The following is a 57,671-nucleotide window of genomic DNA, read 5'->3' as shown; positions in this document are numbered from 1 at the left end:
GCCAAATGGTGAGGCTGAGCCACGACAAGAACCAAGACCTGAAAGGTTCACCTGATGGCCGACGCGCTCAACGGCCTAAAGCAGGGACTGACACATTACGGTGATGCCGGCTTCTCGCTGTTCCTGCGAAAAGCTTTCATCAAGGCGATGGGCTATTCGGATAAAGCGCTTGAGCGGCCCGTCATTGGCATCACCGACACGTTTTCCGGTTATAACGCGTGCAACCGATCTGTGCCCGACATTATAGAGGCGGTCAAACGTGGCGTGATGCTGGCGGGCGGATTGCCGATCGAATTTCCCGTTGTTTCGGTGCATGAGGCCTTCTCGCATCCCACCAGTATGTATCTCCGCAACCTCATGGCGATGGATGTTGAAGAATTGGTGCGCGCTCAACCGATGGACGCAGTCGTTCTGATCGGCGGGTGCGACAAGACAGTTCCCGCCTTGCTCATGGGGGCAGCCAGCGTGGACCTGCCCGCGATCCTTACCGTGGCGGGGCCAATGATCACGGGAAGCCATAAGGGCGAGCGCCTCGGCGCCTGCACGGATTGTCGGCGCTTCTGGGGCCAACATCGTGCCGGTCTTTTCGACGAGCTGGAAATAGAGGAGATCGGAAACAAACTTGCTGCTGGGCCTGGCACGTGCATGGTTATGGGGACCGCAAGCACGATGGCCCTTGTCAGCGAGGCCATGGGCATGATGCTGCCCGGTGGTGCGGCCATTCCCGCTGTCCAAGCCGATCGTCTTCGCCATGCCGAGGCAACGGGAGAACGTGCCGTCATGCTGGCATCGGAGAAACTGCGGCCGTCTCAGATCATGACGAAAAACTCCCTTGCGAACGCTCTACGGGTTTTGCAGGCGGTGGGCGGATCGACGAATGCCGTCGTCCATCTCGCGGCTATTGCGGGGCGTCTTGGTTTCGATCTCGATCTCGAAGAACTCGATCAAATCGGAGCAGAAACGCCGGTATTGGTCGACCTGAAACCCTCAGGTCGGTACTACATGGAGGATCTGTTCAAGGCGGGCGGCCTGACCGCCGTACTGCGCGAAATCAACCACCTCATCGATAAAGAATGCATAACCGTTACCGGGAAAACACTCGGAGAAAACATGGCAATGCAGCCTGCCTCGTGGCCGAACGATGTTGTGCGCCCGATTGAAGATCCGGTTCACCGCGGAGGCGGAATCCGTGTTCTGCGCGGTAACCTCGCCCCCAAGGGAGCGATCATCAAGCAGGCAGCAGCCACTCCAGGCTTGTTGAAGCACACCGGCCGCGCGGTTGTTTTCACGTCCCTTGAAGACATGGCGGACCGCATTGATGCACCCGACCTCGATGTGAACGCTGACGATATTCTCGTTTTGCAAAATGCAGGTCCAAAGGGCGGGCCTGGCATGCCTGAGGCCGGCTGTATGCCGATTCCTCGAAAACTTGCCGTCGCCGGCGTCAAGGACATGGTGCGAATTTCGGACGGTCGCATGAGCGGTACAGCGTTTGGAACAGTTGTTCTTCACGTGTCTCCGGAAGCTGCCGTGGGTGGACCCTTATCGCTTGTTCGCAATGGTGACCTGATCCGTCTTGATGTAGAGGAGGGGCTGCTGGAACTGTTGATCGATGAAAGCGAACTCGTGCGACGCCGCTCCGAATGGACGCCTCCTTCGCACACCCATGTCGAGCGCGGATACGCCAAGCTGTATTTCGATGAAGTGCTTCAAGCTGAAGACGGCTGCGATTTCAATTTTCTGCGTGCAAAGCCAAGGGAAGTCCTGTCAGCGACCAGCGGCAGAAACTGCCGCGACCAGCGGCGCCCTACGAACATGGATTCGTCAGCGGCCGGCGGCCGCTCGCTGAGTGGCTGACGGCATAGCTAGCAGAGCTAAACTCGCGCTGGCCCGACAATCTGTCTGGTCGTGCAAACTCAAATACCGATCGGACCACCACATAGGAGCTGATCATGACAATTGCGACGCTGCCCTCAATCAGCGAGGCGGATGCACAAATAGAGCGCCGAGTTTGCGAACTCGCAACTTCGGATCCAGGCTCGATCTGGTGGGGTCAGGACGAATTTTCCGACGCTATTGCAGAGGCGGGCATCCACCTTGAGGGCCGAGCGTATCCCGTATGTCTCCGGCCGCTTGCGATACCCTCCGGTCTGGCAAAACACCTCGGCGCCACCGCTGAAGCCTTGGTCAAGCTTCTCGACGTCGCCGCTGAGCTCTATTGCTGTGATGAAGACATTCAAGATCTATTCCCGGCCTACAGACATTTGCGGCAATGGATCACTCGTCTCCCGGAATATCGGCCCATCGTAAGAATATGCCGACTTGATGGCCTGTTCGGCAGCGACGGCTACTATAAAATACTTGAAACGAATGCCACGACGCCTGGCGGCGTTATTCAGAACGGCCTGGCCGCAAAAATCTGGAGCCGTATACCCAATCCATTGACACGTGGTCTGTCGCTGGACGTGAGCAAGCAGCCCTTCGCGAAGGATCCGAACTGCTTTGTCCAGGAGTTGGTGTCTGCCTATCGAGCCGTGACCGGCACCGAACTCAGAACTGCCGCCGTAGTCAACTATCGCGGGCGATATGCAAATGAAGTGGATTGGATTGTGAGAGGTCTAAGACACGCGGGCGCCAGAGCAGCGTTGGTGGATGTTAGGTCGATCAAGCGAACACCTCGTGGGCTTGTCGGGCCGGACGGCGAAGTGCTTGAGCTTATATACAGTAAACTCGATGCCAGGGACTTCATTGAAGCCAGGGAACATGACGATTACCTAGACGCCTGCGCGGCTCAAGATGTGGTTTCGATAAACCCGTGGATCTCCCAGTGGGTGTTAGCCGACAAGGCGATCCTCGCTGTACTTAGCGACGATCGTTACAGCTCGAACTTTACCGCCGAGCAGATCGAACTGATTGCACGACACGTTCCATGGACTCGTGTTGTTAGACCGGGAGCAACAACTGACCCAGAACGGCATAGGATCGAGCTCATCGGCTACATCCGGCAGAACAAGGCTAATCTTGTTCTTAAGCCCTCTAACGCGAGCCGTGACGAGCATGTGTTGGTTGGCCGTTTCACATCATCCGACGTATGGGAGGAACACATTGACCGGGCCGCCCGCAACCCGTACGTTGTTCAAGAGTACATCAGACCGGGGGAGGTTACGGCTTTGCACGCGCCAAGCCGGTCGATCGAGAAAATGGCGTATGGCATTGACTGCTATGTATTCGGTGGCCGCCTAGCCGGTTTTCAGTCGCGCGCAAGCTTCGATCCCGTGATGAACGTTGGGAGAAGCGGGGTTCTGCTACCGGTCGCTATCGACTAAATTGTCCCACCTCAATACGCCCCGAGACAATCCCCTGCGTAAAGCTATTCCGTCCAGTGATAAAACCGACAGTATACGAGTGATCGCGAAAATTCGGAGGGCCGACAATTGAGGACGGTGTGGTCGCCACGCGCCGAATTCGGAATTTAGGCGGCCAGTATCGTCCTGGACCTGATGGCCGAACTTGGGTGCCTGATCGCCGCCCCATCAGGACATGGATCTGGGGCTTCACAATACTGATCCAAGAGCCTCCTTCACTGTGTGGTCGACCTGTGATTCGACAGAGTAGGGGAAGTACTGAGGGTGATGCCGACGGGATGGAACCGCAGGTTGAGAATGCATTTGTGCGCGGGCTCTTCCACAACCGCGTTCTCAGCATTGGCCCTACCTTTCGGATCATTGCCTGATCGTCGGTTGTCGGGCTCAAAAAGGCCTTCGACATACGACGACGACACTGATTTTAGGCATTGCACCAAGACCGATGATGCGATCCAACGGCTCGGGATATTCACTGGTCCGGCCGACGTCGTGATCATTGTTGCGAGACGTCGGTCCGCGCAGTTGCCCGCCGGCATGATCCGTCCACCAGGCGAGTCATTGCGGTTCATCGAGCACAGGATTGCAGATGTTTGCGCTTGATACCAAATGGTCGATCGCTTGCGGCACCGGAGATCATGGGCATGGCGGCGTTTCATCAGGCGGTGACGTATTGCCCTCAGTGTCGCCGGCATATGGAAGGCGATTATCACGTGCCGGATTGTGAGGCGCGGATTTGTACGGGTCACCGCGCAGATGTGTGTGAACCGGGGAAGCCGCACTTTTGCGGGCGGAGTTGCGACCAACGCGCGCGGATGGTGCCGCTGGCGTGGCGTACGAGACGTTCGCGCTGTCCAGCGGCACCCTCTAAGGCGCTTCATGGCGATTTTGCCTCAGCGTGAGTAGAAGCCCCATGCTCTGCCGATCAATTCCGCTCAGAAGCTGTCGCTGTTAGCGTCGCCACGATTGGTTCTTCGGCAGTTCGAGCGGTATAGCGTTCCAGTTGGGTGGGTTCTGCCCGAGAATGTTGCGAACAAAGAAGTCCAGGAGTTTTCGCTTGCTGTAGGCGCCAGGAGCGTCGTGGTCGGCACCTGGTACATAGACCATTTCGAAATCCTTCCCCGCTTTGATGAGTCGATCGGCAAGCTGAAAGGTGGAGGACGGATCGACATTTTGGTCCATTTCGCCGACAACCAGCATCAGCTTGCCTTGAAGTCTGTAGGCGTTGTCGACGTCGGAGGATTGCTGATATTCAATCCCGACTGGCCAGCCCATCCACAGTTCGTTCCACCACATTTGATTCATCCGGTTGTCGTAGCAACCGCTGTTGGCGACCGCGACCTTATAGAACTCGGGGTGGAAGAGCAGCGCGCTCACTGCATTTTGCCCCCCGGCGGACGCTCCGAAAATTCCAACATTGGAGATGTCGTACCACGAAAACTTCGCGGCCGCCGCCTTGTGCCAAAGGATGCGATCGGGAAAGCCCGCATCCTTCAGATTTTTCCAGATGACGTCGTGGAAGGCGCGCGAGCGGTTGTTGGTGCCCATGCCATCGATCTCAACGACTATGAAGCCTAATTGCGTGAGTGGCTCCACCGACGTGGAGAAGGATTTGGGGACGGAGGAGCCGGTAGGCCCCGCATAGATGTGCTCCACCACCGGGTACTTCTTCTTCGGATCAAAGTTGGCCGGCAGGTGAATGACGCCCCAGATGTCGGTCTTGCCGTCCCGGCCCTTGGAATGGAAACTGACCGGTGGATGCCAGCCAGCGGCGACGAGCTCGGAAATATCGGCGGTCTCGACCTGCATCAGTTTGGCATTGTCGCTGGCGCGGTACAGCACCATGTGCGGAGGCACATCGGTGCGTGACCAGAGATCGACATAATAGCGGCCGTCGGGAGACATCTCGATGTTGTGGTTGCCGCGCTCAGGTGTCACCTCGGTCAACCCCTTGCCGTCGAAGCCAATGCGGTAGGCGTGGACGAAATAGGGGTCCTCCCCCGGGTTCATCCCGCTCGCCTCGAACCAGATCTCACGCTTGACCGGATCGACATAGTCGACTGTGCGGACCACCCAATCACCGCGGGTGATCTGATTCTCGAGCGCCCCCGTCCGGCCGTTGAACAGGTATAGATGTTCGTGACCGTCGCGCTCGGACGCCCAGATGATCTCCTTCCCGTCACCGATATCATAACGGAAGGTCTTTCCGGTATCCTGCTCGTTCCTCACCAGCGGCCGATAGTCGACGAAGGTCTTGCTGGGCTCATCAATCAAGGAGCGCGCGCGGCCATTGGCGCCGTCGACCTCGACCAGACGATAGAGCTGATGGCCGCGCTGGTTATATTCGAAGGTGAAGCCGCGGCTGTCCTCCCACCACCGGAGAGGGGAAAGTTGGAAGGGGTTCGGAAATAACGCATTGTCGATCGTGATCTGACGTCGGCTGGCAATGTCGAACAGTACCGGCTGCGGAAGCGGCAGGACATCACCCGCCTTGGGATAGACTGTTGACGAATACTCGGGTTGGAGTTGGTTCGTCGCAGACGAATTGACATAGCTGACCTCCCGCTTGTAGCCCGGGCGAATGCGGTAAGCCGCGATGTGGCGAGAGTCCGGAGACCAGCTCAGCGTCGAAAAGACGTAGTAATCGCCCTCCGACCCGTCCCAGCTAAGCGGGACATCCTGCGTTCCATCCTTGCTGCGCAGGAAGACATTGTAGTTCTTGATATAGGCGATCCATTTGCCGTCGGGCGACGGGCTCCTCTCCTCGGGATTATTCTGTGCCGGTGGCGTGTAGTTGTACCTGAGCTGCCGAAAGTGCGAAGCGGCTGGGTCCAAGCTGGTGTACGTGCAGGCATAGCTCGCAAGGCTGCAGCCCCAACGGCCCTGTTTAATCAGGAAGTCGAGCCTGCGACCATCGTCCGTCAGGGCGAAACGGGTGAACGGGAGATCGCCGGCCTCATAGCTCTCGCCGCTCGCCTTGTTCAGCGCCGCCGCGAGGCGGACCTGATCGAAGGCCGGCCGCTTCTCTCCCGTGGCGGCATTGACCAGTATGAACTCGTGCCGGCCGTGGGTGGTTCGGCGATAGACGAACTCTTCGCCCTCGTTTGTCCAGAAAAGCTCATCGGGAACATTGACAGCGAGCCGGCCGTAGCGATCGCCGATCGTGAGCGCCCGCTCGAAATCGGCCGGCTCTAGCGGAGAATTCACCGCGCCAGATCCGCTCACCGGCGCCTGGGCGAGTGCCGCTCCCCCTTGAATGCATAGCGCAAGCGTTAAAGCGGCGATCTTGTACATGGTTGTTGATCTCTTCCTTTGTTTATCGACTACCGCAGTCTCGGTATCTCTTAAATTGACGGCGAACGGGAGCGTTGAGCGTCTCCCGCCCCCGCGAGGCAGGGCAGCCGCACATGATGACGGCGTGCCGTTGCAGATATCCAGGAGCGGCGAACCGGGAGGGTTGCAGAGGCCCTAGAACTCCGATTCCCGAGACGCGGGGATCGGTGAGAGTGCGATGGACGAGGGCCGTTTAGTGGCGACCCGACAGCTGCGGGGCTCAAACTCAGCGCCCGGGCTGCAGAACGTTGGGCTGTTCACACCGAAGTATCAAAATCCTGTCGAGGACCGCTTGAGGCGGATGCGGTATTGCGTGTCCTCAGAGTTTCAAGAATGTTCTGCGGAGAAGAGACTGCATAGGGATCAGACTCGCAGTTGTCCGAGAAGCCGTCCTCCTCGAACCATTGCTCCACCACGCCATCATTGACCACGGCAGCGTAGCGCCAAGAGCGCATCCCGAAGCCAAGATTGTCCTTTGCGACCAGCATGCCCATCTTGCGAGTGAATTCGCCGGAACCATCTGGAATAAGCTTGACCTTCTCTACGCCCAACGCCTTGCCCCACGCATTCATCGCGAAGGCATCATTGACTGACAGGCAGTAGACCGACTCGATCCCGGCCTTCCGGAATTCGTCATAAAGCTTCTCAAAATCAGGCAATTGCTGAGTTGAGCAGGTCGGGGTGAACGCACCTGGAAGCGAAAACAGAACGACGCGCTTGCCACTGAAGTAATCGTCGGTTGTTTTGACTTCCCACCGGTATGGATTTGGCCCCTCCACAGTCTCGTCGCGAACGCGCGTGCGAAAGGCAACGAAGGGAATTCTTTTTTTCACGTGCATCAGCATTGCTCCTTCTTCCGTGGGCATCAGCATTGCTCCTCACACAAGAATGGTGCATTCGCCGGCTCAGGATCCTCTTGCGAAACACCGTTACTTGATTGGCAGCTTGTCGGCTACCAACGAGCGGACAGCAAGCGCCGTGCCATTTGACATCCAAGCTGCCACAGGACTGCTTTGTCGCGCGCCATGTTGGTGTGCGCTTATCGGCCATTGGCATTAGCTCCCGGCATACGCACCTTCTAGGGCGTCAAGCCGCCGCGCCATCGCCTCGCGGCCGTTCGCACCTACCAACGCTACCGCCTGCAAAGCCGAAATTTCCGGAGTCTGCCGATCGGCGGTTCAGGATGTCCGGTTAATGAATCCGGCCGCTGCTTTTGGCAGAGAACCGACACCTCATATCGTCCTTGTCGTCTTTCCGACACGGCCGCATTCAACTGCGCCTCCTAGCAGACCTTCATTTAGTCGTTGAATGGCAACCACAAAGTTACTCTTCGGCTCAACAGATTCGATTGGCACGAGTTTTGAAACTTCCCCGGCACGAGGCGGCCAGAATTGCGTGCGGTGAACACCTCGCGGGCGCTCCGGTGTGTGGAACGAAAAGGGAAGGAACGGAATATGTCGAATCTAGCTGAAGTCCGCACTTTGCCGAAAGGCAGAGCAACACTCGGAGTCAGAATGTCCGACCGGCCCGGTTGGCGACAATTGTCTGAACTGCTTGGCCTCGGGCCTTGGCCGCCTGTAGACCTCGAAATGGATTTCGATCAGTACGTGCTTGCGTGTGTCCTCTCGCGTGCACTCGAGGAAATCGATGCCGGCGAGGCAACTGCCACAGAGGCAACAGGCCTCACGCAAGCCGAGCTGCGGGACATTCTGAACGACAGTTTCCCCGCCCCAACTAGTCACGCTTTTCGCTTGGAAGAGGTATGCGATGTGGAGCCCGGCCTGGAGGAGGAACTACTGCGGGATCTGCTGCTTGCACATGCTCGAGCGGGCGATTCGGCAAGCGTACGTTTCGCCAAGATCATAGCCCGCCGTGCCCTGCGGCACGACCATCTCTGGAGGGAGCTTGGTCTTTTCGATCGGGTCGAACTTACCCGACTGCTCGCCACTCATTTCCCAACGCTTGCAGCCGGCAATACCAACAACATGCGATGGAAGCGATACCTTTACCGCAAGCTCTGTGAGGCTGAGGGCTTTTCGCTGTGCACGGCGCCCACTTGCCGGGAATGCAAGGACTTGGAGAGCTGCTTTTGCCCCGAGGAAGGCGAAAATGTTCGCGTGGAGGCCAAGTAGGAGCCGACCTAGAGTTAGGCGCCGCCTACGCCGGCTGTAACCGCTGCGAGGCCTTTTCGCCAATTCATCATGCTCGGTTGACGACACACGCATTCACCATGTGGAGGATATCATGTTGATCGCAGAACATTCCGCGGAGGTCAGCGTCAAGACACCCTTTTATCGCCATCTCTATGTCCAGGTCCTGGCGGCGATCGCCGCAGGCATTCTGCTGGGCCATTTCTATCCCGAGCTCGGCACCCAATTGAAGCCGCTCGGCGACGCTTTCATCAAGCTCGTCAAGATGATCATCGCGCCGGTTATCTTCCTGACGGTCGCGACCGGCATTGCCGGCATGACTGACCTCGCCAAGGTCGGCCGCGTCGCCGGCAAGGCGATGATCTACTTTCTGACCTTCTCGACGCTGGCGCTCGTGGTCGGCCTGATGATCGCGAATGTGGTGCAGCCAGGCGCCGGCATGCATATCGACCCGGCTTCGCTCGATGCGAAGGCGGTCACGAGCTATGCCGAGAAGGCCCATGAGCAGTCGGTTACGGGCTTCTTGATAAACGTCATCCCGACGACGCTGGCCGGTGCTTTCGCCGAAGGCGACATCCTGCAGGTGCTGTTCATCTCAGTGCTCTTCGGCATTTCGCTCGCTACGGCCGGCAAGAAGGCCGAGCCCGTCGTTGACTTCCTGCAGGCGCTGACGCTGCCGATCTTCCGGCTTGTCGCGATCCTCATGAAGGCCGCTCCGATCGGCGCCTTCGGCGCCATGGCTTTCACCATCGGCAAGTACGGCATCGCCTCGATCGCCAACCTCGCCATGCTGATCGGCACCTTCTACCTGACCTCGTTCCTGTTCGTGTTCGTCGTGCTCGGCGCGGTGGCGCGCTACAACGGCTTCTCGATCATCTCGCTCATCCGCTACATCAAGGAGGAGTTGCTGCTCGTGCTCGGCACCTCGTCCTCGGAAGCCGCGCTGCCGGGTCTCATGAACAAGATGGAGAAGGCGGGTTGCAAGCGTTCGGTGGTCGGCCTCGTCATCCCGACCGGCTATTCCTTCAACCTCGACGGCACCAACATCTACATGACGCTTGCCGCGCTCTTCATCGCTCAGGCAACCGACACGCCGCTCTCCTACGGCGACCAGATCCTTCTCCTGCTCGTCGCCATGCTGAGCTCCAAGGGTGCGGCCGGCATCACCGGCGCCGGCTTCATCACGCTCGCTGCCACTCTCTCGGTCGTTCCATCCGTCCCGGTCGCCGGGATGGCGCTGATCCTCGGCATCGACCGCTTCATGTCGGAATGCCGGGCGCTCACCAACTTGATCGGCAATGCGGTTGCAACGGTTGTGGTGGCCAAATGGGAAGGCGAGCTGGATCAGGCGCAGCTTGCAACCGCCCTTGCAGGCAAGGCGACGATCCAGACCGTGCCGGCGTCCGGGCGCAGTTGATGAGTGTTTGACAGAAGGAGACAGCGAGTGAAGACCAACCCCATTCCAGATCATGTTCCGCCCGGACTGGTGCGCGACTTTAGTCTTTTCACCTCGCCTGGCATGGCGCCGACGCCTAACGGGGATCCGCATGCTGCCGTGGCTTGCGCTCATGACGGCCCACCTATCTTTTACTCTCCTGACAACACGCGCGACGGACGAGGCACCTGGGTCATCACACGCGCGAGAGACCAGCGCCGGGTGCTGCGGGATACAGAGACCTTTTCCAGCCATCGCAGCATCTTCGCCTCCGCACTGGGCGAACACTGGCCGGTCATCCCGCTCGAACTGGATCCACCGGCCCATAGCGTGTTTCGTGCACTGCTAGAACCTCTGTTCTCGTCCAAGCGGGTGATGGCGCTGGAGCCGACTATCCGCGACGGAGCAGGCGCGCTGATCGACGGCATAGCGAGAGAGAAAACCAGCTGTGACGTCATGAAGGATTTTGCCGTGCCCTTCACGGTCAGCGTCTTCCTTAGCTTTCTGGGGCTTTCGCAGAGGCGCTCCGAAGTCTTTGTCGGCTGGGTAAGCGATTTGCTCCACGGCAACGCGGACACGCGAACGGCAGCAGCCCGATCGATCGTGGCCTTCATTGACGAAGTTGCAGCCAGGCGCCGCAAGACACCAGCTGTCGATTTCATGACCTTCGTCGTGCAGGCGGAAATTGAGGGCCGCTCCTTAACAGAAGAGGAAGTCCGTGGCATCGGTGTGCTTTTCTTGGTCGCGGGACTCGACACGGTCGCAGCCGCCATAGCCTTTGACTTGGCCTATCTTGCACGCAATCCAAAGGACCAGGAGTTGTTGCGGAATGAACCGGATCGGGTCGCGCTCGCCGCTGAAGAGTTGCTGCGCGCCTATTCAACCGTTCAGATGATCCGCGTGGCCACGAAGGACATCGAGTTCGAAGGCGTGCCGATCCGCAAGGGTGATTATGTTTCTTGCGCCACGATGATTGCTAATCGCGATCCCGATGAATTCGAGTGCCCCAACACTATCGATCTGGCCCGACACGATAACCACCACACCGCCTTTGGCTATGGTCCGCACCTTTGCCTCGGAGCGCACCTTGCACGGCGAGAAATTGTCATCGGCCTACGTGAATGGTTGGCGCGCATCCCAGCTTTCCGCATCAAGGAAGGCACGGCGCCGATTACCAATGGCGGTCACGTATTCGGGATTAAAGATCTCGTTCTGACTTGGGACTGATCGGGGCCTGGCCAGTACGCAGAAGTGCATGGCTCAAAACGCCACATCGTCTCGGTGACTTCCTCAACAATCAGCGGGCTTGAAGGGCCTTAGGACTGTCGCCTTTGTCGGTCTTACGACACAGGCTTGTTTTGACCCTTGAGCTAAGTAGCTGAACAGGAACTGTAAAATTCAGTTTTGGCCTATCGGCCAAATTGGCATGAACTTTGAACCAGCCCCATTGGGCGGCGGCGGCAGGCTGCCAGGTGAGCACACGCCTGCAGCCTCGAAATGTTCGAGTGCCACTTCAAAGTGGACCGTCGTAAACGAAAGGAAAAACAAGATGACAAAGACCGTAGAAGAGCCCTTTTGGGGAAATCTCGAAAACTCCGTTTTCCGATCCTGGCGGCCCGAGGGCGAGCATGGCGCGACGGATGCGCGAATCCTTGCCGATAAAGCGTGCTCCCTGGACGCGCTTCATAGATGTTCAGAACCTCTATAGAGCCAATGAATCAAACAAGCATAACTCAACTCTTCGACCGAGAAGCAATCCGCGACTGTCTCTATCGCTACTGTCGAGGAATCGACCGGGCAGATGAGGCTGCTTTGCGCAGCTGCTATTGGCCGGATGCCCGTGACAATCACGGGAGTTACTCCGGCTCTGCCGGTGGGTTCATTCAGTTTGCGCTTAGCCACTTCAAGACCCAGCCGCGCAACATCCACCAGCTTGCAAACATAATGATCGAGTTCCTGGGCCCGGCAGAGGCCGTCGTCGAGAGCTACTTCACCGCGCTGCAGCGCGGTCCCCACGAGTCAGGCGAGATGAAGCAGGTGCTCCTGTGCGGACGCTACTGTGATCTGTTTCAGAAACGGGAAGGGGAGTGGCGCATCGCCGAACGCACTGTGGTCTATGATTGGATCGAAGAACAGAGGCCTCCGACATCCTCGGAAACAGAGCGGTTCGGTCTTCGCCAGCCGATTGGGGCACCGTATCCGAATGATCCCGTCTACGAACTTTCGAAGCGCACTCCTCGGAAAAATCATTCAAAGAACCCGATTGCCAGTGGAGAAGAAGAACTATGATACGACGCTACGCTCCGTTTCCTACCGCCAGCGCCTGTGCGGTGAGGACGCGCCTTGACGATTGCTCGGTTCAGTCGGGACGGGTCATCATCGTCACAGGTGCCGCAGGGGGTATCGGCCGTGCACTGGTCGATACTTTCGCTACGAATGGAGACACTGTCGTCGCGGTGGACCTCCCGGGCAGCGGCATTATTGAACTGGGCCGTGATCTCGGCCAGCCCCACCTCGGCCTTGAGCTGGACGTGTCGCGAGAGGACGATGTCGTCGCATTCCATACCCTTCTCGCGGAACGCTTCTCGCACATTGGAGTGCTTGTCAATAATGCAGGGATAGGGCCTACCATGGCTGCGACCGCCGATACTCCTGTCGAAGATTTTCAACGCGCTCTAGCAGTAAACCTCATTGGGCCGTATTCGGTGGCGTGCGAAGCCGCGAAGCTGATGAAACCTGGCGCCGCCATCGTCAATGTCGCTTCGATGGCCGGCCTCCTTGGCAACCCGAAGCGCAATGGCTACGCCGCTTCGAAAGCTGCTCTGATCTCAATCACGAAATCGCTGGCGTGCGCATGGGCTTCGCGAGGCATCCGCGTGACAGCGGTAGCGCCAGGTTACGTTCGCACGCCGATGGTCGCGGAACTAGAGCGAGCTGGCAAGGTCGACGTCGGCGCAATAAGGCGCCGCGTACCAATCGGCCGTCTGGCTCGTCCCGACGAGATCGCGCGGGCTGTGCGTTTTCTGGCCAGCGAACAGGCAGGTTACATCACCGGATCGACGCTTGTGGTCGATGGTGGCTGGATGTCATTCAACCAGCCGGGTGGTGCGTACCCGGCGCGGCGTGGGGCGCCCGGAGCAGAGCTATCACGCCCGATCGAAGGCACCGATGCGCGAACGGTAGTCGTCATGGGCGGCGCTAAAGGCATAGGCGCGGCCATCGCTCGCCGCTTTGCCGCGAACGGCGACACGGTCGTGATCGCTGATGGAGACGGTGGTGCAGCGGCAAAGCTCGCTGACTTGCTCGGTGACAAGCACCTGTCAAAATGCGTGGACAGGACGGTCGAGAGCGAGGTCGTGGCGCTCTTCCAAGAATTGCGGGAGCGCTTCGGCCACATCGACGTCTTCGTCAACGGTGCTGGCATGAATGACACACTCGTCTCCGATATTGATGAGGTGCCTGCAGACCTCAAAGACATTCTCGATGTCAATCTTACTGGTGCCTTCACCTGCGTGCGCGAGGCCGCAGTGTCGATGCGACCTGGCAGCGTAATCCTGAATCTCGGGTCAAGTTGCAGCCCCTTACCTCTCGCGACGAGTCATGCCCGCGGCGCATACAATGCTGGCATAGACATGCTTACCCGGTGCATGGCGGCCGAATTCGGGCCTCTTGGGATCCGGACAGCCACGGTCGCTCCAGGTCACATCCGCGCGTCTGACGGCATCCAGTCGGAAACGACAACCGGTATGGACCAGACATGGCTCGGTGAGGGGATCCCTTTGGGCAGGGTTGGGGACCCGGCAGAAGTCGCCGAAGCTGCCTACTTTCTGGCCTCGTCTGATGCCTCCTACATCAGCGGCTCGATCCTGCACGTGGACGGAGGCTGGACCGCGTCCAGAGACGCGGGATGCCCCAGCGAACTCGATGGGACGATTTCCGCGGAGAATAAGTGGCGTCGGCGAGCGGCGAGGCGACTGGGTTTGGCGACTCGAAGCTGAGAATTTCCACGTTTCAGCTGTGGCGCTCTGGCGCAATCAGGCCCAGCTACCAGTCGTTTCGTCGATGATGGGAGCATGCTCGTGAATCGAGGCCGTTCCAAGCACTAGATGCGCGGACTGACCGCCCGGCCAATCACGAGCTGCACGTCCCTATCCGCAAACAAGGAGACACCATGGAGTTCGCAACCTTTATTCTGGCCGCCCAGCGCGGCTATCACCAATCTCCCGATAGCGTCATCCGCAACTCAATAGAGCAGACCACTCTTTCGGAGCAGGCTGGTTTCAGCACAGCTTGGTTCGCCGAGCACCACTTCAACAACTACAGCCTCGTCCCGTCGCCCTTGCTGATGGTAGCCCACTGTGCCGGATTGACGAGTTCCATTCGCCTCGGCACCGCAGTCTGCGTGCTGCCGCTCTATCAACCGCAGCGCCTGCTAGCAGAAATCGGCTTTGCAGACATCGTTGCCAACGGGCGACTCGAACTCGGCGTTGGTTCCGGATATCAGCAGTTCGAATTCGACCGCTTCGGCGTCGATATAGATGAGGCGCCGGCCGTCTTTTCAGAATACCTCGACATCTTGCTCAAGGGTCTAAAGCAAAAGATATTCTCCCACAGCGGTCACTACATGCAGATACCCCCAACGGCGATTTCGGTGCGCACCCTGCAAAAGCCGACGCCGCCCATCTGGATTGCTACCGCGTCCCCTAAAACTGCCGCCCGAGCCTATCGTGAGGGACACAACCTTTTCGTCACAGCCTTCCATGACGGCTTGGAAACTCTGGGCGTGCTGCGCGGCATCATTGAGACCGCTGCCGCATCCGAGGGCAAGAAGGTCCGCGACGCCAAGATATCGCTGCTGCGCTGCTGCTATGCCAGCGATGATAGCGCGGAAATCAACAGCTACCTCGATAACGCCCGCTTCCAGCGCCGGCTGTCCGAGGCACTGCATCAGCGTCGGCAACAGAGTCAGGACGGCTACCTGTTGGAGGAGACGCCGACGCATCAGGATCTGTCGTTCGATACCATGCGCAAGAACCTGCCGATCGGCAGCATCAATCGCGTGATTGATCGCCTTCTGGAGGAGATCGAAGTCTTGAAGCCGGATCAGATTGCAATTCAGACCCAGTTGGGGGATTTGAACCAAAAGACGATGCTGCGCCAGATAGAGCTCTGGGGAGACAGGATCATCCCAGCAGTACAGAAGTCTCTTGGGCAGGCGGAGGCTTGAAGTTGTACGCTTCCTGACCTCAGGTCAGCTCACTTCCCTCGAGGTCATCGGAGTGCCGGCAAGCACAAGCGGTCGGCACAGATGTCGGCACACATTACAGCGAACTCTTCGTGAAGCGCTGGCTCGTCGATCATCACAGTTCGCATAAACATTCACACGACGGACAAGCAGGGTTCAGGCCGCAGTACTCATGTGAGCTCCGATGCCGCCCAAATGAGTCGCGATATTGATTTGGTGCGGGGGGAAAAAGCCGTCTGAACCAAACTTGTCGGATGGCTGGCACTTCGAGCTGACAATGCCTCCGAGAAGAGCCTTCGGCAGGATCATCTTGTCGGATTCGCAACGTGTGAGAGGCAACGCTTGTACGACAATTTGTGGCTACAATTGTCGGTTCCGAGACAAGACCTGCTTTGTGATGAGGGTGATCTCGTTTCGATCTAAGCAGCTGAGAAATAAGGAAAATCAGCCTCTGGTCTGTCCACTGCGCCGAGTTGGCATGGGTTTTGTAACCATTCTGCCGCAGGCGGCGGAAGCTGCCGGCGGCATCACGTTGCGGGCAACCGCGATGGTTCGAACCAGCGAAGGAAAGCAACATGGCAGGTCTGCGTCAAATCGCATTTTACGGGAAGGGTGGTATCGGTAAGTCCACCACCTCACAAAATACGCTCGCCGCTCTTGTCGACCTCGGGCAGAAGATCCTCATCGTGGGCTGCGACCCCAAGGCCGACTCCACCCGCCTCATCCTGAACTCGAAGGCGCAGGACACGGTACTGCATCTCGCGGCAAAGGAGGGTTCGGTGGAAGACCTCGAGGTCGAGGATGTGCTGAAGGTCGGTTACAAAGGCATCAAATGCGTGGAGTCCGGTGGCCCCGAGCCGGGCGTCGGTTGCGCCGGACGCGGTGTGATCACGTCGATCAACTTCCTGGAAGAAAACGGCGCCTACGACGATGTCGACTACGTCTCCTATGACGTGCTCGGCGACGTGGTGTGCGGCGGCTTCGCAATGCCGATCCGCGAGAATAAGGCCCAGGAAATCTACATCGTAATGTCCGGTGAGATGATGGCGCTGTATGCCGCCAACAACATCGCCAAGGGGATCCTGAAATATGCCCACTCGGGCGGCGTGCGGCTCGGCGGTCTGATTTGCAATGAGCGCCAGACGGACCGCGAACTCGATCTCGCCGAGGCACTGGCGGCCAAGCTCAATTCCAAGCTCATCCACTTCGTGCCACGAGACAACATCGTCCAGCATGCCGAGCTCAGGAAGATGACGGTTATCCAGTATGCGCCGGAGTCCAAACAGGCGGCGGAGTATCGCGCGCTAGCTGAGAAGATCCATGCCAATTCGGGTCAAGGCACCATCCCGACCCCGATCACCATGGAGGAATTGGAAGACATGCTGCTCGACTTCGGCATCATGAAGACCGACGAGCAGATGCTTGCAGAACTCCAGGCCAAGGAAGCGGCGGTAGCAGCTGCCCAGTGACTGCAGCCGCAGAAGTGTCCGGAACTGAACCGGCGCAACATCCCACCAACGGTGCCTCTTCCTGGAGGCATCACCCAAATCTCGACAAGGGGGCAGGCCAATGAGCCTCGATTACGAGAATGACAGTGCTTTCCATGAGGAGCTTATCACGCAAGTGCTGTCGCAGTACCCAAACAAAGCGGCGAAGCGTCGCCAGAAGCACCTCAGTGTCGCAACGGGCGGCGAGGAGGTCGGCGAGGAAGGCCAGATCTCCGAATGCGACGTAAAGTCGAACATCAAGTCCATTCCGGGCGTGATGACAATCCGCGGCTGCGCCTACGCTGGCTCGAAAGGCGTGGTCTGGGGCCCGGTCAAGGACATGGTCCATGTCTCGCACGGACCGGTCGGTTGCGGTCAATATTCCTGGTCGCAGCGGCGCAACTACTATGTCGGCACGACAGGCATCGATACATTCGTGACGATGCAGTTCACCTCCGACTTTCAGGAGAAGGACATCGTCTTCGGTGGCGACGGTAAGCTGGAAAAGATTATCGACGAGATCGAGGAGCTGTTTCCCCTGAGCAAGGGCATCACCGTCCAGTCTGAATGTCCGATCGGCCTCATTGGTGACGACATCGAGGCGGTGTCTCGCAAGAAGGCCAAGGAGCTCGAAAAAACAATCGTGCCGGTGCGCTGCGAAGGCTTCCGCGGCGTCTCGCAGTCGCTCGGCCACCACATCGCCAATGATGCCATACGTGACTGGGTCTTCGGCAAGGACGAGGTCGAGTTCGAAACTGGCGCTTACGACGTTAACGTCGTCGGGGACTATAACATCGGCGGCGACGCCTGGGCCTCGCGCATCCTGCTCGAGGAGATTGGGCTGCGCGTAGTCGGCAACTGGTCGGGAGATGCCACGCTTGCGGAAATGGAACGTGCCCCGAAAGCCAAGCTCAACCTCATCCACTGCTACCGATCGATGAACTACATCTGCCGGCACATGGAGGAAAAATACGGCATCCCCTGGATGGAATATAATTTCTTCGGCCCATCCCAGATCGAAGCTTCCCTGCGCAACATAGCCAAGCATTTCGGCCCAACAATTGAAGAAAGGGCCGAGAGGGTCATCGCCAAGTACCAGCCATTGGTCGATGCTGTGGTTGATAAGTATTGGCCGCGCCTCCAGGGCAAGAGAGTGATGCTTTATGTGGGTGGTTTGCGCCCCCGTCACGTCATCACCGCCTATGAAGACCTCGGCATGCAGATCGTGGGCACCGGCTACGAATTCGGCCACAACGACGACTATCAGCGCACCGGCCACTACGCAAAGAAAGGCACCCTGATCTATGACGACGCAACCAGTTACGAACTGGATAAATTCATCGAGAGGATTCGTCCCGATCTTGTCGGCTCCGGCATCAAGGAGAAGTACCCAGTGCAGAAGATGGGCATACCATTCCGCCAGATGCACTCATGGGATTATTCCGGCCCATACCACGGCTATGACGGCTTCGCCATCTTCGCCCGCGACATGGATCTGGCCATCAACAACCCGGTCTGGGACCTCTACGACGCGCCCTGGAAGAAAACGACAGTGCCTGCGGAACGGCTAGCAGCCGAATAACAGCCTGGTCTTCCGCGGACAGGAACCCGCGGGAGACCCGACGTCTCGAACGTGTTCTGTGCCGCCGTTCGACGAGGCCAGATGAAAAAGGGTGACCAATATGCCGCAATCGGCCGAAAAAATTCTTGACCATGCTCCCCTGTTCCGCGAGCCGGAATACAGGCAGATGCTCGCAGAGAAGAAGCTTAATTTCGAATGCCCCCACGCCGAACAGATCGTCACTGAGCAAGGTGAACACACCAAAACCTGGGAATATCGCGAAAAAAATCTGGCCCGCGAAGCGCTCGTGGTGAACCCCGCCAAAGCCTGCCAACCGCTCGGCGCCGTGTTCGCGGCTGCGGGATTCGAGCGGACCATGTCCTTCGTCCATGGCAGCCAGGGCTGCGTTGCGTATTACCGTTCACACCTATCGCGGCATTTCAAAGAGCCGTCATCGGCCGTTTCGTCTTCAATGACGGAGGATGCGGCAGTGTTCGGCGGTCTGAAGAACATGGTCGACGGGCTCGCCAACACTTACGCGCTCTACGATCCGAAGATGATTGCCGTCTCTACCACCTGCATGGCGGAGGTCATCGGTGACGATCTGCATGGTTTCATCGAGAACGCCAGGACCGAAGGCTCAGTCCCTCCCGAATTTGACGTGCCATTTGCTCACACGCCCGCCTTCGTCGGCAGCCACGTCGACGGCTATGACTCCATGGTCAAAGGCATCCTTGAGCATTTCTGGAAAGGCAAGGAGCGTACGAAAGCGGCTGGCACGATTAACATCATCCCGGGCTTCGATGGCTTCTGCGTCGGGAACAATCGCGAGCTCAAGCGCCTGCTCAACCTTATGGGCGTGTCCTACACCTTCATCCAGGATGCCTCCGACCAGTTCGATACGCCGTCCGACGGCGAATTCCGCATGTACGACGGAGGCACGAAGATCAAAGACGTTAGAGCGGCACTCAATGCGGAGGCGACGCTGTCGCTGCAGCACTACAATACCCGCAAGACGCTCGAATATTGCCGGGAGTTCGAACAGGCTACCGCCTCTTTCCATTACCCGCTTGGGGTCAAGGCAACCGACGAGTTCCTGATGAAGGTGTCGGAGGTATCCGGCAAAGAAATCCCCGAGACAATCCGCCTGGAACGCGGCCGACTGATTGACGCCATGGCCGACAGCCAATCCTGGCTGCACGGCAAGAAATACGCGATTTACGGAGATCCTGACTTCGTCTACGCCGTAGCCCGCTTCGTCATGGAAACCGGCGGCGAGCCGATCCACTGCCTCGCCACCAACGGCACGCCGGCCTGGGAAGCGGAGATGAAGGAACTGCTTGCAGCTTCTCCCTTCGGCAAGGATGCCCAAGTCTGGGCTGGAAAGGATCTGTGGGCGATGCGCTCGCTGCTCTTCACCGAGCCAGTGGACCTGCTGATCGGCAATTCCTATGGCAAGTATCTCGAGCGCGACACCGGCACGCCACTCGTCCGGCTGATGTTTCCGATCTTCGACAGACACCATCACCATCGTTTTCCGCTCATGGGCTACCAAGGCGGACTGCGTGTCCTGACAACGATCCTCGACAAGATCTTCGACAAACTCGATCGCGAGTCGATGCAGCTTGGTGTGACGGATTATTCATATGACCTCACGCGTTAAACGCCACTGCCGGCAAAGACCGGCCTGCCGATAGAAGTTGGAGGTCAAGGAAGTGTACTCGCTCGCTGCCAAAATCCAGGATGCCTTTGACGAACCCGCCTGCGAGATAAATCGCAGGAAGGACGCCAGCACCCGCAAAAAGGGCTGTTCGAAACCTCCGACCCCGGGTGCGGCAGCCGGCGGCTGCGCTTTCGATGGTGCCAAGGTCGTGCTGCAGCCGATCACCGACGTCGCACATCTGGTTCACGCACCACTCGCCTGCGAAGGCAATTCCTGGGACAACCGAGGTACGGCGTCGTCCGGTCCCATGCTGTGGCGCACCAGCTTCACCACAGATCTCACCGAGCTCGACATCATGATGGGGCAGAGTGAGCGGAGGCTCTTCCACGCAATCCGCCAGATCAAGGAAGCGTACGCGCCGCCCGCGATCTTTGTCTATGCGACGTGCGTGACGGCGCTCATCGGCGATGACATCCTGGCCGTCTGCAAGCGCGCGGCGGAAAAATTTGGCTTACCGGTGGTGCCGATCAATGCGCCGGGCTTCGTCGGTTCAAAGAACCTCGGCAACAAGCTCGCCGGCGAGGCTTTGCTGGATCATGTCATCGGCACGGTGGAGCCTGATGACGCCGGCCCTTACGACATCAATATCCTTGGAGAGTTCAACCTGTCTGGCGAGTTCTGGTTGGTAAAGCCACTCTTGGACAGGCTTGGCATCCGTGTTCGCGCCTGCATTCCGGGCGACGCCCGCTACCGGGATGTTGCCTCCTCACACCGCGCACGGGCAGCCATGTTGGTGTGCTCGACGGCACTCATCAATCTTGCCCGCAAAATGGAGGAGCGCTGGCAAATCCCCTTTTTCGAGGGGTCTTTCTACGGCATCACCGCCACCTCGGAAGCACTCCGGCGGATTGCTGAGCTGCTCGTAAAGAAAGGTGCCGACACAGAGATCCTCGACCGCACCGATAAACTCATCGCAGAGGAGGAGGCGATTGCGTGGAAAAGGCTTGAATCATACCGCCCGCGGCTCAAAGGCAAGCGGGTGCTCATCAACAGCGGCGGCGTGAAGTCCTGGTCGCTCGTTCATGCGCTGATGGAGATCGGCATGGAGGTCGTTGGCACCTCAGTCAAGAAATCGACAGTCGAAGACAAGGAGCGCATCAAGCAGGTGCTGAAGGAAGAGCACCATATGTTCGAGTCGATAGCGCCTCGAGAGCTGTACGCCATGCTCTCAGAACAAAAGGCCGACATCATGCTGTCGGGCGGGCGCACCCAGTTCATCGCGTTGAAGGCCAAGACACCTTGGCTTGATATCAACCAGGAGCGCCACCATCCCTATGCCGGCTATGATGGCATGGTGGAACTCGTGCGCCAGATCGATCTCGCCATTCACAACCCTGTCTGGTCTGACGTGCGAGAGCCGGCACCATGGGAAGACGATCCTGCTGTGGCGGAACAACTGTCCAGCCCGCACACGCACAGCGCGACTGCGAGTGTCGCGCCCTTAAAAACTAGCCGGCTCGACGCCGGCGACTTCGCCGAATGTTGAGGAAAGCCAATGGTGCACATCCATCCCCAAACGAAATCAGCGGCGGTCAATCCGCTCAAGTCATCCCAGCCGCTGGGTGCCGCGTTAGCCTTTCTTGGGGTGGATGGTGCGATACCGCTATTCCACGGCAGCCAAGGCTGCACCAGCTTCGCGCTAGTGCTGTGCGTACGCCACTTCAAGGAAACGGTCCCTCTGCAGACTACGGCGATGGACGAATTGGCAACAGTCATGGGGGGGGAAGGCCACCTGGAAGAGGCGATCCTCAACTTGAAGAAACGCGCGAACCCGAAGCTGATCGGCATCTGCACGACAGCACTGGCGGAAACCCGTTCTGAAGACTTCGAAAGGCAAATCGCCAACATCAAAATGATGCGCGCGGAGGAACTTGCAGGCACGGAGATCGTACTGGCAAACACGCCGGATTTCGATGGCGCCCTCGAGGAGGGCTGGGCCAAGGCTGTCACCGCGATGATCCAACAGATTACACGGCGGGGCCAGCAGGCGCGTCATTCGAGAAAGGCAACAATCATCGAGAGGATTACAAAGCCTGGCGAGCACCCGGACAAGCGGAAGAAAGTCGCGATTCTCCCCGGCTGGCATCTCACGGTCGCTGATATCGAGCACTTGCGCGAGATGGTGGAAAGTTTCGGGCTCAAGCCGGTGATCCTTCCAGACGTTTCCGGCTCGCTTGACGGTACAGTGCCCGATCGCTGGATGCCTACCACCTATGGCGGCACCAGTGTTGAGGACATCCATGAGTTGGGAACGGCGGTGCAGTGCATCGGCGTCGGCGAGCATATGCGGCGCCCTGCGGAACTGCTGCAGAAGTTAACGGGTGTGCCATACGCCGTATTCCAGTCGCTAACCGGATTGAAGAACGTCGACCGGTTCGTCTCGTTTCTTTCCGAGATCTCCGGCGTGGTGGCACCGCCGAAAATCCACCGTTGCCGCGCACAGCTGCAGGACGCACTGCTCGACGGACATTTCCATTTCGCCGGCAAGAAGATCGCGATCGCCGCCGAGCCGGATCAGTTGTACCAGCTCGCCACCTTCTTCATCGGGCTTGGCGCCGAGATCATCTCGGCCGTCACCACTACCGGTGCGTCAAAAATTCTCGAGAAAGTGCCGGCCGAATCGATCCAGATCGGCGATCTTGGCGATTTCGAAGATCTAGCCAGTGACGCTGATCTTGTCGTTACCCATTCGCACGGGCGCCAGGTGGCGGAGCGCCTCGGCATTCCTCTCCTGCGCGTCGGCTTCCCGGTATTTGACCGTCTCGGCAGTCAGCACAAGCTCACAGTTCTCTATCAGGGAACGCGCGACCTGATCTTCGAGGCGGCAAATGTCTTCCAGGCGCACCAGCGCATGCCGTCGCCTGAAATACTTGACGGATTGCGGAAGCGGAGAAATGCCGGATGACTTCCCTTCGTCGCCTCTCACTCGTCACTGACGAGATTCACCCCCGGCGTCCCGGCGCATTGCGCATAGCTATCGCGACGCAGGACATGAAAGCGCTTAACGCCCATTTCGGATCGGCCAAGCACTTTGCAGTCTACGACGTGACTCCCGACGGCTGGGATTTCGTGGAAGCGGTGAGCTTCGATGACGTCTCCAGCGAGACCGGTAAGCATCGGATAGAGGGCGATGACCGCATCACCCCGAAGGTGAACGCGTTGAGAGGCTGTCACCTCCTCTTTTGTCGGGCTATCGGCGGACCTTCCGCAGCCAAGGTCATATCGGCGAAAATTCATCCGATAAAAGTGGGGCAAGCCGAACCCATTCAAGACGTACTTTCGCGGACCCAGCAAATGCTCAGGACAACTCCTCCGCCGTGGTTGCGAAAGGTGTTGGCGCAAGCAGGCGTCGCCGAGAAAAAGCCGTTCGAGGACGAGGACTGAACCATGAAAAAAATGTCGATCACCGCGGGCACGCCTGCTGTCAGCGAGAACGATGCGGCCCTTGCGACCCCCTTTGTCAGATGCCTTGCGCGGCTGATCCGCGCTCAGGATACCTATGGGTCGCAGGACGGCGTATCGGACGCGCAGCTGTTGGCTCACTTCATCGTCACCGAGCAGCAGCGTCGTGAAATCCCGATAATCGGCGATCCCGATCCGGACGTGATGTTGAGGCTCAATATCTTTTATACCGCCGTCGGTCTTGCAATCGAAGCGCGCACCGGATTGGTGGCGTCGCCGACTATGATGATCAGCCATGAAGGCTTCGGACGAGTGCTTCTCACGACCGGGCGGCTGGTCGTATTTTCGAAAACAGTGCGCGACGTCCACCGATTCGGCTTCGCGACGCTTCGGAAGCTCGCGGAGGCCGGTGCAAAGCTAGTGGACGATGCGATCGCCGCGATCGAAGCCTATCCCGAAGTGGCACGGGCCTGACGATCGACGGGCAATGATGAATCGCCGGCCCTCTCTGCGCTTGAGGGTCGACGTGGGCAGCGGGGCTGATCTCTCCATCCACTCCCCGGTCCCGCTGCCGTCACGCCCGAAACCTGAGGCGGACATGCCTCGGTAAGATGCTGCGAAGCGCCACCGATGATTAGCAGATCGCCTCGGACAACTGGATAACAACCATGAGGGCTGGAGGCGAACGGCAGCGGTTTTTACGGATGCGATCATATCATTCAATGCTTTGCGGACGGCCGCTGGGGATGCACTAATGCATGCGCGAGAGACGGCAGCAACCCAGCTCTCAATCGCCGCCTCCAGATGCGCAGTTGCCATTCGGGACTAGACTGTGCCCGAACAGGGAGAGGCCGAACGTGTGCTGATTGAATCGCTGCAATCGACCTCTATGGCCAGCGCGATCTCGATCCGCCGCGAGTGACTTGGTGAGCGCCACCTTTCGGTCGTATGTACGCTACGGCAGGCGCCTGTCGCCGCCGTGGTTGGCCTCGTTGAGAAATACCGCAGGTGGGAACGCTGCGTGCTCCAGCACCACTCGCAAGCTTGACATGCCTTCGTCTTCGGCCAAAGAACTCGCTAATGCATGTCGCCCAAAGGCGGGCCTGGCGTACCTCTCCGGTGATGGCCGCCTTGCGGAGCTAGGCTGAGGGCTGCAAGTCCTAGTGCAAACACAAGACCGTATGTTCGTCTCGTGAAGGTGGCTCGCCCCGGAAAAAGCTCGCGCGCGGGGTTGCTCTGGATGGGCCGGAGCCAGGCCCCGAGCTTAGCGAGGGCGAACCATGAAGGACGATACGGCAATTTTCATCGAGGGAGCAGGATCTCGCCTGCCCATCTGTTTATTGCGGCGCCACCACCGGCTCGCGGCACCGCATGCATGCTCCCGTGTCGCGCCGCGTCGATCCGTAAATTCGAAGCTGCGAGTGAACCGCACCGAGGCATCCGAAATGTGGATGGGTCCGATCAAATCAATCGATTACTCCAATGGTCTGATGAGGAGTAAAGGAGGTGGTGTTGAGGCGTTAAATCATAAGGAGGATCTGCAATGCTAATCCGTGGTGGTCCGAGTGACAACAGCCTCCTCGGCAGTGGTGGTGACGATCTGCTTGTCGATCCCACCGGCAATGACTGGGTCGACGGTGCTCGCGGAAACGACTCCATCTCTGCGGGTGAAGGCAATGACCGAGTCTTTGGTGGCGAAGGCAATGACCATGTCTTCGGCGACGCGGGCAACGACTATCTTTCCGGAGACAATGGCCGCGAAAGACCGCGCGTGGGCGGTCAGGACAATGACAAGCTCTACGGCGGTCCCGGCGACGATGTCCTCTTTGCCAGTGACGGCAGGGATCATCTGACCGGCGGCGACGGCCAAGACACCTTTGTGTTTCAATTCCACGACCCGGTCCCCGGGGTTGACCCATCGTACGGTCCGAACCCGGACAACACCACCATCGTGGATTTCGACCCGACGCAGGATACTTTCGCCTTCGATGCGGCGGGCTATTATAGCGACGGTTCCAGCGCGAACTTCGTCAGCCACGCTAGTTCGCGGTCTGGCGTGGACACGTTCTACAGCGGCGCGGCCTCAGGTGCGAACGGCGAGCACGTGGTGGTGATCACCGATTCTTACCTCAATGGCTCCGATGTCGCGCGAGATATCTCCGGTGAGCACGCGGGCGACATTATGGTGTACTATAATCCGGGCACCCAATCGGCGCATCTGGCGTATGTCACCTCCGAAAACCATGCGGAAGATTTCGCTCATATCGGCGGTATCCATAGCCAGGCCGATCTTGCCGCGCTCGGCCTGAGCGCGTGGGACTTCACCTTCGTTTGATCCGCAAAACACGTATGGAACTGCGCTCCCCCGCCCCGGCGGGGCGCTTTCCTTCTAAACAAATCGCATGAGCTCAATTGAATTTGACATGTTTTAGGATCGCCCTGGCTCCTGCGCATGTTGGTGGCAAATTCTCCTTCCGGCAGCTCCCGGCCTCACAATCACGCCGGCCGACAGGGCTCGCTAAGCCTCTGGGCCATTAACGAAGACCATTAGAATTTGCCTTAACAGACAGCCGCAAGGGCTCGCAGAAATTGACCTTCTTCACTCGGGCGATGCAAGGGACTCGAAATGAAAGGGGCCGCGTACGCCGGCAGAGAAACGTTCAGCCGCATTGAGAGCTATCTCCAACCTTTCGCGAGGCGGAGCATCTGAGGATGCGAAGAGCGCACCGAGTGCTATCTGGCTCCCGCATCCACAGGCGTCGAAACCATCAACCGGCTCAGCGACCTGGTAGTCCCCGCGGATCTGGAAGAGGCGTCCCGCGTAGCCGACGAGGAATGTGCCGCCACGTTCGACTTCGTAGTAGCGCTGTGCGCAGCCACCAGCCTTCAGGCACTGGCGGAGCGCATCGATGAACTCTGTCACCATGAAAGCGTAGACATCCTTTTCCGGATGCCTCTTTGGTGGCTTGAAGGAGTGCGCCAACAGTTGGCCCACTCTAAATGAAGTCGTAAATCCGAAGATGAAGTCTTGGTTACGGAAGACTTTGCGATCGGCACGGACCGTAAGTGAGAGGCCGTCCACACCAGCGCTATCGCCCCCGATGTGCACTGACCCGTTGCTGATTAGACCGACAATGCACGTCATTCCTTGCTGCTCCTCATCTGGGCTCCATCCGAATCTGTAGATGTCGGTTGTCGGGCGAGCAGCCTGACTGAGACCCTGCCGCTTGCCTGCCCAGGATCACCAGCAAGCACTGTGCCAGCCTCGGATAGTGAAGGGTCGCCCGACCATCTCCTTGGCCGCCTTCCGGCTGCCAGTGACATTTGCCCGGCGCGCCGACAATTCCACTCGAGACTACCTATTCGATAGGGCGGGACGCGGCGCTGTCGGCTGTGTCAGGTTCGCGACTGGGCGATGTTCGACCACTGCTGCTTAAGTGCCTCAAAAAGGACCCGAAACTGGCCTTCGGTGGCAGGTGGCACGTGAACATTCGTCGCTGCCAGACTGCACGGAGGTGGCAATTGGAACGCCTGACTGAGTTTGGGCCACTGGGATACGATCCTTCGCCCTCCACTGATAGGCGTCAGCGCCTCTAGCTTGGCAGCCGCCGCGAGAGCAATGTGTAGCGGTTCAAACAGTCGCTTCGACGCCTTTGTAGGGCAAGCGACACAGGGTTGTTGGCCACCCCTTTTTGCCCCTGAGTAAATGACTGATAGTAGGTAACAAATTCCTTTTTAGCTCGAGCAGCCGACTGGCACGAGTCTTGAAGGCATTCCACTGAGGCGGCGAAAGCTGCCGATCGGTAGGGTGCCAGCGAAGGAAAGTACCATGGCAGATCTCTGTCAGATCGCATTCTGCTGGTAGGAGGGCATCGGCTCATGCACCAACAGCCAACATACGCTCGTCGCCGCCGTCGGCCTCGGATCGAAGGTCCTTATCTTCGGGATCAACGCGAAAGCCGAGCCCTGCCGCCTGATCCTGAACTCAAAGGCGCAGGACCGCGCGGCAGCGCCGGACGATCCCGATCATCGGCGCTTCCGATCCGGACGTACTGCGGAAGCTCAATACCTGCTACACCCCCGTCGCGCTGGCAATCGAAGCGCGCGCCGGTTGGTGGCTTCGCCTATGGCCCACGAGGGATCCGGGGTGCGCGCTTCTCGCGACCGGACCTGATCGGATGCATGAAAATGCTGCGCGAGTCCACCGGTTGGGCTTCCATAAGCCTCGGAAGCTCGCCGGAGACCGGTGCGAAACTGGTCGGCAATGCGATCACGGCTATCCGTGCGTATCCCGAAGTGGCGCGAGTGACGGTCGACCCAGGCTATGACGAACCGCCGGCCCCCCGTCCCCGGGGGCCGACGTCAGGCAGCGGGGCCACTCCTCCCCCATGCCCCCACCGGTCCCGCTGCCGCGACCGTTCCAAAGGGCGAGGCTCGAAAAAATACCTCGGCAAGTTATTGCAATTAGCCACCGATGATCAGCAACCGCCCCCGATAAGCTGGACAACAAGATTGGGGCAGGCGGACGAGACCGGTTTCGACGGATGATGGCATGTCAGATATTCGAAGACATTCCAGGCTTTTTGCGGGTGACCGGTGCGCAGAGAGCGCCTGCGTTGGAGAACTAACGATGACAAGGCATTTCCTTACCCGCGACGGCTCAACATGGATGCCGGAATATCTGACGGCTATCGACAGCGTGACCTGCATTGGTTGCGGCCGCTGCTTCAAGGTCTGCTCGCGCAAGGTCATGCACCTGCACGGCATCGACGAATCCGGTGAAATCCTCGGTGTCTGCGATGGAGAGGACGACGACTTCGATGGCGAACTCAGTCGTATGATCATGGTCGTCGATCACGCCGGGCGCTGCATCGGCTGCGGAGCATGCGCCCGCGTTTGCCCGAAGAACTGCCAGACCCACGTCGCGGCTGACAAGACTGTTGCTTAAGCTGACGGACGAACCGGGAGAACGGCGTTGCCCTTCAGAATCTTTTGTCGAGTCCTGAAATTGGTCCTGTGCGCCAACGCTCTAGTGGTCTACTTCGTCTCGCATTCGATACGCAGGGTAATCATTACAACGTTCGGTGCTTCGCTGGTTCTTCAAGTTGCCTACTTCGGAAGCGTACTTTTTCTGGTTTGGCGGGCTAGGTGCAATCGGAGAGCTGTCGAAAGGACCGGGCCAAGAAGGTGTGACCCTGACCATTCCTGATGCACATGGCTGGGAACGCATTTTGCATGGTGGGGGGCGGTTATCTCGCACTAGCATTGGACGGCACCCGAAGGACACATGGATAGGCGAGCAAAGGTACCTTAAAAATGAGGACTGAACGATGGCGACACTATCGGATCCCACGGTTACCCCGGTTCTTGGCGACAACAAGGCCGCTGCCAGCCCCTTCATCAAGTGCCTGGTGCGGTTAATTCGCGCTCAGGATTCCTACGGGTCATGGAAGGAAAAGTGCGACACTGACCTGCTCGCCTGCTTTACCGTCCCGGAGGAAAAGCGCCGTGCCATTCCAATCATAGGCGATCCTGATCCGGACGTTCTGTGGAGGCTCGATGTCTTTTACCGGGCCGTCGGCATCGCGATCGAAGAGCGCTCCGGCTTGCTGATATCGAGAACTATGGAAATCAATCATCATGGCGGCTTCGGCCGCGTGCTTTTTACGACCAGACGACTCGTCGTTCTGTCGAAAACCCTGCGTGACGTTCACCGATTTGGCTTCAGTACTCTTCGCAAACTCGCCAAGACGGGCGCGAAGCTGGTCAACGATGCGGCCCGAGTCATCGAAGCTTATCCGGACGTGGCACGGGCGTAAATGCAGCTCTATGTTCACGGCAGAGCATGAAACCCTCAAGAAAGCGGTTCGAAGCTGCGGTCGCACGCTGGAACCGCAAAGATGGAATCGCACGAACCCTGCTTTTCCCGACCGGCCAGAGCGAGATCATGGCCATCGCCCGAGAAAACCGTTTTCGGTCAGTTAGGTCCTGTCGACCTGACCATTCAGCAGAAAACCAGGAGAACCGCAGTGCCGTTCAGGAATTTTCCTCACATCTTTTGCTTCCTCCTGTGCACCGATGCTCTCGCTATCTATGTAGTCTCACATCCTGTTCGCAGCTTGTTTGTCGTGACGCTCGCTCATTCGCTGCTTCTGCAAATAGCTTATATCGGAAGCGTCTTCTTTCTGATCTGTTTAGCTGCGCTGGCAGAGATGTCCAAAGCACTACGCACTCTCGGTCCTTTTAATGAGGCGCCATCCCGACGTCGGGCTGGAATGCTTGCTTGAGGACTGCAAAGAGAAAGGCAAGGCCTGGCGGATTGTCACCCCCCCCCCGAGCCGGCCCGCTTGGACCAAAGTCGATTGAGAACGGGATGGGAAAGGGCATCAGGCGCATCGGAGCGCCTGCATCAGCGAGCAACTCGTCGGACTCTGATGAATGCCATCGACCAAAAGTCATGGCCGACTGAATACCCCTGCCGATCCTGGGGCACCGCCGTCATGGCGATTGTGTTTAGTGGCGGCGCGTCGACCATCGCACGGGGAGCCGAGACAACCCGATGTCTCGCTCACGGTAAGGCGGATAGGCATCTTCAGCGGCGGCATTGTGGGTTGGCTTGCGGCGATTGCGCCGTCGCGAGTTTTCGACCTATATGTGGATGTCACCGTCATAGAGACTGCGGCGTTATTTCCACTTGGACCGGGGGAGGGGGCTTGCTCATGATTGACACGCTGTGTCGTAATGATCTCGACTTGGACGTTCTTATCGGTGAAGCCGGTGCAATCTTTATGGCGGGCGCACTGTTAACATTCGGCGAGGTTGCCGACTTCTTGCCGTCACCGTATGTTTTTACCCTCCGTCAAAGCGTCGAGCCAAAGGCGTGTGCAAGCGATCCGTGGCGTGGATATTGGGCATTTAAATAATCGATTTTACGAACTCGCGGGCATGCTCCATTAGAATGACAACGATTCACCGAAAGCAAGTACGCCGACACCTGCTGCCGGCGACTTTCTTAATTAGGGGCGAGTGCGGCAGATTGGGCAGAAATCGATCCAGCGAATGATTCTAGAAGGGCACCATTTCACATCCTTGCTGCGCATACCTACGGCTAACCAGACGTGCCTAACGCCCAGTTCATCCGATTAAGCCGGGAATTTCATCAGGTCTTCTATGCCGCGACACTGTCGAGCCGATGTCCAGGCCTTGCGGGGTCTAGCGGTCCTGTTGGTTGTCCTTTATCACACCCAAATCGCGCCGTTCGGTTATCTCGGCGTTGATATTTTCTTCGTAATTTCGGGCTTTCTGGTCACCAGCCTGATCGCGACCCAGCTTGAGCAGTCACGGTTCTGCTTTTGGGAATTCTACTATCGTCGTGCGAAGCGTCTGTTGCCCGCAGCCTATGTGGTCGTTGCGCTCACGATGATCGCGGCACCCTTCTTCCTGTCAGATGTGGGCCTGCGGGACTTCCGAACTCAGGTCCTCGGGGCGCTCACATTCACCGGCAATATCGTTCTCTGGACTCAGGCGGACTATTTCGGCGTATCCGCCGAAACGAAGCCACTCCTGCATTTGGTCGCTCGCTGTCGAAGAACAGTGTTATCTGCTGCTTCCTGCTTTCTTCGCCTTGGTTCCCAAGAGATGGTGGCTCACAGCGGTTAGTTCGCTTCTCGTTGCCAGCCTGGCACTGTGTCTCTACGTGGCCTTTCGTGACCCATCCGCTGCATTTTATCTTTTGCCGACCCGGTTTTGGGAAATGGCCATTGGTTCGCTCGGGGCTTTGCTTCCGGCCAGCCCTCGCGTGGCTGGCAAGCTTGCGGTGCTGCGCTTCCCGGCGCTCCTGCTTCTCCTCCTTATTCCCGTTTTACCTTCTGGTTTGCAGAACCCGATCGTGGATGCCGCTTTGGTCTGCTTGGCAACCCTGATCCTCCTGCTGTCACCCAGCAGGGATAATGTGGCGGCCCGAAGCATGGCAAGGATCGGGGACATCTCGTACGCGCTCTATCTGGTCCATTGGCCGGTGCTTGTCTATGTGCGGGCTGCTTGGCTGGCAGAGCCTCCTGGGCTTGCGATCTATGCGGCAGTTGCCTTCTCAGTTGTAGCGAGCTCAGCCCTTCACCGTTTCGTGGAAAAGCCGTTCCGGCAGGGTTTCGTCACGTCTCGTGGACGGATGGCCTCAGGACTCCTTGCCGCAACGGTTCTTCTCGGCTTCGCACCGTCAGTCGGCGTTGGTGCAACGGAAAGTGGGGTTCGCTTTTCCGAGATCCGACGGAACAATTACGGCCTGGGAAGGACATGTGATTTCATATCTGGAACGCCTCCTCAGGGTATTCCGGAGCCCTGCCAGACGACGGATAGGCCCGAATTGCTGGTCTGGGGCGATTCATTTGCCATGGCACTGGTTCCCGGCTTGGCTAAAACAGTCGGAGAAGCCGGCTTGGCTCAGCTCACGATGAGCGCATGCTTCCCGGCCATCGGAGTTGCCGCCTTCTTCAAGGGCGCCGTGTCTCCCTATCCCCGTGCCTTCGGCGAGGATTGTATTCGCTTCAATGACAGTGTTTTGGGTATCCTGAAAAATCGGCCGGGGTTAAGGACCGTTGTCATTTCGAGCCCATTTGACTACCCTGTCTCCAAAGACTACATGCTGCTTAAGAGGCGTGATAGTACGTTCACGGAGGTTGAACCTTCGGTAGATGGAGCCGTTGAGGGCATCAAGTCTCTCGTCGAGGCCGTTCGCGCTTTGGGCAGGCGAGTGGTCGTAGTTGCTCCTCCGCCAGTCGCAGTCTTCGATATCGGCGATTGCCTTGAGCGAAAGGCGCGGGGAAGTGTTATGCTCGGGCGCTACAGTGACTGTAAAATACATCTCAGCGATTACCGCCGGATGCGATCCCGCACTCTCGAGCTCTTGAACCAAGTGGCCGTGAAAGCTGACGTAGAGGTTGTCTCTTACCACGACTTTCTCTGCGACGACACAAAATGCAGAACTGAGATCGATGGCAAATTCCTCTACCGGGACAGCGGCCATCTTTCCTATGAAGGATCAGAGATCATCGCTCGAAAGACAAGACTTGCTGAGAGGCTGATCAGGGCTGCTCGTTAGAGCATTTCGAGATGGAAGCTGTTTCAAGACAAATTTTTAGGCGGAGTGGACCGCGAGCACTTTCGAGTGGCCCGCAATGAAAAGCATGAGGATTTCGGAGTTCCGCCGCGCCGAGCTGAAAGCGGACGAGGCGACGGCGCGCAAGGCTGCCAAGTGGACGCGTTCCCGCACGCCCCGGACCGCTGGCAGAGAGCCGAAGCATTTGTCGTAAGTGTCGCATGGTCAGCCTTCTCTTTGACGGCATGAAATTCCCCTCACAGCATGAGCATTGGACTGGGGGAGAAGTTCCGGATCGCTACTACGAGCCCGGTTCCGCGGACTAGGCACGGAGATCGAACATCCACTTCGATTGACGCGGGCGCGCGCCGAGCTACGCCAGGTCCCGGTCGGACGGCACGGGAGGCGCAGGCCTACCTCGACCTACTGAAAATTCACTTTACAGCGCCCATCCCCATGGCACGATACGACAAAATGCACCCTCAAATGCGGGGACTTAGGGCGTCCCCACGGTCTTATTCGGAGCAGCTATGCTGGCAGCCTCCTGTAGCAGGATTTCCCGCATCCAGATGCTTGCCTGATCCCTGTCGTGGAGGGCGGGCCACTGGACAGCCATGGTGAATGCTGGAACTGGCAACGGAAGCTCGACGATGCGTAAAGGCATTGTCTTTGCGAAATGGCGGGCGAGCCGCAAGGGTATGGTCGCTATACGGTGGGTGCCCGATAGCAGCGGCGGGATCAAGCTAAAAGCTGGCGCGACGATCTCGATGCGTTTCTCGATAGCGTGCCTGAGCAATAACGATTCTTCGATGGAGGGGGCCAGCGCGCTCCCGAACTTGGCTGCAACATGCCCCATCGACATGTACCTTTCGAAGGAAAGTTGCTGCGACAGTTGCTCGTTCGTGGGACACCCCACGCAGACGAGTGTCTCGTCGAACAGTGTCGCTTGGGGGTACACGTTCGACATAAACAGTTCCGGGAGGATCAGGAAATCGATTTCACCACGTCGGAGTAATTCATCAGGATCATCATCGGGAGACAGCAATTCGAAGCCAACGGCGGGAGCCTCCCGCGCCACGCGCTCTACAACCTTCTCGAAGAAGACATGCGTCATGAAATCGGACAGGATGATCCTAAAACGGCGCTGCGATAAGGCCGGGTTGAACATGTCCCAGGAAAGGATGGAAAACTGAATATGCAAGAGTGCGTCGCGGACGGCGGGGGCAAGCGCCTCCGCACGCGGTGTTGGGATAAGTTCGCGGCCCCGCATTGTAAACAGCTCATCGCCGAAATAGGCGCGTAGCCGGCGCAGGGCAGAACTCATGGCCGGCTGACTGAGCTTGATGCTGCGTGCCGCTTCGGTGACGCTTCGTTTGGTCGTCAGAGCATCGAAGGCAACAAGCAGATTGAGGTCAAGGCCCTTAAAGCGCATGCTTCGTATCCGCAGTACGGATGTTTGACATCCAAATAGTAAACCCCATTGCCGAATCGGCGTCGTCGGCTGGGGTTCTCGCGGCCTGCCACGGATCTCCATGCAACGACAAAAGAGAGCAGGCGGTAGGTCGCTTTCCCAGCCCGAGCCAGCCAAGATGATGTAGAACTACAGACATCACTGCGCGAGCGAGCCGTTCTCTACACTGCGAAATGCAGAGACGCGCAGACCTTGCATCGTCAGGTTCCCCGCGCTCCGAGAAGCGTTGACCGCAACGTGACCGCGCCACTTTGCGTGCAGCAGACTGTCGTCGACCATTTCACCGCTCAAACTGCCATGAAGGCACAACGCATTTAGCATCCACGCTTCGCCGGCAGAGCGCGCTGGCGCCGCCGCCACATTCGCTTCAGCAGTGTGCTGCCCGGGTAGGATCATCTTGGTTGGACGTGCCGCGGACCGAAGCTTTCCTGGATACATCAATGGCATCTCTCCAATTGCTAAAGGAATGGGGACTAATACTGCCCACCGCCCTTTCCCCGCCATGCAAACTGCACATCCAATCATGCGCTTCGATTATCATTGAGGAACTCGTTCCGAGGGGAGTGCAGCTACGGCCGCCCGCTCCGTGGTCACCAAAGCCGAATTGCGGACTGCCACGAGCCGGATGGCGGCAATAGAGTTTCTGAACATCAGAGTGAAGCGGTTTTTGCGCGCTGCTCGCCTGCCGTTGAGCAAACGGGCAGATTTGATCACTAGAGCATTAATACGCGTACTATCCATGGCGTGAATGCTAGCCATGCGAAGAGTCAATTTTTCCACTCTTGGGGAATTCGATAGAGAAGCATTGGCAACACGTAGGCATAAGTGGAAGTTCAGACACGCCAGCCCCAAGAGGAACGCTTGTGATGACGCCCGCGCAATGGCGGGGCCGCGCTGGGCCCCTTGAGCACGTCATAGGGGCCAAAGCGCGTCCAACCAAAAAGCGCGTCCAACCAACTCGCAAGTCGTGGTTCTACACGAGACAAAGGAGTTCTTTCATCCCTCTCAGAGGGCCCGAGGATTTGGCCCTAGAACATCTGTCTCCGAGGAGAATAAATCATGGATCAACCTGCTTGGAAGGGATCACCTGCGATCATCGGTGAACATGACGCCGCGCAGCAACGGCAGATGCCGAACCTGGCATCTATCGACCTAAACCTGCTGGTGGACCTCGAAGCGCTATTGCAGTACCGCAACGTCACGCACGCGGCCCAACACGTCGGCCGAAGCCAACCGGCAATGAGCCGAGCCTTGTCAAGGCTGCGTGGCCTGTTTGATGACGATCTTTTGGTTCGCGGCTCGAGCGGCCTGGTTCGGACGCCGCTGGCCGAATGCTTGGCCAAAATGCTGCCCTCGGTGTTGAAGGCGCTCCGCGATATGCTTACTCGAAGTTTTGCCCGGAGCGACATGCGCTGGAAGGCAACAATCGCAATGCCCGATCATCAAGCGCTGATAGTGCTGCCGCGTCTATTGCCGCGTCTGCATGAGTGCGCGCCTCATCTAGACATTGTTACTGATCCACTCTTGGAGGGTGCACTTCGCCGACTTGAGCAAGGTGACATCGATTTGGCTGTCGGACAGATCGGTACGGCACCTCCCGGCTTCTTGCGGCGCAAGCTCTACGCCGACCGCTTTGCTTGCCTGCTGCGCCATGACCACCCAGCTCTGGAGCAAGAATGGAGTATCGGGACCTTTGCTGCGTTGCGCCACGCCTCCATCGCCTCCGACTCCAATGACCGATTTGGTCAGGTCTATGACGGGTTGGTCAAGCTGGGACTATCGGATCACCATCCAATAGCGTTCTCTAATGTGCTAACAGCGGCTGTAGTGATCGCGGCAACCGACTTAGTACTAGTCGTACCGCATCGCGTTGCAAGCCGGATCGCCGCCATGCTGCCGCTCACGGTTATGGATCCCCCGGTGGAACTGGCGCCCTACGACGTTGCATTGATCTGGCACGAGCGTTCCCATCGCGACCTGGAACATCGTTGGCTCCGCCACGAAATAGCTGCGGCAGCAAGGGCCCGGCCCGAGTGGGCCGAAGACGAAATCAAACGCGGCCGAGACTGAGTGAGGGGGGGCGTGCCTCGGCCGCGGGCGCACCCCATTGCTAGTGGTTAGCATTCAGGATCTGAGTGCCCGAGACGTCCCTGCCTGGACGTCGCGCTGAGCGTCCCGGCTCAAGCCGGAGAGCACGGCGACCAATGACGGCTGCTACACCATGTCACGGGACACGATCCCTCACTTGAGAAAGAGCTTACTTCCCACGTACTCATCGATGACGACCATGCAGGCGGGGTGGTCTAGCTGGACATCCAACCAGGCCTGACGTTCCTCAGGAGACCCGGTAGGTTCGATTTGATGTCGGCCCCTGAGAAAGCGCCAAGCTGGCCTACGTCACGCCTGAGAACAGCGTGAGCGAGTTCGCGGAAGTGTCCAGCTTCACAGCGCAGCCGACCTGGCCCAGCTGAGCGCCTCGGACTTCATCTACATCTAATTTGGCAAACCGGTCCTGAACCGCGCCGCTGCGACAAGAAAGCGGTTTGAGCCATAGCAACGAAAGACGCTAAGGTGTCGCCGCGACGGGCAGGGGCCGCAAAACTAGGTTCGATTGGAGAGAACATGCTAGAAAAATTTGAGCGTTACCCGCTCACCTTTGGACCGGCGCCTATTGAAAAGCTTGATCGCCTCGGAAAACACCTTGGAGATAAAGTCGAAATCTACGCCAAGCGCGAGGACTGCAACTCAGGTCTTGCATTTGGTGGAAACAAGCTCCGCAAGCTGGAATATATCATTCCAGAGGCGATCGCCTCCAAGGCAGACACCCTCGTTTCAATCGGCGGCGTACAGTCCAACCACACGCGGATGGTTGCCGCCGTCGCCGCCAAGATCGGCATGAAATGCCTCCTGGTGCAGGAGAGCTGGGTGCCGCATGAAGACGCCGTATATGATCGGGTCGGCAACATTTTGTTGAGTCGCATCATGGGCGCAGAGGTGCGCCTTGTCGACGGGGGCTTTGACATTGGTATTCGACACAGTTGGGAACAGGCGCTAGCGGACGTTAAATCAAGAGGTGGCACGCCTTATGCAATTCCTGCTGGGGCTTCCGTTCACCATTATGGCGGCCTCGGCTACGTAGGGTTCGCGGAGGAGGTGCGCGCTCAGGAGAAGCAACTTGGGTTTGCCTTCGACTATGTTGTAGTATGCACGGTCACCGGGTCGACCCAGGCCGGCATGATCGTCGGATTCGCCAAAGACGGCCGACAGCGCAACGTAGTAGGTATCGATGCCTCGGCTACTCCCGCCCAAACCAAGGCGCAAGTACTAAGCATTGCCCGGCATACGGCAAATCTGGTCGACCTGGGAATGGAAATCGGTGAGGACGATGTGGTCTTGCTCGAGGAGTATGCACACCCGTGTTATGGCATTCCGTCCGAGGAAACGAAGGAGGCTATTCGGCTGTGCGCACGGCTTGAGGGCCTCATTACTGATCCGGTCTACGAGGGTAAATCAATGCAGGGAATGGTCGATCTCATCAAGAAAGGCTTCTTCCCAGAAGGATCGCGGGTTCTCTACGCGCATCTCGGTGGTGCGCCAGCTATCAATGGCTACAGCTATACGTTCCGCGAAGGTTGACGCCGCGTCGGGACGTGATCGCAGCGGCGGCCGATACGGTTATCAAAGAACGGGAACATCCGCTGCGGCAATCCTTACGCCTACCGAAAAGCTTTATGAAAACGAGAAGGTCGAGGAGCCTTAACCCATAGCCTTCGAAGAGATCACAGAGCACCTTCCCCACTTCCTTTAGTAGGACTACAACAAACGACGGCTTCATTCAGGGCGCTCGGCTACCTAAGCTTTAACAGTTCGTGGATCACATCCAGCAGACTGGCAAATCGGCAGCCTGATCCATCCTCCCTAGCCCTCAAAGACCGGGGCATTCATCGCGACAAATCGAATCCTTACTGACGCATGGCGTCCTTGACTTTATCACTCCCTTCGCCGGCGAACCGACATCAAGATGTTTGGATGAGGCCGCAGCGTGACCTTCATCACGCGCCGCGGCGGGGTCTCGGTGCAGTTACTCAACTTGAACGACTGAAGCAGGACAGCAAGCACGGCAACGGCTTCCATAAGAGCGAAGGCGTTGCCAATACAAACGCGTGGCCCCGCACCAAAGGGGATATATGCATAACGGTGGCGGGTGCGGGCGTTTTCCGGCTCAAAGCGCGTAGGATCGAAGCTTTCTGGATCCTGCCACAGGTCAGGTTTACGGTGCACTGCATAGATGGGGATGAAAAAGACCGTGCCCGCGGGGATCAGGTACCGGTCAAGCCGAAAATCTGCAATTGCCGTGCGCGTGATGATCGGCACTGGCGGAAAGAGGCGCATGGCCTCCGAAAACACCTGCTTCGTATAGACGAGGTGCGCCAGATGTTCGGGAAGGACTGGCCCGCCTCCAGTAACGTGCGTAATCTCCCTCACGACCTTCGCCTCATCTTTCGAATGCCGGGCGAGAAGGTGAAGTGTCCAAGCCAGACCGAGCGCTGTCGTCTCATGACCCGCAGTGATGAAGGTCATCAGGTTGTCAACGATCTCCTCGTCGCTCATTGTACGGCCGGATTCCGGGTCAGACGCCATCAACATCATGGAGACGAGGTCATGCCTTTCACTTGGTTGCTGTCGGCGCTTCGCGATCACCGCCGCAAGGCTCGCCCGGAGAAAAGCGACAGCAGAGCGTGCTTTCGTGCGGCCTGGATACGGCAGCCACTCGGGTGCGCCAATCATCCCAAGAGCGAATGTCCAACCACTTGGTTCAAGAAAATCCGTTACGCTCCGCTCGACGCGAGCGACATCGATGCCGTGCCCGCCCGACATCATCGTATCGACAATGATGCCGAAGGTCGTGCGCATCATCTCATGGCCCACGTCCAGAACTTCGCCGCGCCGCCGAAGCCAGCGGGCCTTGGTTTCTTCAGCGGCGGCGATCATCGCAGGCTGGAGTTCAAGAAGCCTTTCGTGCCGGAATGCGGCGGCCACCGACTGTCGCTGCCATTTCCAGTGCGCACCGTCGCCAGTTAGCAAACCTCGGCCTAACGCAGGCCCCAACGTGCGCCTAATATGCTCGCCCTTGCTAAGGCGGTCCGCATTCTCCACGAGCGTCTCGTGGATAAGGACCGGGTCGGTCAGATACACCTGCAGATTGCCCATCTGCCCGGTAAAGACAATGGGCTCCTTGAACACGGCCGGAGGCAGTGCGTCCAGCGGATTCTTGATCATCGCCAGGAATGCCTTGGCGGTCGAGTGCTTCGTCACCGGAAACGGTGGTGCCCGATCAATGCTCGCATCCATCAAAAAGCTCCTTAGGTGACACCATCTCCTGCATTCGCCGCAGGGCGCTGCAGTCGCCTCCAAGTCGTCCGTTCCAGTTGAGATCGTTTATGTCTTTGAGCGTCTCCCAGGCGTCCTGCACGATGATGAGCGTAACGGCGACAGGCACCATCACTTCACGACGATTCGAACAGATTCACGGGAATGTGGCGGGGGCATGATCTCAGCAACTGCGACAACGAATTGATACGACAACGATTTCGCATCCATACGCGCGCGTCTTTGACCCAGATCATTTGAACAGAAAAAAGCACCTCTCAGGGAAGTCTCGCGCTGCTTCTCGTGTGATCGGCGATGACTAAATGCTCGCCAGGACTCGACCTCACGACGCATCGACGCGCTTGTCTTCGACCTCCACTATGAACATGCCAGCAGAACGCGCAGACCCAGCTCTGAAACAGAAAAAATGGTGGCCGTGCCACTCGCCTCAGGAGGCGTAGTACGGTTCCCCAAGCGGTAGTGGTCATGCTCAACGAGTCCCGAGGCCGCGGTGGCCAAAACACCCACCGCCAAGGTGACTTCCGGCCGTTCTAAAGGAGGCGCAGCCAACAATCCAGAAAGCTGAATCGAGAGTCTAAGTGCCGAGCCCGTCGTTTGGCAACCAGGTGTGGAACAGCTCAACGTGGTTGCCATTGTCCGACCTACGACAATGTCGGAATGCTTACATCGCCGGTTCGATCGATAGGCCTGTATTTAAACCGTTTTTCGTTCGGCACGCACGTTGCTCTGCAGACGCGTTATCAACGACGACAATCGTGCGGAGAATGTGTAGATGTCAGCACAATGCTTTATGCCCGGGCCTAGGCCCGGCCACCTTACCGCAGCACGTTCCCGGTGCAGACGAAGGAAGAGGCGGTGCTCGCGAAGCAATGTTCGAGCCAAGACTGCACAGGCGCTTTTGCCCTGGTGGCGGATGAATCATGCTCGCGTGGTTTCGCGCATGCGTGCATTTGCCCTGAGTATGGTCGTGTTGCAATCTCTGATGACCTCGGAAGTGGCGGCGGTCGAGGTCCCGCGTCCCGAAGCCGAGATTGCAAATTTCATGCTGACCAACGGCATGGAGGTGGTCGTCATACCCGATCACCGGGCGCCGATCGTCACGCAGATGGTGTGGTACAAGGTCGGCAGCGCCGACGAGCCACCCGGCAAATCCGGCATCGCTCATTTCCTGGAGCATCTGATGTTCAAGGGCACGAAGACGCATCCGCCAGGCGAGTTTGGCGCAAAGGTCGCGGAGATCGGCGGTGAGGAGAACGCCTTCACTTCATCCGACTACACCGCCTACTATCAGACCGTCACGCCGGAAGCGCTCGGAACAATGATGGAATTTGAAGCTGACCGGATGCGCCATCTCGTGCTCACCGACGCGGTGATCTTACCCGAGCGCGATGTCATTCTTGAGGAGCGGCGGTGGCGCGTCGAGAACAATCCGGTGCAGCTTCTCGAGGAGGAGATGCAGGCGACCCTGTATCAGAACCATCCTTACCGCATCCCGACGCTCGGCTGGATGCACGAAATGGAACAGCTTAATTGCGGGGACGCCCTGGCGTTCTACGATCGCTACTATGCCCCGAACAACGCCGTCTTGGTCGTGGCAGGCGACGTGGACGCCGGGACGGTGTGGCGGCTAGCTGACAAGACCTTCGGGGCCCTGCCGCGCGGTCAGGACTTGCCGGAGCGGGTGAGGCCACGGGAGCCCGAGCAGAACACTAAACGGACCGTGGTGCTCACTGATAGGCGCGTGACGGTGCCGACCTACGAAAAGTCATGGGTGACGACGTCCTATGGAACGGCCGAGCCGGGCGAAGCGGAAGCTCTCGATATCCTGTCGGAGATTCTCGGCGGAGGAAACCGCAGCCGGATCTATCAGCAATTGGTAGTTAAACAGGGAATAGCCTCCTCGGGCGGCGCCTATTTCAACGGAACGTCGCTCGATCCGTCGAGCTTCACGCTTTATGGCTCGCCGCGGGGCGAAGCGAAGATCGACGCGGTGGAGGATGCGATCGACGCTGAAGTTCGGAAAATCATCGAGTACGGCGTTACCGATGTCGAGCTCGAGAAGGCCAAAAACCGCTTGGTGCGCTCGATGGTCTTCGCACGCGACAGCCAGTTCGGAATGGCCAACATTTACGGGGCGGCGGTTGCAACCGGTAATACCGCGTACGACGTGGACGAATGGCCGTTAAGAATCCGCGCCGTAACGGCGGCAGAGGTTCAGGCGGTTGCCAGGAAATACCTCAACCCGGACCGGTCGGTGGCGGCATATCTGCTGCCCCGAGAAAGCGCTGCCGCAGGAGATAAAAGCCGATGATCAGGTTCAACCGACAGCCAATCGGGGCCACACTAATAGTGGTCATGGCATACCTAATGGTGGGCCTTGCCGCGATGCCAGCTCTCGCGGGCATGGCCATTGAGGAGGTCAAGACATCGAGCGGGATAAAGGCGTGGTTGGTGCCGGATTATTCGCTACCAATCATCACCATTCGTTTTGCATTCCGGGGCGGCAGCGCGCAGGATCCATCCGGTAAGGAAGGTCTTGTAAATCTGATGACTGGGTTGTTCGAGGAAGGGGCCGGTGACCTTGAGAGCGATGCCTTCCAGGAGCGGCTGGACGATGCTGGCGCCGAGATGTTCTTCAAGGCCGGGCGCGATGCCGTCTATGGCTATATTCGAGTGCTTGCCGACCGAAAGGACGATGCGTTCGAACTCCTTCGGTTAGCAGTCGAACAGCCGCGCTTCGACCAGGCGCCAGTGGACCGCATTCGCGCTCAAATCGTCTCCGGCATCCTTGCGGAAGCCAATGATCCCGAAATGGCGGCACACGTCGCATGGATGAAGGCGATCTATGGCGATCATCCGTATTCGCGGCGGCCGGAGGGTACCGAGCAAACACTCGCCGCCGTCAAGACCTCCGATCTGAAGGCGCTTCATAAGCGGATTTTGGCGCGCAGCAATCTTACCATTGCCGCGGTGGGAGCGATCGATCCCGGCACACTCAAGCGCGATCTGGATCATATATTCGGCGGACTGCCTGCTACCTCCTCCCTGACGCCGGTTACGGACAAGGTGCCTAAGCTAGGGCGGGCAATTCGAGTCCCGTATGACTTACCTCAGGAGCAACTGAGCCTAGCTTACCCGGGAATCAGCCGCAAAGACCCGCAATTCTTCGCAGCCTATCTCATGAACCAAATCCTCGGCGGAGACTCGTTCACGTCCAGGCTTTGGAATGAGGTGCGCGAGAAGCGAGGTCTCGCTTACGGCATCCACACCACCCTCGTGAACAACGACCATGCTTCGGCGCTCGTCATCAATACGGGGACCCGGCCAGATCGGGCCGCAGAGACGCTCTCCCTCATCCGCACCGAGGTCAGGCGAATGTCGGAGGAGGGCGTCAGCGAAGACGAGCTCAAGGCGGCGAAGAAAAAGCTCATCGGCGGCTATGCGATCGACAATCTGAGCTCATCTAGTGCGATCGCCGCCACTTTGGTCGAAATCCAGCTGGAAGACCGTGGCATCAACTATATCGAACGTCGCAAACAACTGATCCAGGCAGTCACTGTGGAGGACGTCCGGGCGGTCGCGAAACAGCTGCTCTCCGCCGACCCCACGGTCATGATCGTCGGACCGCCGCTCAAGGAAACGAAAGGCTGACCTTCCAGAGGAGGCCCGGCTGGTAGCGGCCGGGCCGACCTTTTCCACCGCCCCGGCCGGGACCGCCAGCTTATCCAGCCCTTGGATTAAGGGTCGCCACGTTAACGGTGAAAAGCAGCGAGCACACCGCCATGTCGGTCCTAGATTTGCTCTACCGTCCTTTTGAGACGCTGATTCGTTCACTTCACATTCCCAGACAGCTGCCGGCAAGCGGGTTATCTCGAACGTCTGTTCCGTGCCGTGCTGCGACCAGCGCCATCCTTACAGCCGACACCGAGGGACAATCGGTACCCTGATTCGCCCGGATCGTTTACAGGTGCCGACCTCGGTCCACACTCCGCGCCAGCGTCCGCACCACCTTTCCCGCGTTAGCCATAGTGCCGTGTGGACATCAAGCCGCTCACTCAGCAACGGGTTTGTCGTCTCCAGCACTTGCCGCTATCTCAGCAGTGCTCACCACCGGAGGGATACTGATTTCTCTCTGGCATAACGCGACTATGCACGCACGCACGGGAGGGGTTCGTTCACGCTCTTCCCATTGCCTGTGGAACGGCGGTACGGGCCTGGGCCTCAAGTGTACCGGCGCAACCGGCTTGATGCAATCGAGCGCGGCCGCTCCTGCGACGCTGGTTTGCCAAAGACACTATTTGACCCTACAGCAGTGGTCTACGAGTTTCTCACGGAACTAACCTGCTAAGGCGTGCCCGGTTGAGGCGTCATACAAATGTGCTTAGGGTAGCCGTCGCGGACGCACAGATGCCTCAATTGAGTTGCTGACTTTCAGTTGAGCTATGTCAAAGGAGTGTGTCGACAGATGTGGGACTCATATCATGGCTCCCGAAGAGCAATTAAGATTACGGACTGAGGAGACGATTGTGTTGAGTGTTAACTCTGAAAGAAATAGAGGTAAGCCAAACTCTGTGGATGCCCATGTCGGCCGGCGAATTCGCCAGCGGCGTGTATGGCAGAACATGTCGCAGGCGACTCTCGGCGAAGCCATCGGGGTGACGTTTCAACAGGTCCAAAAATATGAAAAGGGCGTGAACCGCGTCGGAGCTAGCCGGCTCCAGCAGATTTCGAAGGCTCTGAAAGTGCAGCCTTCCTACTTCTTTGAAGGTAATCCTGACGAAGTCCAATTGGTCGGGCAGTCCGCCGAGATCCAGGTTAATATCCCGCCCGAAGTGATTGAATTCGCTGCAAGTGAGGAAGGGATCGATCTCATTAGAGCCTTTTCACGCGTGGGCGACCATGATGTACGCTGCCGAATCGTAATGCTGCTAAAGTCTCTGGCGAGCACGAGTGGTGATGTATAATCGCCCTCCTCGGTGTGGAGGCAAGGTGCTCTCTAACGTCAGACCGGCACCGCCGCAGCTAGGAAATTAATCGGCCAGTCCATCTGAAACTCTCGCGCGTTCTTCAACGGGGCGCGCTTCCGTGTGCTTGAGGTGTCAGATCATACTGAGACTGGTGCTATTAATCGACGGTGGACTGCTAATGAATCTGATGAGGCGACTGAAGCACACCTTAGAACTGATGCAACAGACTCGCTGCGCTTTCCCCTGAAAGAGTACCCCATACATTGCCGCCGCCAGCCCACGCAGACCGGGACTCATAGCCAGTCACGCCAACACCCTAGGGACTTAAAGTCGAAGCGGCACGAGCCGGGGTTCGGCACGCCGACGCTGTTATGCAATTGCAAGGGCCGCAGCCGGTCTCGCGATCTCGCACAAGATCCAAACGCGGTTTCACAAAGGCCCTCTTGGCGATGGAGCATCAAGACCTGCTATGGTTACGACAACCTGGCGCAGAGCTTGGTGCATCCACAGCGCCGATGGTTGCCATACAAACAACCGATTTCTCGAATGTCGCCGAATGCTGCATAAACGCCAACAGCAGCTTTCGTGTGCGGCTGTTTCGTTCAGCTGGTTGATGAGGCGGCTCGACGAAGACATGGGGCAGCCGGCGATAAGTGCGAACGCGCCTGTGCTGCTTAAACTGTTGGATGATGCCAGTATGGGGAAGTTCCTAAACGAACGGAGCGATCGGATGCCGGACCAGCCTTACGTGCACACAGACGTAATGAACAGCGATGGCGCAGACCTTCCGGTGAACGCGGACGGCCTGAAATGTGCTTTGCGCAGAATGAGCGGTGGCGTCAGCGTCATCACCACAGGGCAGGGCGAGGAACGTACCGGAGCAACCGTTACTTCGGCGACGGCCCTCTCTATCGAGCCTCCGTGCATGCTCGTTTCTCTCAATCGTTCCTCCTCAACGTGGCCTGCCGTTGCACGATTCGGCCATTTTTGCGTGAACATCCTGGGCGATGCCCACGAGTTACTCGCGGGCCAATTCGCCGGCCAAGGCGGACTGACGGGCGCGGAACGTTACCGCGGTGCCAAGTGGACTCAACTCATCAGCGGCGCGCCCGTCCTTCAGGATGCGGCGGCGGCCATCGACTGCGAGCTTGAGGAGGCTATAGAAAGGCACAGCCATGTGATTGTGCTCGGCCGCGTCGTCGGCATTTGCATCGGGAACGGAGGTTCATTGGTTTATCGTGGCGGCCGGTATTTTGCATTTGCCGAGTAGGGCCATAGGCAAGCCACCCCCGCACTGCAACTTTTTTTTCTTTTGGATTTCTTGTCTGCAGGAGTATGAGACGGTTGCGGCTGTATTGGAATGTCCGCACTAGCGCAACGCAGAAATCGCACTTCGATTTCCGCACAAGCGCCTGGATTTGCGACAAATACCGGACCGATTGACATAGCGCAAAGACAAGGGGAAAGCGCGCCGGCTAGTGTGATGCTGAAGGCACCGTTCGGCTGCCATCCTGGAGAGACATCGGCCGCCACTCATTGAGCAATGTCAAAGACACGCAGAAAGGCTGCTCCCGTTTCGTCGCGGGCGAGCCGCCGCCGTACTCTTCACGGTGGCTAGCGACGAGTATTGCCGGATCGACGCGCTGGAGCTGAGGGGCTGTGACAAAATCTCACGTCTGCGATCTGCGCGAGTTAGTTCGATGACAGTTGGGCTAGGTGGGGACGACCATTCTCCAATACCGCATTCTAAAACGCGGCTTCACCCGATTGTTTGATAAGGATCAAAGTGACCGCGTCGTCTCTCCTGTACCTCCTTGCATCGCGAGCCAAGCCGGCTCTGAAACCAAAGGAGAATTTCCGTGCGCACATTTGCGAAAGCCGCTGTCGCTGCCGCCATCCTTGCCGTTTTTGCCAGCACCGCAAACGCAGCCGAGTTCGAGGTTCACATGCTCAACAAGGGCACCGAGGGCCCGATGGTGTTTGAGCCGGCATTCGTCAAGGTGAAGCCCGGCGACAGCGTTACCTTTATCCCAAATGACAAGGGGCATAACGTCGAGACGATCAAGGGCATGATCCCCGACGGCGCCAGCCCTTTCAAAAGCAAGCCGAACGAGACTTATAAGGTCACGTTCGATGTCCCCGGCCTTTACGCCGTCAAATGCGCGCCGCATGTCGGCATGGGCATGGTCGGCGTTGTGATTGTGGGCGATGCACCTGGCAATGTCGAAAAGGTGAAGGCCGGCAAGCTGCCGAAAAAGGCAGTGGAGCGCCTTCATGCCGCAATCGCGGCTGCCATCCAGTAATAATTGGGAATTTGGCAGATGACGGGTCGGTCCCGCTGGTTTGCTTGGCGTCTCGCTTTTGGTGTTCGAGCTGCGCTGGATTTTTAAAGAAGCGCATTCGGCACGTGGCCGATCTTGCCGGAGGGAGCGTTGTTGTCTAGGGCTTGCTCTCGTCCGGACCTGCCAGCTCATCCTCGACCGTCCGTCTCCTTGCGCATAGAGTGCGGAATAGGCAGACCATATCCATTTCTCCTGCGCCCCCCACGCACGACTTCTCCACCGGCCGGGTGCAGCTTCTCTAGTGGGAAGACTCTGTCCCGAGCGCCTCTTCGAGAGGCATCGAGGAGGGGATCGTCCTCGATGCAGTCCTCAGATCACGCCGTCGGGGGCCACGAGATCATGGGACGATTTGTTCCAGTCTGGCCGGATGGCTGACCGGCACCAACCTGGGTTATAGAGGGAGCGACAATTTGCGATTGGCGCACGACGGCTATTCGTTTCCTGCAGTGGATTAGGGAATGCAATCAAAGGGCATCGTCGAAGGGACGCGGCTGGGGCGGTCGCTCATCAGATGGCAACGCGATCGCACCTCTGCCTACATTCTCGCGACTGCGGCGGTGTTGAGTGTTGTTGCGTTGAGAGTGGCGTCGTGGGAGTTCTTCGGTGGGACCGCCATGCTCCTATCCTTCACGCCGCCGATTCTCCTCGTCGCCATAGGAGGTGGGCCGGGGCCGGTCACCTTCGCAGCCGGGCTGTCGCTTGCCGCAGCAATCACTCTTCGGCAGTTTGAGAACGCCCCCGGTATGAGCGCGGTCGAGTTGGCCTTCTTCGCTGTTGCGACGCTTCTGATCATCGCATTAGCGGAGCTGCTTGCGGCAGTGAGGCGGGCGCTGGACAGCACGGAGGACGTCGTAAAGGCCCGTGATGCGCATCTGAGATCCATATTGGATACAGTGCCGGACGCCACGGTGGTCAGTGCCAGCGATGGCACGATCGTCTCCTTCAACGCCGCGGCCGTGCGGCAGTTTGGATATGCGGAGGAGGAAGTCATTGGTCAGAACCTGCGCATATTGATGCCGCAACCCTATCGCCACGAACACGACGGATACATGCAGCGTTACCTGAGGACTGGCGAAAAGCGGATCATCGGCATCGACCGGGTCGTCTCCGGGCAACGGAAGGATGGATCGACGTTTCCAATGAAACTCGCCGTGGCGGAGATGCAGTCCGGCGGTGAGAGGTTCTTCACAGGCTTCATCAGAGACCTGACGGAGCGGGAAGAGTCCGCCGCGAGGCTTGAGCAGATCCAGGCTGAACTAGCGCGCCTTGCCCGGCTCAACGAGATGGGCGAAATGGCCTCGACGCTTGCCCACGAACTGAACCAGCCATTGTCGGCGATCGCCAACTATTCGCATGGCTGTACGAGGCTGTTGCGTGACATGGACGATGCCGTCGCGACGCGAATGCGCGAGGCGCTGGAAGAGGTGGCGAGCCAGTCGCTGCGAGCCGGCCAGATCATCAAACATCTCAGGGAGTTCGTGACGAAGGGCGAGACGGAAAAGGCGCCGGAAGACATTCGCAAGCTGGTGGAGGAGGCCGCCGCGCTGGCCCTGGTCGGCTCCCGCGAGCAGGGGGTCCGGACCGTGTTCGAATATCTGCCCGGCGCCGAAATGGTGATGGTCGACCGGATCCAGGTCCAGCAGGTGCTCATCAACCTGATGCGCAACGCGATCGAGGCGATGCGTCACGTCGACCGCCGAGAGCTGACGATCCGCACGATGCCGGCCGATCCGGGCGAGGTAGCCGTTGTCATTGAGGACACGGGCGGAGGAATTCCCGAGGAGATCGCCGGTCAGCTCTTCAAGCCATTCGTCACTACCAAGGCAAGCGGAATGGGTATCGGGCTTTCCATTTCGAAGCGTATCGTCGAAGCGCATGGCGGTGAGATGGCCGTATCGAACAATGCCGCCGGGGGAGCTACCTTCCGGTTCACGCTTCCGGCCTATGTAGATGAACGGATCGATAGCCCATGACTGGTTACACTGTTCACATTGTTGACGATGAAGAGGCGGTCAGGAAGTCGCTGGCCTTCATGCTGACGATGAATGGGTTCGCGGTTAAAATGCATCAATCGGCCGAAGCCTTCCTCGCCTTCGCGCCGGACGTCAGAAACGGGGTTCTGGTGACGGATCTGAGAATGCCGGACATGTCCGGAGTAGACCTTCTGCGCAATCTCGGCGATCGGAAGATCAAGATACCGTCGATCGTGATAACTGGACACGGCGACGTGCCGATGGCGGTGGAGGCCATGAAGGCGGGGGCGTTGGATTTCATCGAGAAGCCCTTCGATGACACCGTGATCATCGAGGCGATCGAGAGGGCATCGGAACATCTGGTCGTTCCGGATGCCGATGCCGACGAGGTCAATGAGATTCAGGCAAGGCTCGAGACGCTGAGCGACAGAGAACGCCAGGTGCTCTCGGCCGTCGTGGCCGGCCTTCCCAACAAGTCGATCGCATACGACCTGGACATCAGCCCGCGCACCGTCGAAGTGCACCGCGCCAATGTGATGGCCAAGATGAGGGCAAAGAGCCTTCCCCATCTCGTTCGAATGGCACTCGCCTCAGGTTTCGGTCCCTCCTGATTTTGCCGAATTGATCTCGCGCAATGCGTCGCATTGCCGCAAGCGGTCTAATGCCGGCTCACGGCGGGCAGACGCGCGCCAGATGAGCGGGATCCAAACTGTTGGCTGAAAGAAGCATAGTCGTCGTTGCAGCGGATCAAGGCCTCCGGCGGTCCGTTGCGTTCGCGCTGGAAGTCGAAGGATACTCGACCGTGTCCTACGACACCGTCAAGAAGGCCGAAGAATCTTCCCGTGGCGCTCTGTGCACGATCCTCGATGATGAGATACTAAGATCGGAGCCGCAAGCCGCCGAGCAATTCCTCAAGAGTCTTGGAGCAAGAGCCATCCTGCTGGCCGACGGCTTGTCGGCGCTCCAGGCGTACGTCGACAACACAGTATTGACGAAGCCGTTCACCGGTCCCGACCTGCTCGGCGCGATTAACAAGCTGATTGAAGCGGCTAAGTAGTTTCCCTTAGTGATTTAACCGAATTTCTCGCATCGACGTGAATTGCCAATTTACCCCCAACCGAACAGGGGATAAGACATGTACGCCGCTGCACAAACCTCCTTCCAACAGGCTGATCACGTAGAACGGACCCAAATTTCTGGGCCGTATCTTGTCGCCCCCTACAATGCTGGTCGCGAGATTTATGCCGAGGGCGATTTGATCGACAAGTGCTATCAGGTTTCGACTGGAGCTGTGAGTGTCTACCGCCTGCTCCCGGACGGACGGCGACAGGTCGTGTCCTTTCATCTGCCGGGGGAAATGTTCGGTTTCGAAGCAGGGTCCAACCATTCTTTCTTTGCCGAAGCCATCACGGAAACGAAACTGGCCGTCTTCGGGCGCCGGCATATGCAGGAGCGGTCGCGGGAGCTTCTCGCCCTGGCCCTGACCGGGATGGCGCGGGCTCAGCAGCATCTTCTGGTGATCGGCAGGCAATGTGCCGTGGAGCGGGTTGCCGCTTTCCTGATCGATCTTTGCGAACGACAGGGAGGAGGCAGGCGGCTGCGCTTGCCCATGTCGCGGCAGGATATTGCCGACTATCTCGGCCTCACGACGGAAACCGTGTCGCGCGTGGTGACCAAACTGAAGGGTCGCAGCGTCATCGCGCTCAGGGACGCAAGGACGATCGATATCGTGAAGCCCGACGCACTCCGCGCGCTTTGTAACTGAGCTGGCCGGGCCGCGCAGCAGGCCCCTCTGGTTCTCTGTTAACGGCAGGAGGTGAGGGGAAGTCTCGAGAGGAATGCCAAGGGGAAGTCGCTGCCGGCGATCTCGCGCGGTTAGCAGGGAGGGCCAGCCTCTAAATTGTGCCAATCACCTACTGCGCACTCGGCAATAGCGCTTCCTGTTTTTCCACGCCCAGCTAAAAGATCGATTGGATGCGCAGCAACCCCAAGATGTCGCTCCAGATCGAGGAATTTGCCGGCAATCGCCAATGGAAGAGCGTGGTTGCGACCCGACGATGTCGCTAACTGCCCGCGGCGGACGGCCGTCACCAAGAACGCATTCACGCCTGGTCCTGCTTGAACCCAACTGGTGGGAACCAGGGGGGCCACTGTACCGCCAGAGATCTCAGGAGCGTCTGCGCACCTTCTTCTGCGGCGAGATAGACGAGATGACGGGCCGGGCAGCCGCCGAGGGTGAGTTTAGTCTCCGCCCAAGAAGCCCGGGTTCAGGCAATCCCAACGAAAACTTACAATGCTCTCCGCCCCCCGGGATTGCACCATGTCATCGGCTGGGAGCTTGCAGGGGCAGACGAATGGTGGCCAGCTGACGCTGCCACGCGTCTTCGCAACTTCTTGATGCCTGAATTCCCGTAACCGCGCTGTGACCAGGTAAAAGGTGAGGTTGCCGCCATCATGCCTTGACGCCTTGCTGCCCGCCTACGTTGTCAGCTCCCGAGATATGCATGGCGAGCACTTGATTTGAATCAAAGTGCCCCGCACTCGACTCTGACAATTCTCGGGGAGACCTCCGTGGCATACGTGCGAAGGCGTGTGCCAGTCAGCGATCAGAGAAGAGTGAGGCCTAGCCATGAAACATACAGTCGAGATCGTCGTGCTCGCGATCGGCGCCTTCCTGGCGCTGGCCGGAGCCGGCTTTGCCCAGGACCGCCTGTTCGGCGCGCATATGTGGGTGCTGTTCTTCGTTCTGCTCACCGGCACCTTGATGCTCATGCGCCGCGTTGATTTCCGTCCGGCTGTCGCGGGTCATCCGAGCCGTCAGACCGAATATTTCGACGAGGTCGTGAAATACGGCGTCATCGCGACTGTGTTCTGGGGCGTGGTCGGCTTTCTCGTCGGCGTCGTCGTCGCCCTGCAACTCGCCTTTCCCGACCTTAATGTGGAGCCCTGGTTCAACTTCGGCCGCATGCGTCCACTCCACACATCCGCCGTCATCTTTGCATTCGGCGGCAACGCACTGATTGCCACTTCCTTCTATGTCGTTCAGCGCACGAGCCGCGCACGTCTTTTCGGCGGCGATCTCGGCTGGTTCGTTTTCTGGGGCTATCAGCTCTTCATCGTCCTTGCAGCGACCGGCTACCTGCTCGGCATTACGCAGGCGCGTGAATACGCGGAACCGGAGTGGTACATCGACCTTTGGCTGACGATCGTATGGGTCGCCTATCTATTGACGTTCCTCGGGACGATCCTGAAGCGCAAGGAGCCGCACATCTATGTGGCCAACTGGTTCTATGTCGCCTTCATCGTCACCATCGCGATGCTGCACATCGTCAACAACTTGGCGGTGCCGGTGTCGTTTCTAGGCTCCAAGAGCTATTCGGCTTTCTCAGGGGTGCAGGACGCGCTGACACAATGGTGGTACGGGCACAACGCCGTCGGCTTCTTCCTCACCGCCGGCTTCCTGGCGATGATGTACTACTTCATCCCCAAGCAGGTGAACCGCCCCGTCTATTCCTACCGCCTGTCGATCATCCACTTCTGGGCGCTGATCTTCATGTATATCTGGGCGGGTCCTCACCACCTGCACTACACGGCGCTGCCCGATTGGGCGCAGACGCTCGGCATGATCTTCTCCGTCATGCTCTGGATGCCCTCCTGGGGCGGCATGATCAACGGCTTGATGACGCTGTCGGGCGCCTGGGACAAGGTCCGCACGGACCCGGTCGTCCGCATGATGGTCATGGCCGTCGCCTTCTACGGCATGGCGACCTTCGAGGGCCCGATGATGTCCATCAAGGCGGTCAATTCGCTCAGCCACTACACCGACTGGACGATCGGTCACGTCCATTCCGGCGCGCTCGGCTGGAACGGCCTCATCACCTTCGGCGCCATCTACTTTCTGGTGCCCAAACTCTGGGACCGCGAGCGGCTATACAGCTTGCAGCTGGTCAACTGGCACTTCTGGCTCGCGACCCTCGGGATCGTCGTTTATGCCGCAGCCATGTGGGTCGCCGGCATCCAGCAGGGCCTGATGTGGCGCGAATACGACGACCAGGGATTCCTCGTCTACTCCTTCGCGGAGTCGGTGGCGGCGATGTTCCCGTACTACGTGATGCGTGCCGCGGGCGGCGGCCTATTCCTGGCCGGCGCACTCATCATGGCCTTCAACGTGACAATGACCATCCTAGGGCGCGTGCGCAAGGAAGCGGCAGCCTTCGATGCTGAATCGCTGTCAGCCGCGGAATAGGAGGCCAGATCATGTCCATTCTCGATAAACACGCACTACTCGAACGCAACGCCACGCTGCTCCTTGTCGGTTCGCTGCTCGTCGTCTCGATCGGCGGTATCGTGGAGATCGCTCCGCTCTTCTATCTGGAAAACACCATCGAGAAAGTCGAAGGCATGCGGCCCTATTCGCCGCTGGAGCTTGCCGGACGCGACATCTACATCCGTGAAGGCTGTTACGTCTGCCACAGCCAGATGATCCGCCCCTTTCGCGACGAGGTCGAACGATACGGCCACTACTCGCTGGCGGCGGAGTCGATGTACGACCACCCGTTCCAATGGGGGTCGAAGCGCACGGGGCCGGACCTTGCCCGCGTCGGCGACCGCTACTCCAATGAATGGCACGTCCAGCACATGACTGACCCGCGCTCTGTCGTGCCGGAATCGGTAATGCCGAGCTATGCCTTCCTCAAGGAGACGCCGCTCGAGGTGAAGAACGTGGCCATGAACCTCAAGGCGAACAGAGCAGTCGGCGTGCCCTATACGGACGAGATGATTGACAACGCGGCCGCGGACCTCAAGGCCCAGGCAGACCCGAATGCCGACGTTTCCGGCGTTGAGGCCCGCTATCCCAAAGCCAAGCTCGGCGACTTCGACGGTGATCCGCAGAGGCTCACGGAGATGGACGCGCTCATCGCCTACCTCCAGATGCTGGGCACGCTCGTCAACTTCTCCACCTACGACGACACAACCGGATATCGCTGAGAGGAACGCAGATGGAAACCTACACGGCCATGCGTCATTTCGCCGATAGCTGGGGACTGCTAGCCATGACCCTCTTCTTTCTCGGCGTCGTCCTTTTCATCTTTCGGCCGAGCGCCAAGAAGGCCGCCGCTCGGGCCTCTGCCATCCCGCTGAAGGAGGACTGATCCATGGCGGACAAGCACAAGCACGTTGACGAGGTCAGCGGCGTAGAAACCACTGGGCACGAATGGGACGGCATCCGGGAACTCAACAACCCGATGCCGCGCTGGTGGGTCTACACCTTCTATGCGACCATTATCTGGGCGATTGGATATGCAATCGCCTATCCTTCATGGCCGATGCTGACGGAGGCGACCAAGGGCGTGCTCGGCTATTCCAGCCGAGCCGAAGTCACGGCGGAGCTCTCCGACGCCAAGGCAGCGCAGGCCAGCAACGCAGAGCGCATCGCCTCGAGCCCAATCGAGGACATCATGGCCGATCCGGAGCTGAAGCAGTTCGCAATCTCGGCCGGAGCATCCGCCTTCAAAGTGAATTGCGCGCCATGCCACGGGTCGGGCGCGGCCGGAGGCAAGGGCTTCCCGAACCTGAATGATAACGACTGGCTTTGGGGCGGAAATCCCCAGGAGATCTACCAGACGATCGCGCATGGCATCCGTTACGATGGAGACGAGGAGACACGTGTTTCAGAAATGCCTGTATTTGCCGACATGCTGACGCCCGACGAAATGCGAGCGACTGCAGCCTATGTGCTGAGTCTGACCGCGATGCCTTCGAATCCGGCCCTTGTGGAACCCGGGAAGCAGCTCTTTGCCGATAATTGCGCCTCCTGCCATGGTGCGGATGCGAAGGGCAGCCGCGAAGTCGGCGCGCCCAACCTCGCCGACGCCATTTGGCTGAAGGGCGAGGGCGAGCAGGCGATCACCGACCAGATAAGGTCGCCGAAACATGGCGTTATGCCAGGCTGGGTCAACCGCGTAGGTGACCCCGTGGTCAAGGACCTTGCGATCTTCGTCCATTCGCTCGGCGGCGGCGAGTAAGAAGCATGATGCCGTTCTGGCGCCGCAAAGGCTCGTCTTACATAGAGTTCTAGTGGGGACTGCCCATATGCATTATCAGCCCGCTCAAAAAGCTGGCTCCGTGGAAAGGCTCGAAGCCAAGCCCATCAATGCCGCGCGTCTAGGCCGACCGCTTTACGAGAAGCGGCGGAAGATTTTTCCCAAACGGGCGGAAGGCCGCTTCCGGCGGTTCAAGTGGCTGGTGATGCTTGTTACCTTGAGCATTTACTACTTGACCCCCTGGATTCGCTGGGATCGCAGCGCGCATGCGCCGGACCAGGCCGTCCTCGTCGATTTGGCGGCACGGCGGTTTTATTTCTTCTTCATCGAGATCTGGCCGCAGGAATTCTTCTTCGTGGCGGGGCTCCTCGTCATGGCCGGTTTTGGGCTCTTCCTGGTGACCTCGGCGGTCGGCCGCGCCTGGTGCGGCTATGCCTGTCCGCAAACCGTCTGGGTCGATCTCTTCCTTGTGGTCGAGCGCTTTATTGAGGGCGACCGCCTTGCCCGAATGCGCCTCGATACCGGCGCATGGACGTTCGACAAGGTCCGCAAGCGCGTTGCCAAGCATGCGATCTGGTTGGTGATCGGTGTTGCGACCGGCGGCGCGTGGATCTTTTACTTCGCCGACGCTCCCACGCTGATGAAGAGCTTCGTCGCACTCGAAGCCGCACCGGTCGCCTATATGACGGTCGCGACGCTCACCGCCACGACCTACGTTTTCGGCGGCCTCATGCGAGAGCAGGTCTGCACTTATATGTGCCCCTGGCCGCGCATCCAGGCCGCGATGTTGGATGAGAATTCCTTGGTCGTTACTTATAACGACTGGCGGGGCGAGCGACGCACACGCCATGCGAAGAGGGCGGCAGCTGCCGGCGAGGTGGTCGGCGATTGCGTCGACTGCAATGCCTGCGTCGCGGTCTGTCCCATGGGGATCGACATCCGCGACGGTCAGCAGCTTGAATGCATCACCTGCGCGCTCTGCATCGATGCCTGCGATGGCGTCATGGACAAGCTCGGTCGCCAGCGGGGACTGATCTCCTATGCGACGCTCAGCGACTATTCCGCCAACATGGCGCTCGCCACCAACAATGGCGCAATCCCGATCGACCCGAGGCGAGTACGCGACGGGAATGGCGTCTTCGTCCAAGGTATCAGGGATTTCGATTGGCGGATAATCTTCCGGCGGCGCGTGGTTCTCTATTTCGGGGTCTGGGCACTCGTCGGTCTCGGCATGCTTTATGCACTTGTTTCTCGCGATAGGCTCGAACTCAACGTGCTGCACGATCGCAACCCGCAATATGTCGTCGAGTCCGACGGCTCAGTGCGCAACGGCTACGTGATCAAACTCCTGAACATGATCCCGGAGCCGCGGCGGATCACCCTAAGCCTGGACGGCATGCCGTCCGCCCGGGTGCGGATCGCCGGCCAAGCTCCGGGCGACGGTCAAAGCTTCTCAGTTGCCGTCGATCCGGACAAAGTCACGTCCTTCAAAATCTTCGTGACCCTGCCAAAAGAGAGCCTCGTGGAGGCCCAATCAGGCTTCTCGTTCAGAGCCGAAGACCCTTCCAGCAAGGAACGAGATGTTTACCGCACCAACTTTATTCAACCCGGAACAGCAAAGTGAGCGGCTTCATGATCAGGCAAGGCAGTAAACCGCCCCGATTTACGGGATGGCACCTGCTGGCGGTGATGGGGCTGTTCTTCGGGACCATCATCTCCGTCAATCTCCTCATGGCCTGGAATGCCAGTCGGAGCTGGAGCGGCCTTGTCGTCGAGAACGCCTTCGTCGCCAGCCAGCAGTTCAACGGCAGGGTGGCCGAGAGTCGTGCCTTTGCGGCAAGCGGCATCAAGGGAGAACTCACGTCCGAGCTGGCTACCATCCGCTACGTGCTTACCCGCAAAGGCGAGCCTGAGCGAGCGGTCGATCAGGTCATCGCCGTGCTCAAACGGCCCGTCGAGGCTCATGAGGATGTTCGCATCGAGCTCGTTCGCGACGGTGAGGGTGTGTTCGTGTCGACGCAGGTGCTCAAACCGGGGCAGTGGATCGCCGACATGACGTCCAAGGCGGGCGGAGCGCTCGTCTACCGTCAGGCCATTCGTTTCATCGTGCAGGGAGAGGGCCAATGAGCTGCTGTGCTGCAACAATCGGAATCGCCTCGGTAGAAGACGGTGCAGGGCAGCGGCAGACTGCGTCCGAAGAGCTGTGGCTCGCAAGCCGCGCGCTTGGGAACGGGTTGCGCCAGACGGATCTCAGCGTGCCCGGCGTTCACTGCGGTGCCTGCATCAGCACCATCGAAAGCGCGCTGCGCGTGCGGCCGGAGATCGAGCGGGCACGCGTCAATCTCTCGTCGCGGCGTGTTTCGATCGTCTGGAAGGAAGAGGTTGACGGCAGGCGCAGCGATCCCGGCGCATTCGTGCGCGCGATCGGCGAGCAGGGCTACGAGACGCATCTCTTCACGCCCGGCGAGGAGGAGGGCGATGTGCTGCTCAAGCAATTGATCCGCGCCGTTGCCGTTTCCGGCTTCGCGGCGGTCAATATCATGCTCCTTTCAGTCTCCGTCTGGTCGGGGGCGGATGCGGCGACGCGCGACCTCTTTCACTGGATCTCAGCCCTGATCGCCGGACCAGCACTGATCTATGCGGGCCGCTTCTTCTATCAGTCGGCGTGGAATACGCTTCGTCACGGTCGAA

The 57,671-nt window shown here is 58.8% G+C and carries 47 protein-coding genes and 3 pseudogenes (2 of these 50 cut by a window edge); 45 read left to right on the top strand and 5 right to left on the bottom strand.

Annotation, left to right across the window (positions count from 1 at the left end):
• The 3 genes from J2Z31_RS26695 to J2Z31_RS26685 form a co-directional block, all read left to right on the top strand.
• Window positions 1–55, top strand: partial view of a DMT family transporter gene (locus tag J2Z31_RS26695; RefSeq protein ID WP_209606382.1) — the 3' portion only. The gene continues 884 nt to the left of window position 1, outside the view; the window shows 55 of its 939 coding nt (coding positions 885–939); the start codon falls outside the window, past its left edge; the stop codon is at window positions 53–55.
• Window positions 55–1,857 (top strand): IlvD/Edd family dehydratase, encoded by a 1,803-nt coding sequence (locus J2Z31_RS26690; protein ID WP_209606380.1) that lies wholly within the window; start codon window positions 55–57, stop codon window positions 1,855–1,857. Before J2Z31_RS26695 ends, J2Z31_RS26690 begins: the two co-directional genes overlap by 1 nt.
• A gap of 95 nt (window positions 1,858–1,952) precedes the next feature.
• Window positions 1,953–3,326: a glutathionylspermidine synthase family protein gene (locus J2Z31_RS26685; protein WP_209606379.1), complete on the top strand. Its 1,374-nt coding sequence runs from the start codon at window positions 1,953–1,955 to the stop codon at window positions 3,324–3,326.
• Window positions 3,327–4,313: 987 nt separating this feature from the next.
• Here J2Z31_RS26685 and J2Z31_RS26680 read toward each other — a convergent pair.
• Both J2Z31_RS26680 and J2Z31_RS26675 read right to left on the bottom strand, forming a co-directional pair.
• The gene (locus J2Z31_RS26680) at window positions 4,314–6,656 is read right to left on the bottom strand and encodes a S9 family peptidase (RefSeq protein ID WP_209606377.1); all 2,343 of its coding nucleotides are present in this window, start codon (window positions 6,654–6,656) and stop codon (window positions 4,314–4,316) included.
• Window positions 6,657–6,952: 296 nt separating this feature from the next.
• A complete protein-coding gene (locus tag J2Z31_RS26675) occupies window positions 6,953–7,534 on the bottom strand; it encodes a peroxiredoxin (RefSeq protein WP_209606540.1) in 582 nt (193 codons plus the stop codon).
• A gap of 675 nt (window positions 7,535–8,209) precedes the next feature.
• Here J2Z31_RS26675 and J2Z31_RS26670 point away from each other — a divergent pair.
• The 14 genes and pseudogenes from J2Z31_RS26670 (at window position 8,210) to J2Z31_RS26605 (ending at window position 26,033) form a co-directional block, all read left to right on the top strand.
• Complete coding sequence (locus J2Z31_RS26670) at window positions 8,210–8,827, top strand: nitrogen fixation protein NifQ (RefSeq protein ID WP_408022064.1); 618 nt, start codon at window positions 8,210–8,212, stop codon at window positions 8,825–8,827.
• 112 nt (window positions 8,828–8,939) lie between these two features.
• Window positions 8,940–10,262, top strand: coding sequence for a dicarboxylate/amino acid:cation symporter (locus J2Z31_RS26665; protein WP_209606373.1), 1,323 nt, complete (start codon window positions 8,940–8,942; stop codon window positions 10,260–10,262).
• A gap of 27 nt (window positions 10,263–10,289) precedes the next feature.
• Entirely contained in the window at window positions 10,290–11,507 is a 1,218-nt protein-coding gene (locus tag J2Z31_RS26660; RefSeq protein ID WP_209606371.1) for a cytochrome P450, read from the top strand.
• 486 nt (window positions 11,508–11,993) lie between these two features.
• Entirely contained in the window at window positions 11,994–12,569 is a 576-nt protein-coding gene (locus tag J2Z31_RS26655; protein ID WP_209606538.1) for a nuclear transport factor 2 family protein, read from the top strand.
• Window positions 12,566–14,278, top strand: coding sequence for an SDR family oxidoreductase (locus tag J2Z31_RS26650; protein WP_209606369.1), 1,713 nt, complete (start codon window positions 12,566–12,568; stop codon window positions 14,276–14,278). The genes J2Z31_RS26655 and J2Z31_RS26650 overlap by 4 nt, the downstream gene beginning before the upstream one ends.
• 173 nt (window positions 14,279–14,451) lie before the next feature.
• Complete coding sequence (locus J2Z31_RS26645) at window positions 14,452–15,507, top strand: LLM class flavin-dependent oxidoreductase (protein ID WP_209606367.1); 1,056 nt, start codon at window positions 14,452–14,454, stop codon at window positions 15,505–15,507.
• Window positions 15,508–16,100: 593 nt separating this feature from the next.
• Window positions 16,101–16,994, top strand: coding sequence for a nitrogenase iron protein (gene nifH, locus J2Z31_RS26640; RefSeq protein ID WP_028002403.1), 894 nt, complete (start codon window positions 16,101–16,103; stop codon window positions 16,992–16,994).
• Between the two features lie 100 nt (window positions 16,995–17,094).
• The gene (gene nifD / locus J2Z31_RS26635; protein WP_209606365.1) at window positions 17,095–18,594 is read left to right on the top strand and encodes a nitrogenase molybdenum-iron protein alpha chain; all 1,500 of its coding nucleotides are present in this window, start codon (window positions 17,095–17,097) and stop codon (window positions 18,592–18,594) included.
• 100 nt (window positions 18,595–18,694) lie between these two features.
• A complete protein-coding gene (nifK, locus tag J2Z31_RS26630) occupies window positions 18,695–20,236 on the top strand; it encodes a nitrogenase molybdenum-iron protein subunit beta (RefSeq protein WP_209606363.1) in 1,542 nt (513 codons plus the stop codon).
• Between the two features lie 52 nt (window positions 20,237–20,288).
• Window positions 20,289–21,782, top strand: a complete 1,494-nt coding sequence (gene nifE / locus J2Z31_RS26625) for a nitrogenase iron-molybdenum cofactor biosynthesis protein NifE (RefSeq protein ID WP_209606536.1) — start codon at window positions 20,289–20,291, stop codon at window positions 21,780–21,782.
• Window positions 21,783–21,791: 9 nt separating this feature from the next.
• Window positions 21,792–23,232 (top strand): annotated as a pseudogene (nifN, locus tag J2Z31_RS26620) (nitrogenase iron-molybdenum cofactor biosynthesis protein NifN).
• Entirely contained in the window at window positions 23,198–23,680 is a 483-nt protein-coding gene (gene nifX / locus J2Z31_RS26615) for a nitrogen fixation protein NifX (protein ID WP_081159428.1), read from the top strand. The pseudogene nifN and the gene nifX overlap by 35 nt, the downstream one beginning before the upstream one ends.
• Before the next feature lie 3 nt (window positions 23,681–23,683).
• A complete protein-coding gene (locus J2Z31_RS26610; protein WP_408022063.1) occupies window positions 23,684–24,172 on the top strand; it encodes a NifX-associated nitrogen fixation protein in 489 nt (162 codons plus the stop codon).
• 1,069 nt (window positions 24,173–25,241) lie between these two features.
• Entirely contained in the window at window positions 25,242–26,033 is a 792-nt protein-coding gene (locus tag J2Z31_RS26605; protein ID WP_209606359.1) for a calcium-binding protein, read from the top strand.
• A gap of 264 nt (window positions 26,034–26,297) precedes the next feature.
• Here J2Z31_RS26605 and J2Z31_RS29530 read toward each other — a convergent pair whose 3' ends face one another.
• The gene (locus J2Z31_RS29530) at window positions 26,298–26,624 is read right to left on the bottom strand and encodes a hypothetical protein (RefSeq protein WP_234939697.1); all 327 of its coding nucleotides are present in this window, start codon (window positions 26,622–26,624) and stop codon (window positions 26,298–26,300) included.
• 945 nt (window positions 26,625–27,569) lie between these two features.
• Here J2Z31_RS29530 and nifH (J2Z31_RS30065) point away from each other — a divergent pair.
• The 10 genes and pseudogenes from nifH (J2Z31_RS30065) to J2Z31_RS26565 form a co-directional block, all read left to right on the top strand.
• Window positions 27,570–27,698, top strand: a pseudogene (gene nifH / locus J2Z31_RS30065) (nitrogenase reductase); the annotation flags it as partial.
• 19 nt (window positions 27,699–27,717) lie between these two features.
• Window positions 27,718–28,026: a hypothetical protein gene (locus J2Z31_RS26595; RefSeq protein ID WP_209606531.1), complete on the top strand. Its 309-nt coding sequence runs from the start codon at window positions 27,718–27,720 to the stop codon at window positions 28,024–28,026.
• Window positions 28,027–28,328: 302 nt separating this feature from the next.
• The gene (gene fdxB / locus J2Z31_RS26590) at window positions 28,329–28,646 is read left to right on the top strand and encodes a ferredoxin III, nif-specific (RefSeq protein WP_209606357.1); all 318 of its coding nucleotides are present in this window, start codon (window positions 28,329–28,331) and stop codon (window positions 28,644–28,646) included.
• A gap of 84 nt (window positions 28,647–28,730) precedes the next feature.
• Window positions 28,731–28,907 carry an exopolysaccharide production repressor protein gene (locus J2Z31_RS26585; RefSeq protein WP_328243667.1) on the top strand — a complete coding sequence of 59 codons (177 nt, stop codon included), beginning with the start codon at window positions 28,731–28,733 and terminating at the stop codon, window positions 28,905–28,907.
• Window positions 28,908–29,028: 121 nt separating this feature from the next.
• Entirely contained in the window at window positions 29,029–29,517 is a 489-nt protein-coding gene (locus tag J2Z31_RS26580) for a NifX-associated nitrogen fixation protein (RefSeq protein ID WP_209606353.1), read from the top strand.
• An 81-nt stretch (window positions 29,518–29,598) separates the two neighbouring features.
• A complete protein-coding gene (locus tag J2Z31_RS30060; protein ID WP_209606351.1) occupies window positions 29,599–29,985 on the top strand; it encodes an exopolysaccharide production repressor protein in 387 nt (128 codons plus the stop codon).
• 151 nt (window positions 29,986–30,136) lie between these two features.
• Window positions 30,137–30,421: a tryptophan 7-halogenase gene (locus tag J2Z31_RS29525; RefSeq protein WP_234939696.1), complete on the top strand. Its 285-nt coding sequence runs from the start codon at window positions 30,137–30,139 to the stop codon at window positions 30,419–30,421.
• A complete protein-coding gene (locus J2Z31_RS29520; RefSeq protein WP_234939695.1) occupies window positions 30,418–30,621 on the top strand; it encodes a hypothetical protein in 204 nt (67 codons plus the stop codon). The genes J2Z31_RS29525 and J2Z31_RS29520 overlap by 4 nt, the downstream gene beginning before the upstream one ends.
• Before the next feature lie 301 nt (window positions 30,622–30,922).
• The gene (locus J2Z31_RS29515; RefSeq protein WP_234939694.1) at window positions 30,923–31,357 is read left to right on the top strand and encodes an acyltransferase family protein; all 435 of its coding nucleotides are present in this window, start codon (window positions 30,923–30,925) and stop codon (window positions 31,355–31,357) included.
• A gap of 37 nt (window positions 31,358–31,394) precedes the next feature.
• Window positions 31,395–32,795 (top strand): acyltransferase family protein, encoded by a 1,401-nt coding sequence (locus tag J2Z31_RS26565; protein ID WP_408022062.1) that lies wholly within the window; start codon window positions 31,395–31,397, stop codon window positions 32,793–32,795.
• Between the two features lie 493 nt (window positions 32,796–33,288).
• On the opposite strand, the gene J2Z31_RS26560 is transcribed toward J2Z31_RS26565, so the two are convergent.
• The gene (locus J2Z31_RS26560; RefSeq protein WP_209606349.1) at window positions 33,289–34,224 is read right to left on the bottom strand and encodes a LysR family transcriptional regulator; all 936 of its coding nucleotides are present in this window, start codon (window positions 34,222–34,224) and stop codon (window positions 33,289–33,291) included.
• A 1,098-nt stretch (window positions 34,225–35,322) separates the two neighbouring features.
• Here J2Z31_RS26560 and J2Z31_RS26555 point away from each other — a divergent pair.
• Together J2Z31_RS26555 and J2Z31_RS26550 are read left to right on the top strand one after the other, a co-directional pair.
• Window positions 35,323–36,333, top strand: a complete 1,011-nt coding sequence (locus tag J2Z31_RS26555; RefSeq protein WP_209606347.1) for a LysR family transcriptional regulator — start codon at window positions 35,323–35,325, stop codon at window positions 36,331–36,333.
• A gap of 552 nt (window positions 36,334–36,885) precedes the next feature.
• Entirely contained in the window at window positions 36,886–37,899 is a 1,014-nt protein-coding gene (locus J2Z31_RS26550) for a 1-aminocyclopropane-1-carboxylate deaminase (RefSeq protein ID WP_209606345.1), read from the top strand.
• Window positions 37,900–38,253: 354 nt separating this feature from the next.
• On the opposite strand, the gene J2Z31_RS26545 is transcribed toward J2Z31_RS26550, so the two are convergent.
• On the bottom strand, window positions 38,254–39,615 hold the full coding sequence (locus J2Z31_RS26545; protein WP_209606344.1) for a cytochrome P450: 1,362 nt from the start codon (window positions 39,613–39,615) through the stop codon (window positions 38,254–38,256).
• Between the two features lie 979 nt (window positions 39,616–40,594).
• Here J2Z31_RS26545 and J2Z31_RS26540 point away from each other — a divergent pair.
• The 16 genes and pseudogenes from J2Z31_RS26540 to J2Z31_RS26465 all read left to right on the top strand — a co-directional run.
• On the top strand, window positions 40,595–41,965 hold the full coding sequence (locus J2Z31_RS26540; protein WP_408022061.1) for a M16 family metallopeptidase: 1,371 nt from the start codon (window positions 40,595–40,597) through the stop codon (window positions 41,963–41,965).
• Window positions 41,962–43,305, top strand: coding sequence for a M16 family metallopeptidase (locus J2Z31_RS26535; RefSeq protein ID WP_209606339.1), 1,344 nt, complete (start codon window positions 41,962–41,964; stop codon window positions 43,303–43,305). Before J2Z31_RS26540 ends, J2Z31_RS26535 begins: the two co-directional genes overlap by 4 nt.
• A gap of 875 nt (window positions 43,306–44,180) precedes the next feature.
• Window positions 44,181–44,618, top strand: a complete 438-nt coding sequence (locus J2Z31_RS26530) for a helix-turn-helix domain-containing protein (protein WP_209606529.1) — start codon at window positions 44,181–44,183, stop codon at window positions 44,616–44,618.
• 766 nt (window positions 44,619–45,384) lie between these two features.
• On the top strand, window positions 45,385–45,891 hold the full coding sequence (locus tag J2Z31_RS26525) for a flavin reductase family protein (protein WP_234939710.1): 507 nt from the start codon (window positions 45,385–45,387) through the stop codon (window positions 45,889–45,891).
• Between the two features lie 589 nt (window positions 45,892–46,480).
• Window positions 46,481–46,924: a pseudoazurin gene (locus J2Z31_RS26520; RefSeq protein WP_328243656.1), complete on the top strand. Its 444-nt coding sequence runs from the start codon at window positions 46,481–46,483 to the stop codon at window positions 46,922–46,924.
• A 497-nt stretch (window positions 46,925–47,421) separates the two neighbouring features.
• Window positions 47,422–48,936, top strand: a complete 1,515-nt coding sequence (gene fixL, locus J2Z31_RS26515; protein WP_209606337.1) for an oxygen sensor histidine kinase FixL — start codon at window positions 47,422–47,424, stop codon at window positions 48,934–48,936.
• Window positions 48,933–49,547, top strand: a complete 615-nt coding sequence (fixJ, locus tag J2Z31_RS26510; RefSeq protein WP_209606328.1) for a response regulator FixJ — start codon at window positions 48,933–48,935, stop codon at window positions 49,545–49,547. The genes fixL and fixJ overlap by 4 nt, the downstream gene beginning before the upstream one ends.
• A 98-nt stretch (window positions 49,548–49,645) precedes the next feature.
• Entirely contained in the window at window positions 49,646–49,993 is a 348-nt protein-coding gene (locus J2Z31_RS26505; protein WP_209606522.1) for a transcriptional regulator, read from the top strand.
• 78 nt (window positions 49,994–50,071) lie between these two features.
• Window positions 50,072–50,701, top strand: coding sequence for a helix-turn-helix domain-containing protein (locus J2Z31_RS26500; RefSeq protein ID WP_209606326.1), 630 nt, complete (start codon window positions 50,072–50,074; stop codon window positions 50,699–50,701).
• 864 nt (window positions 50,702–51,565) lie between these two features.
• Window positions 51,566–53,182: a cytochrome-c oxidase, cbb3-type subunit I gene (ccoN, locus tag J2Z31_RS26495; RefSeq protein WP_209606324.1), complete on the top strand. Its 1,617-nt coding sequence runs from the start codon at window positions 51,566–51,568 to the stop codon at window positions 53,180–53,182.
• Between the two features lie 11 nt (window positions 53,183–53,193).
• Window positions 53,194–53,925 (top strand): cytochrome-c oxidase, cbb3-type subunit II, encoded by a 732-nt coding sequence (gene ccoO / locus J2Z31_RS26490; RefSeq protein WP_209606322.1) that lies wholly within the window; start codon window positions 53,194–53,196, stop codon window positions 53,923–53,925.
• 11 nt (window positions 53,926–53,936) lie between these two features.
• Entirely contained in the window at window positions 53,937–54,089 is a 153-nt protein-coding gene (locus J2Z31_RS26485; RefSeq protein WP_209606320.1) for a cbb3-type cytochrome c oxidase subunit 3, read from the top strand.
• 3 nt (window positions 54,090–54,092) lie between these two features.
• Window positions 54,093–54,962 (top strand): cytochrome-c oxidase, cbb3-type subunit III, encoded by an 870-nt coding sequence (gene ccoP / locus J2Z31_RS26480; RefSeq protein WP_209606318.1) that lies wholly within the window; start codon window positions 54,093–54,095, stop codon window positions 54,960–54,962.
• A 67-nt stretch (window positions 54,963–55,029) separates the two neighbouring features.
• The gene (ccoG, locus tag J2Z31_RS26475; protein ID WP_209606316.1) at window positions 55,030–56,604 is read left to right on the top strand and encodes a cytochrome c oxidase accessory protein CcoG; all 1,575 of its coding nucleotides are present in this window, start codon (window positions 55,030–55,032) and stop codon (window positions 56,602–56,604) included.
• 8 nt (window positions 56,605–56,612) lie between these two features.
• A complete protein-coding gene (locus J2Z31_RS26470; RefSeq protein ID WP_209606314.1) occupies window positions 56,613–57,107 on the top strand; it encodes a FixH family protein in 495 nt (164 codons plus the stop codon).
• Window positions 57,104–57,671 (top strand): annotated as a pseudogene (locus J2Z31_RS26465) (cation-translocating P-type ATPase) (its annotated part continues 1,637 nt past the right edge of the window); the annotation flags it as partial. The gene J2Z31_RS26470 and the pseudogene J2Z31_RS26465, both read left to right, overlap by 4 nt.

The organism is Sinorhizobium kostiense, from assembly GCF_017874595.1.
Lineage (GTDB): Bacteria > Pseudomonadota > Alphaproteobacteria > Rhizobiales > Rhizobiaceae > Sinorhizobium > Sinorhizobium kostiense.
The sequence above is the reverse complement of the archived record's forward strand: the minus strand, read 5'-3'. Positions and strand labels throughout refer to the sequence as shown.

What these genes read in the sequence shown, in the direction of transcription:
- ccoO (WP_209606322.1), top strand. Translation starts at nt 53,194, where the DNA reads ATGTCCATTCTCGATAAACACGCACTACTCGAACGCAACGCCACGCTG.
- nifH (WP_028002403.1), top strand. Translation starts at nt 16,101, where the DNA reads ATGGCAGGTCTGCGTCAAATCGCATTTTACGGGAAGGGTGGTATCGGT.
- ccoG (WP_209606316.1), top strand. Translation starts at nt 55,030, where the DNA reads ATGCATTATCAGCCCGCTCAAAAAGCTGGCTCCGTGGAAAGGCTCGAA.
- J2Z31_RS26675 (WP_209606540.1), bottom strand. Translation starts at nt 7,534, where the DNA reads ATGCACGTGAAAAAAAGAATTCCCTTCGTTGCCTTTCGCACGCGCGTT.
- J2Z31_RS26690 (WP_209606380.1), top strand. Translation starts at nt 55, where the DNA reads ATGGCCGACGCGCTCAACGGCCTAAAGCAGGGACTGACACATTACGGT.
- nifK (WP_209606363.1), top strand. Translation starts at nt 18,695, where the DNA reads ATGCCGCAATCGGCCGAAAAAATTCTTGACCATGCTCCCCTGTTCCGC.
- fixL (WP_209606337.1), top strand. Translation starts at nt 47,422, where the DNA reads ATGCAATCAAAGGGCATCGTCGAAGGGACGCGGCTGGGGCGGTCGCTC.
- J2Z31_RS26605 (WP_209606359.1), top strand. Translation starts at nt 25,242, where the DNA reads ATGCTAATCCGTGGTGGTCCGAGTGACAACAGCCTCCTCGGCAGTGGT.
- ccoP (WP_209606318.1), top strand. Translation starts at nt 54,093, where the DNA reads ATGGCGGACAAGCACAAGCACGTTGACGAGGTCAGCGGCGTAGAAACC.
- J2Z31_RS29525 (WP_234939696.1), top strand. Translation starts at nt 30,137, where the DNA reads ATGCCATCGACCAAAAGTCATGGCCGACTGAATACCCCTGCCGATCCT.
- J2Z31_RS30060 (WP_209606351.1), top strand. Translation starts at nt 29,599, where the DNA reads ATGGAATCGCACGAACCCTGCTTTTCCCGACCGGCCAGAGCGAGATCA.
- fixJ (WP_209606328.1), top strand. Translation starts at nt 48,933, where the DNA reads ATGACTGGTTACACTGTTCACATTGTTGACGATGAAGAGGCGGTCAGG.
- J2Z31_RS26525 (WP_234939710.1), top strand. Translation starts at nt 45,385, where the DNA reads ATGAACAGCGATGGCGCAGACCTTCCGGTGAACGCGGACGGCCTGAAA.
- J2Z31_RS26485 (WP_209606320.1), top strand. Translation starts at nt 53,937, where the DNA reads ATGGAAACCTACACGGCCATGCGTCATTTCGCCGATAGCTGGGGACTG.
- J2Z31_RS26580 (WP_209606353.1), top strand. Translation starts at nt 29,029, where the DNA reads ATGGCGACACTATCGGATCCCACGGTTACCCCGGTTCTTGGCGACAAC.
- J2Z31_RS26555 (WP_209606347.1), top strand. Translation starts at nt 35,323, where the DNA reads ATGGATCAACCTGCTTGGAAGGGATCACCTGCGATCATCGGTGAACAT.
- J2Z31_RS26645 (WP_209606367.1), top strand. Translation starts at nt 14,452, where the DNA reads ATGGAGTTCGCAACCTTTATTCTGGCCGCCCAGCGCGGCTATCACCAA.
- J2Z31_RS26560 (WP_209606349.1), bottom strand. Translation starts at nt 34,224, where the DNA reads ATGCGCTTTAAGGGCCTTGACCTCAATCTGCTTGTTGCCTTCGATGCT.
- fdxB (WP_209606357.1), top strand. Translation starts at nt 28,329, where the DNA reads ATGACAAGGCATTTCCTTACCCGCGACGGCTCAACATGGATGCCGGAA.
- nifD (WP_209606365.1), top strand. Translation starts at nt 17,095, where the DNA reads ATGAGCCTCGATTACGAGAATGACAGTGCTTTCCATGAGGAGCTTATC.
- J2Z31_RS26685 (WP_209606379.1), top strand. Translation starts at nt 1,953, where the DNA reads ATGACAATTGCGACGCTGCCCTCAATCAGCGAGGCGGATGCACAAATA.
- J2Z31_RS26545 (WP_209606344.1), bottom strand. Translation starts at nt 39,615, where the DNA reads ATGGATGCGAGCATTGATCGGGCACCACCGTTTCCGGTGACGAAGCAC.
- J2Z31_RS29520 (WP_234939695.1), top strand. Translation starts at nt 30,418, where the DNA reads ATGATTGACACGCTGTGTCGTAATGATCTCGACTTGGACGTTCTTATC.
- nifX (WP_081159428.1), top strand. Translation starts at nt 23,198, where the DNA reads ATGACTTCCCTTCGTCGCCTCTCACTCGTCACTGACGAGATTCACCCC.
- J2Z31_RS29530 (WP_234939697.1), bottom strand. Translation starts at nt 26,624, where the DNA reads ATGGTGACAGAGTTCATCGATGCGCTCCGCCAGTGCCTGAAGGCTGGT.
- J2Z31_RS26540 (WP_408022061.1), top strand. Translation starts at nt 40,595, where the DNA reads ATGCGTGCATTTGCCCTGAGTATGGTCGTGTTGCAATCTCTGATGACC.
- J2Z31_RS26470 (WP_209606314.1), top strand. Translation starts at nt 56,613, where the DNA reads ATGATCAGGCAAGGCAGTAAACCGCCCCGATTTACGGGATGGCACCTG.
- J2Z31_RS26610 (WP_408022063.1), top strand. Translation starts at nt 23,684, where the DNA reads ATGAAAAAAATGTCGATCACCGCGGGCACGCCTGCTGTCAGCGAGAAC.
- ccoN (WP_209606324.1), top strand. Translation starts at nt 51,566, where the DNA reads ATGAAACATACAGTCGAGATCGTCGTGCTCGCGATCGGCGCCTTCCTG.
- J2Z31_RS26535 (WP_209606339.1), top strand. Translation starts at nt 41,962, where the DNA reads ATGATCAGGTTCAACCGACAGCCAATCGGGGCCACACTAATAGTGGTC.
- J2Z31_RS26670 (WP_408022064.1), top strand. Translation starts at nt 8,210, where the DNA reads ATGTCCGACCGGCCCGGTTGGCGACAATTGTCTGAACTGCTTGGCCTC.
- J2Z31_RS26550 (WP_209606345.1), top strand. Translation starts at nt 36,886, where the DNA reads ATGCTAGAAAAATTTGAGCGTTACCCGCTCACCTTTGGACCGGCGCCT.
- J2Z31_RS26500 (WP_209606326.1), top strand. Translation starts at nt 50,072, where the DNA reads ATGTACGCCGCTGCACAAACCTCCTTCCAACAGGCTGATCACGTAGAA.
- J2Z31_RS26680 (WP_209606377.1), bottom strand. Translation starts at nt 6,656, where the DNA reads ATGTACAAGATCGCCGCTTTAACGCTTGCGCTATGCATTCAAGGGGGA.
- J2Z31_RS26650 (WP_209606369.1), top strand. Translation starts at nt 12,566, where the DNA reads ATGATACGACGCTACGCTCCGTTTCCTACCGCCAGCGCCTGTGCGGTG.
- J2Z31_RS26655 (WP_209606538.1), top strand. Translation starts at nt 11,994, where the DNA reads ATGAATCAAACAAGCATAACTCAACTCTTCGACCGAGAAGCAATCCGC.
- J2Z31_RS26665 (WP_209606373.1), top strand. Translation starts at nt 8,940, where the DNA reads ATGTTGATCGCAGAACATTCCGCGGAGGTCAGCGTCAAGACACCCTTT.